At 30.0% G+C, this 43,995-nt stretch carries 39 protein-coding genes and 1 tRNA gene; 9 read left to right on the forward strand and 31 right to left on the reverse strand.

Annotation, left to right across the window (positions count from 1 at the left end; genetic code table 11):
* The 11 genes from L8X97_RS06940 to L8X97_RS06990 form a co-directional block, all read right to left on the reverse strand.
* Positions 1–1,007, reverse strand: a 1,007-nt coding sequence (locus L8X97_RS06940) for a hypothetical protein (RefSeq protein ID WP_263662932.1), incomplete at its 3' end; no start/stop codon positions are given.
* Positions 1,004–2,572 (reverse strand): hypothetical protein, encoded by a 1,569-nt coding sequence (locus tag L8X97_RS06945; protein ID WP_263662933.1) that lies wholly within the window; start codon positions 2,570–2,572, stop codon positions 1,004–1,006. The genes L8X97_RS06945 and L8X97_RS06940, both read right to left, overlap by 4 nt.
* Position 2,573: 1 nt before the next feature.
* Positions 2,574–3,878: a hypothetical protein gene (locus L8X97_RS06950; RefSeq protein ID WP_263662934.1), complete on the reverse strand. Its 1,305-nt coding sequence runs from the start codon at positions 3,876–3,878 to the stop codon at positions 2,574–2,576.
* 2 nt (positions 3,879–3,880) lie between these two features.
* A complete protein-coding gene (locus L8X97_RS06955) occupies positions 3,881–8,662 on the reverse strand; it encodes a CDP-glycerol glycerophosphotransferase family protein (RefSeq protein WP_263662935.1) in 4,782 nt (1,593 codons plus the stop codon).
* Between the two features lie 14 nt (positions 8,663–8,676).
* Positions 8,677–9,486 carry a hypothetical protein gene (locus L8X97_RS06960; protein WP_263662936.1) on the reverse strand — a complete coding sequence of 270 codons (810 nt, stop codon included), beginning with the start codon at positions 9,484–9,486 and terminating at the stop codon, positions 8,677–8,679.
* Positions 9,487–9,869: 383 nt separating this feature from the next.
* A complete protein-coding gene (locus L8X97_RS06965; protein ID WP_263662937.1) occupies positions 9,870–10,259 on the reverse strand; it encodes an adenylyltransferase/cytidyltransferase family protein in 390 nt (129 codons plus the stop codon).
* A complete protein-coding gene (locus L8X97_RS06970) occupies positions 10,259–11,215 on the reverse strand; it encodes a KpsF/GutQ family sugar-phosphate isomerase (RefSeq protein ID WP_412175785.1) in 957 nt (318 codons plus the stop codon). The genes L8X97_RS06965 and L8X97_RS06970 overlap by 1 nt, the downstream gene beginning before the upstream one ends.
* Positions 11,216–11,223: 8 nt before the next feature.
* Positions 11,224–12,882: a polysaccharide biosynthesis/export family protein gene (locus L8X97_RS06975; RefSeq protein ID WP_263662938.1), complete on the reverse strand. Its 1,659-nt coding sequence runs from the start codon at positions 12,880–12,882 to the stop codon at positions 11,224–11,226.
* The gene (locus L8X97_RS06980; protein WP_263662939.1) at positions 12,882–13,997 is read right to left on the reverse strand and encodes a capsule biosynthesis protein; all 1,116 of its coding nucleotides are present in this window, start codon (positions 13,995–13,997) and stop codon (positions 12,882–12,884) included. Before L8X97_RS06980 ends, L8X97_RS06975 begins: the two co-directional genes overlap by 1 nt.
* Positions 13,987–14,658 (reverse strand): capsular polysaccharide export system, ATP-binding protein, encoded by a 672-nt coding sequence (locus L8X97_RS06985; protein ID WP_039617525.1) that lies wholly within the window; start codon positions 14,656–14,658, stop codon positions 13,987–13,989. Before L8X97_RS06985 ends, L8X97_RS06980 begins: the two co-directional genes overlap by 11 nt.
* The gene (locus L8X97_RS06990; protein ID WP_263662940.1) at positions 14,655–15,431 is read right to left on the reverse strand and encodes an ABC transporter permease; all 777 of its coding nucleotides are present in this window, start codon (positions 15,429–15,431) and stop codon (positions 14,655–14,657) included. The genes L8X97_RS06985 and L8X97_RS06990 overlap by 4 nt, the downstream gene beginning before the upstream one ends.
* A gap of 81 nt (positions 15,432–15,512) precedes the next feature.
* Between L8X97_RS06990 and L8X97_RS06995 the strand changes: the two genes are divergently transcribed.
* Positions 15,513–16,310 carry a ferritin-like domain-containing protein gene (locus L8X97_RS06995; RefSeq protein WP_263662941.1) on the forward strand — a complete coding sequence of 266 codons (798 nt, stop codon included), beginning with the start codon at positions 15,513–15,515 and terminating at the stop codon, positions 16,308–16,310.
* A 3-nt stretch (positions 16,311–16,313) separates the two neighbouring features.
* Here the strand turns inward: L8X97_RS06995 and L8X97_RS07000 are convergent.
* The 4 genes from L8X97_RS07000 to acpP form a co-directional block, all read right to left on the reverse strand.
* Positions 16,314–16,389 (reverse strand) — tRNA-Phe (locus L8X97_RS07000).
* Positions 16,390–16,457: 68 nt separating this feature from the next.
* Positions 16,458–17,393, reverse strand: coding sequence for an acetyl-CoA carboxylase carboxyltransferase subunit alpha (locus L8X97_RS07005; RefSeq protein WP_173787871.1), 936 nt, complete (start codon positions 17,391–17,393; stop codon positions 16,458–16,460).
* 1 nt (position 17,394) lies between these two features.
* Positions 17,395–18,609: a beta-ketoacyl-ACP synthase II gene (locus L8X97_RS07010; RefSeq protein WP_263662943.1), complete on the reverse strand. Its 1,215-nt coding sequence runs from the start codon at positions 18,607–18,609 to the stop codon at positions 17,395–17,397.
* Between the two features lie 26 nt (positions 18,610–18,635).
* Positions 18,636–18,869 carry an acyl carrier protein gene (acpP, locus tag L8X97_RS07015; RefSeq protein ID WP_039617517.1) on the reverse strand — a complete coding sequence of 78 codons (234 nt, stop codon included), beginning with the start codon at positions 18,867–18,869 and terminating at the stop codon, positions 18,636–18,638.
* A 145-nt stretch (positions 18,870–19,014) separates the two neighbouring features.
* Here acpP and tenA point away from each other — a divergent pair, with 145 nt between their 5' ends.
* Positions 19,015–19,680: a thiaminase II gene (gene tenA / locus L8X97_RS07020; RefSeq protein ID WP_263659416.1), complete on the forward strand. Its 666-nt coding sequence runs from the start codon at positions 19,015–19,017 to the stop codon at positions 19,678–19,680.
* Between the two features lie 15 nt (positions 19,681–19,695).
* On the opposite strand, the gene feoB is transcribed toward tenA, so the two are convergent.
* The 7 genes from feoB to L8X97_RS07055 all read right to left on the reverse strand — a co-directional run bounded on the left by feoB (position 19,696) and on the right by L8X97_RS07055 (position 27,744).
* Positions 19,696–21,720, reverse strand: coding sequence for a ferrous iron transport protein B (feoB, locus tag L8X97_RS07025; RefSeq protein ID WP_263659417.1), 2,025 nt, complete (start codon positions 21,718–21,720; stop codon positions 19,696–19,698).
* The gene (locus L8X97_RS07030; RefSeq protein ID WP_039627920.1) at positions 21,720–21,947 is read right to left on the reverse strand and encodes a FeoA family protein; all 228 of its coding nucleotides are present in this window, start codon (positions 21,945–21,947) and stop codon (positions 21,720–21,722) included. The genes feoB and L8X97_RS07030 overlap by 1 nt, the downstream gene beginning before the upstream one ends.
* A gap of 92 nt (positions 21,948–22,039) precedes the next feature.
* Complete coding sequence (locus L8X97_RS07035; protein ID WP_263659418.1) at positions 22,040–23,380, reverse strand: MmgE/PrpD family protein; 1,341 nt, start codon at positions 23,378–23,380, stop codon at positions 22,040–22,042.
* A 6-nt stretch (positions 23,381–23,386) separates the two neighbouring features.
* On the reverse strand, positions 23,387–24,751 hold the full coding sequence (gene purB / locus L8X97_RS07040; RefSeq protein ID WP_173787881.1) for an adenylosuccinate lyase: 1,365 nt from the start codon (positions 24,749–24,751) through the stop codon (positions 23,387–23,389).
* A gap of 3 nt (positions 24,752–24,754) precedes the next feature.
* On the reverse strand, positions 24,755–25,924 hold the full coding sequence (locus L8X97_RS07045; RefSeq protein ID WP_263662944.1) for a trans-sulfuration enzyme family protein: 1,170 nt from the start codon (positions 25,922–25,924) through the stop codon (positions 24,755–24,757).
* A gap of 14 nt (positions 25,925–25,938) precedes the next feature.
* A complete protein-coding gene (gene dcuC / locus L8X97_RS07050; RefSeq protein WP_263662945.1) occupies positions 25,939–27,378 on the reverse strand; it encodes a C4-dicarboxylate transporter DcuC in 1,440 nt (479 codons plus the stop codon).
* Positions 27,379–27,381: 3 nt separating this feature from the next.
* Positions 27,382–27,744, reverse strand: a complete 363-nt coding sequence (locus L8X97_RS07055) for a Rid family detoxifying hydrolase (protein WP_044598311.1) — start codon at positions 27,742–27,744, stop codon at positions 27,382–27,384.
* Between the two features lie 167 nt (positions 27,745–27,911).
* On the opposite strand from L8X97_RS07055, the gene L8X97_RS07060 reads away from it, so the two are divergent.
* The gene (locus L8X97_RS07060) at positions 27,912–28,586 is read left to right on the forward strand and encodes a transcriptional regulator (RefSeq protein ID WP_263662946.1); all 675 of its coding nucleotides are present in this window, start codon (positions 27,912–27,914) and stop codon (positions 28,584–28,586) included.
* Positions 28,587–28,589: 3 nt separating this feature from the next.
* Here the strand turns inward: L8X97_RS07060 and L8X97_RS07065 are convergent, their stop codons facing one another.
* The 4 genes from L8X97_RS07065 to L8X97_RS07080 all read right to left on the reverse strand — a co-directional run bounded on the left by L8X97_RS07065 (position 28,590) and on the right by L8X97_RS07080 (position 33,449).
* On the reverse strand, positions 28,590–29,921 hold the full coding sequence (locus tag L8X97_RS07065; protein ID WP_263662947.1) for an anaerobic C4-dicarboxylate transporter family protein: 1,332 nt from the start codon (positions 29,919–29,921) through the stop codon (positions 28,590–28,592).
* A 20-nt stretch (positions 29,922–29,941) separates the two neighbouring features.
* The gene (argH, locus tag L8X97_RS07070; RefSeq protein ID WP_263662948.1) at positions 29,942–31,339 is read right to left on the reverse strand and encodes an argininosuccinate lyase; all 1,398 of its coding nucleotides are present in this window, start codon (positions 31,337–31,339) and stop codon (positions 29,942–29,944) included.
* Between the two features lie 172 nt (positions 31,340–31,511).
* The gene (locus tag L8X97_RS07075) at positions 31,512–31,973 is read right to left on the reverse strand and encodes an ankyrin repeat domain-containing protein (RefSeq protein WP_220566807.1); all 462 of its coding nucleotides are present in this window, start codon (positions 31,971–31,973) and stop codon (positions 31,512–31,514) included.
* A 51-nt stretch (positions 31,974–32,024) separates the two neighbouring features.
* The gene (locus L8X97_RS07080) at positions 32,025–33,449 is read right to left on the reverse strand and encodes a catalase (RefSeq protein ID WP_263659425.1); all 1,425 of its coding nucleotides are present in this window, start codon (positions 33,447–33,449) and stop codon (positions 32,025–32,027) included.
* Between the two features lie 218 nt (positions 33,450–33,667).
* Between L8X97_RS07080 and L8X97_RS07085 the strand changes: the two genes are divergently transcribed.
* The 3 genes from L8X97_RS07085 (at position 33,668) to acpS (ending at position 35,273) form a co-directional block, all read left to right on the forward strand.
* Positions 33,668–34,306 carry a transcriptional regulator gene (locus L8X97_RS07085; RefSeq protein ID WP_220566805.1) on the forward strand — a complete coding sequence of 213 codons (639 nt, stop codon included), beginning with the start codon at positions 33,668–33,670 and terminating at the stop codon, positions 34,304–34,306.
* Between the two features lie 65 nt (positions 34,307–34,371).
* On the forward strand, positions 34,372–34,917 hold the full coding sequence (gene fliL / locus L8X97_RS07090) for a flagellar basal body-associated protein FliL (protein ID WP_133319594.1): 546 nt from the start codon (positions 34,372–34,374) through the stop codon (positions 34,915–34,917).
* Positions 34,917–35,273 (forward strand): holo-ACP synthase, encoded by a 357-nt coding sequence (gene acpS / locus L8X97_RS07095; RefSeq protein WP_263662949.1) that lies wholly within the window; start codon positions 34,917–34,919, stop codon positions 35,271–35,273. Before fliL ends, acpS begins: the two co-directional genes overlap by 1 nt.
* A 10-nt stretch (positions 35,274–35,283) precedes the next feature.
* Here acpS and fabG read toward each other — a convergent pair whose 3' ends face one another.
* Both fabG and gpmI read right to left on the reverse strand, forming a co-directional pair.
* Positions 35,284–36,027, reverse strand: coding sequence for a 3-oxoacyl-ACP reductase FabG (gene fabG / locus L8X97_RS07100; RefSeq protein ID WP_263662950.1), 744 nt, complete (start codon positions 36,025–36,027; stop codon positions 35,284–35,286).
* A 14-nt stretch (positions 36,028–36,041) separates the two neighbouring features.
* Positions 36,042–37,520 (reverse strand): 2,3-bisphosphoglycerate-independent phosphoglycerate mutase, encoded by a 1,479-nt coding sequence (gene gpmI, locus L8X97_RS07105; RefSeq protein WP_263662951.1) that lies wholly within the window; start codon positions 37,518–37,520, stop codon positions 36,042–36,044.
* Between the two features lie 78 nt (positions 37,521–37,598).
* Between gpmI and mraY the strand changes: the two genes are divergently transcribed.
* Both mraY and murD read left to right on the forward strand, forming a co-directional pair.
* Positions 37,599–38,657 (forward strand): phospho-N-acetylmuramoyl-pentapeptide-transferase, encoded by a 1,059-nt coding sequence (gene mraY, locus L8X97_RS07110; RefSeq protein ID WP_039625318.1) that lies wholly within the window; start codon positions 37,599–37,601, stop codon positions 38,655–38,657.
* Positions 38,657–39,856, forward strand: a complete 1,200-nt coding sequence (gene murD / locus L8X97_RS07115) for a UDP-N-acetylmuramoyl-L-alanine--D-glutamate ligase (RefSeq protein WP_263659428.1) — start codon at positions 38,657–38,659, stop codon at positions 39,854–39,856. Before mraY ends, murD begins: the two co-directional genes overlap by 1 nt.
* Here the strand turns inward: murD and L8X97_RS07120 are convergent.
* Entirely contained in the window at positions 39,848–40,711 is an 864-nt protein-coding gene (locus tag L8X97_RS07120; protein WP_263662953.1) for a LysR family transcriptional regulator, read from the reverse strand. The genes murD and L8X97_RS07120 overlap by 9 nt on opposite strands.
* A gap of 106 nt (positions 40,712–40,817) precedes the next feature.
* Here L8X97_RS07120 and L8X97_RS07125 point away from each other — a divergent pair, with 106 nt between their 5' ends.
* A complete protein-coding gene (locus L8X97_RS07125; protein ID WP_263662954.1) occupies positions 40,818–41,855 on the forward strand; it encodes a YeiH family protein in 1,038 nt (345 codons plus the stop codon).
* A 57-nt stretch (positions 41,856–41,912) separates the two neighbouring features.
* On the opposite strand, the gene L8X97_RS07130 is transcribed toward L8X97_RS07125, so the two are convergent.
* Together L8X97_RS07130 and prfB are read right to left on the reverse strand one after the other, a co-directional pair.
* Entirely contained in the window at positions 41,913–42,749 is an 837-nt protein-coding gene (locus L8X97_RS07130) for a universal stress protein (protein ID WP_263659431.1), read from the reverse strand.
* A gap of 19 nt (positions 42,750–42,768) precedes the next feature.
* Positions 42,769–43,869 carry a peptide chain release factor 2 gene (gene prfB / locus L8X97_RS07135; protein ID WP_039642502.1) on the reverse strand — a complete coding sequence of 367 codons (1,101 nt, stop codon included), beginning with the start codon at positions 43,867–43,869 and terminating at the stop codon, positions 42,769–42,771.
* Positions 43,870–43,995 lie beyond the last annotated feature (126 nt).

Consider the following 43,995-nt stretch of genomic DNA (forward strand, 5'->3'; position numbering starts at 1 on the left):
ACAACACCAAAAGAATCTAATATATTATTCTTTCCTTCAATTAAAATAGTAGCCACTGTTTTTTCTGTATGTTTTAAATTTTCACTATTAAAATATACATATGTGTGCTCATCTACTACAAAATCTGTTTCATAAAAACCAAAGCAAAAATTATATGCAGCTGCATTTTTCACAATAGTTTTGTTACTATTTTCAATAACTATGCTTGAGTATGTTTCTTGAATCTGACGATTAGTTTTTGCATATTTACTTTTATTCCAAACATGTATTGCGCAAATATAATAACCAATAACATCGTTTGAAAATTTCAGCTTAGTTTTTCCTGTAATATTGCACACTTTTTCTCTATGCTGTAAATCTTTCTTTTCAACCAACAATAAATCACCTCTTGAGATAAATTGCTCAGAAGTATAAACTAAAAATTTTGGATTAGTTTTAATTATACCATCTTTTTTAATGAATTTAAAATTATCTATGTTTTGCGTAATATTTTTTCCAAGATTATACATAATTGTAGAAATTTGATGAACTGGATCTGGATGTGAAAGATAAAATTCATAAACTCTGCTATTAATATAATAACTATGCATGTCAATACAATTAATTCCATATAAGCGACAGCACTGCTTATGGACATTGTGTATAATAGCTGCATATTCTTTATGCTGATTAAAAAAATTTTTTTCAAATAAAAGCAAATTTAGTATTTTAGAATTTAAAAAATACAATTCTTGAAATAGCCATTTTATATTCCTACATGATTGCTCAATACTTATACCTTCACATATCACATCATATAAATCCACTATACTAGTTTCCAATATAACCAAATCTGCATTTTTAATAATTTCAATATTATTCTTTTTGTGTAGTATATATATTTTAGATATTGCAGAACTTCCTCCTATAGACAAATTATGTAATAAAACGTTTCCATCTCTCAATCCCGATTGTAATCCATTTAAAATTAAAGAATTACTAGCTCCTAGCAAAACAATTTTTTTCATCTTTTTAACCTTTTCTTAAAAAAATCAAACAAACCAGTCTTATCTTTACTATGAAAATACGCTTTGCAAGAATTTAAAAATTTCTCAATATTTTGAATTTCATGGATTGGTAAAATATTTTTTTCAATTAATATTTGCCTATCTTTTGCGAAATATTCTTCGAAATCAGGCATAATGTAATCATTTGAAGTCAAAAAACCGATAGTTTCAAAATCATAATCTAAACAACAATTTAAATTCCAATTGCAACAATATTTCAGCAACATATCATGTTCAGATTGAAAATTAGGAAATGTGTTAAAAAATGAAAATTGAGTATTCAAAGCTGCATTATTCCATAATGATAAATATATCTCCATAGCGGATCTTCTACCAGCCGCAAAGCTGTCATTTAAACCACTATTTAGATTAAAATGATGACGGATCATTAGTTGGTTAAATTCTAATCTTTCCATTTGCTGGATATTAAAATTTATCTTATAAGCACAATCCGGTCTTATCTTTATCATAAAATCATATTTTATATTGTTTCTTTTCTCATATAACTCTACCAACTTTAAAAGTTGATAATTAGAATACCATAATTTCGATGTATTAGCACGACCATTAGGGTTAATATTGTTTGTTCGAAAAAAGTCCTCTTGATCTTCTATAATATAATGCTTAATTATATGATTTTTTTTAATCTTACTCGTTTTAAGTTTACAACCGCATTCCTTATCTAATATTGAATACGTATGTGGAAAATATAACTTAAAATTTGTCTTAGTTTTGATTTTTTCCGGAATACTACCAATTAACTCTTGAGATAAATATCTGTTTGCCCAAAATTCTCCATCACCCTTCAATCCGGGCCAATAAAACCATTGATTCCATGTAAACAAAAACAAATCAAAATCAAAATCAAAATATTCTGATATTTTTTTTAAGTGTTCTTCCCAATTAACACCCCTCAATGCTCCAGAAACCAAAATAGCAACTTTTTTATTTGATTTTATAGCAACATCTTGGTAATTGTTATTTTTAAAACCACTCATATACATATCATAATAATCATTGGCAACTCGACAATTGAAAGTATTAATATTGCTTTGCAATATCGCAAGTATATTACGTGTTTCATTGTTAAAAAATTTACAATCAATCTTATAAAAATAAGATATCAAATTTAAAATACAATAAATTTTACCAATTCCATTATCCAGCGATATAATATCCTTAAAATAATTTACACCTTCATCTAAAGTCAATTCTAAATTATCAATTTTTCTTCGAACAACATAATTAACAATACTTATTTTATCCAATACACTCTCATGTTTATCCTCACAATTACTTCTATAAATAATTCTTTGGAGTTCTTCTTTAAATATGTCAAAATTAAAAAAAGTAGGATTCCAAAATTCAGGTATATTATCACAATGCTTGATTTTTTCATAAATTTGTTCAAACCTTCCACATTGATATAAATATTCTAAATTTTCCGCTGTAAAATCTTTTTTCTCGCGTATCATTTTAAACGCCAAAACGAAATTCCAAGCCTCAATATTTTTTTTTATCGTCATTTTAACTCTTTTTTATTAATTTCCTAATTTCAAATAGCAACTTGATATACCCCCCCCCATACCAAGTTTTATTAGCTTGTATAAGAGCTTGTCCTAATTTGTAAGAGAGATGATTTTTAAACCTTAAAGCTTCTTGATAATCAGGGTAAGATTCTAATGGAGGTAACGCTAATGAGGGATCTTTTTTTATTTTTTCTTGATAGATTTTTTGTTCTTGTTTGTGTTTATCTTTGATGTAAGATAATACAAAAGGCATTCTTATATAACCTAGTATAGATTTAGAATTAACTATCATAGCTTGACCTAGTTTATAAGAAAGTTGGTTTTGAATTCTTGCTTTGGCTGAAGCTTTTAATACATCACTTCCATCAAAAATTTTAACTGTAATTTCTTTATTCTTCAAGCGCTTCTCTATTATTCTTGTTTTTAACTTTTTATTAACTAGGTCTTGTTCTAAATTAGCAATTTTAAGTTGCTTTTTTTTTAAATTTACATCGTGTAATATAAGTTCATCAAAATATTTTTTATTTTTAAAAGCGTTTATCTGATTCATCAAATCATCAAGCTGGGATTGCCTAACTTCAACAAATGGGTCTATTTTCTTCATATTGCTACGCCAAGGTCTAAATTCAAATTCCCACCTGTATTTTACAAATATATTAAAAACACTTGGATCGTGTAAAAATGCTTCATGTGGATGAAGAGGCTCTGTGCCAAAATTATTAAACCAAATTAAATCGCCTTCATTTGGCATTCTCGAATCCAATAATTCAAATCTAAAAGCATTAGAGGAACAAAAATTAGTTTTTTTTGGCAATGGAAAGTTACGAAATACACCCTCCCAACCATTATGACAATTTCTACTAGCACCATAAACCTTCAAAAAAGTATTAATTCTAAAAGGTTTAAAAAACATAATATCCGGTCTAGTATATAGATGATAATTATATTTAATTTTAGCTTCTTTTTCGTAATCTAACTTAAGATTATTAACCTTCTCTAAGGTTATATACATACCATAAACATTAGAATCCTCTGGATATCTTTCTACGCAATACTTTTTAGGATGATATATACCCACCATTTCCTCAATATCAAATTTACTCAACTTTACACCAGATAAATCCATATACCAATGTTTTGACCAAGATTTTCCACTATCAAATTCATCCCAAGTATGTAAAAAAACATCCATATCCCATCCATCTTGTTGGTTAGGTTTTATAACATGTTCAAAAAAACTTTTGTATGTTTGTTTATAAGTTCTCAAATGTCCAAATAAATGTACTGCAATTTTTTTATCCACAACTATCCTCTATATCTCTCAAGCTCATCTTTTAAAATCTTGTGTTTTTTCCAATATTTTTCCAATATATCTAGTGCATGTTGCTTGTCTTTTCTAAAGAGATAAATTTTAACAATTAAATAACAAATATAAGGATAATTCTCGTATTTCTTAATTTCTAATAAATTATCACATATATACTGATAAACTCTACCATTAAACATAAACAATATATTAAAAAATTGCTCTTCTCTATTTTCTATTTCTCTATATATATATTCTTCCATTTTATTATAATCCTGCTTAATAAGCATTAAATGTATTTTTTGTATAATCCAGCCAATGTTTGTTTTATCACATTCTATTGCTTGATCAAGATATCCCAAAGAAACATTTGTATCACAATCTAATTCTACCGAGAGCTGAAACAACCTAAAATAAGACATTGACTTATATAAAACATCGAGCTTAATTTTTTGAATATTTTTATTTAAAATATCAAACTGCTGCTGCTTAGTAAATAACTCATGATAAGATATATCCTTTTTTACTCCAGAAATAAAAGAGGCACATTGAGAAAAAGCGGATTTTTGCAATGAGATTCCAGGTGTATATATTAACATAGAATGTGACATTAAATTTATTTCAAAAAATGCTCTTTGGGTTACATTATTATATTTACTAGCAAAAGTATCTGCCAATAACACTCTAGAATCTTTAAAATACTCTATTAAACTTTTGCTAGAATTTATATCTTGACTAAATATAATAATTCTGTGATTATTTTGAAGCTCATTTTCAATAATATCAATTGCGATTTCATATGGAAAATATTTATCTCCGACAAAACCATACAATGAAGTTTGTTTATAATTAGAAGAAAAAACTATATCTCCTCCTCTAATATGTATTGAAATAAATTCTCCTATATTGTCAGCTACATTTTGCGCATCGTTGATAATATTAGAAAATTTTTCAGAGAATTGAATTTTCTTATAAATTCGTCCAAAATCCTTATAACATTGCCTCTCTTCATAACCATCAATCCATTGACTCAGTGCCCCACCTTCAATTCCTGGAGAATACCAACCCCAAGGCTGTTCGTAATAACTATTTTGAATATCGTCAAAATTTTTACATTTTCGATGTATTCCGAAACCATGATTTGATTTTACCTCTTGATTTTCAATATAATATTGATGTATAAATTTTTCACCAAAAATTTCCTCTACTTTACCCAATGCAAATGGTATATGATTTTTTGAACTAAACATTTCACCAATATTCCCGATGACATCTTCAATATTCCCCCATTTAAAATAAAATGAGAAGCCAATTTTATCCGCTATAATCATTCCAGCCATTAAAGAAAACAATCTCATTCCAAAACCATCAGGTTTTGCCATGATGATGCATGGTGTATTAATTTTATTTTTCTCTTTTAAAGCTACTACAGCTTTAACTTTAAAAAGTCTATTAAATTTATTCAATATTTCTTGATTATATTTTTTAGGGTCAAATTTTATTACATCTACATGTCCTTTCATAAAGCTATTTAACCCCGATATTATACCTTCTACATCTTTTTCTACTAAAATTCCTCCAAAATTTTTTAAGACAGATTTATTTCCCAATATATTAGTTGCAACAATTGGCTTTGACAATACCAATGACTCCAACAAAACCATAGGTTGTCCTTCATGTAATGAGCTCAATACAAAACAGTCTGCTTTTTTTAAGTATGCGCATGGATTGCTTTTAATTCCCAACATAAAAACACAATCACTTAGATTGTTTTTACGGATATATTCTTGCAATTCTTCTTTTAATGGCCCATCTCCCAATATAATAAGTCTAGTTTTGGAATAATTTTGATGAAATTTGCTAAATGCTTGAATTAGATTAATATGATTTTTTTCAGGAGAAAGCCTACCAATTGTGATAAATACTTTATAACCTTTTTCATATAGTCTTTCGTCTTCTTGACACTCTAATCTAAAATTACTTTTAAATAAAATATCATAATCATTAATTATATTATTCATATAATCAAATTTATGCCTTGAAATATTATATAATGATGATAAATTGTCTCTATTTAAATCGCTTAATTCTTGTGATACTGAAAAAATATGATCAAAATATTTATACACATTAAAAATTTTTTCAAGATAAGGAAATCTTAAATTATACTCGCCCAGCATATCATTATGCAAGTAAATGATTTTTTTTGCATTAGTCTCAGCATAAGCAAACCTATAGGCCCAAAGCTCACTATATCCATCAAAACTAATCACTGCATCAAACTTAGATTCTCCATATAAACATTTAAAATCCCGTGAAAAAATATTAGAAAAAATTTTTTCTTGAACTTCATTAGCTCTTGAAATTTTACAAACTGGATGATTTAGCAAATAGCTTTCTTCTATTGTTTGGCTAATAATATTCGGATTACCTAAGATATAAATTTTTTCATTTAACTTTCTTAATTTTTCAACAACTTCTTTTTTCTCTCTCAATTGCCCAGTATCAACGGCCAAATAAATAGAGTAAGAATTTAAATCAATAGCATTAATAAAATTTAAAAAAGAACTTGTGATACCATTTTTTGCAAACAATCCAGAAGAAATAAGAATCTGTTTTTTTTCAGTAATATTTTTTTTGTAAATTCTATCACTATCATATGCATCAAAAAAGAACATATCAACTACTCTTTTTGTGGCACTTCCATCTTCATAACCAATAAAATTTTGAGCAATATCTGACTTAATAATACATTTTTTCAACTCAACTGGATCATTCAGCTTTCTTATGACTTCAAATATATTTAAACAGTTTTGACATTCCAATTTTGCATAGTCAAAATATAATCCATGTTCATTCTTATACCGTTCATAATCATACCCATAGAATATAATAGGTCGCTCTAATACCATAAAATCAAAGAATATTGATGAATAATCAGTAATTAAAACATCTACAATAGCTAAAAGCTCATTAGTATCTATATCCCTTGGAACATGTAAAATATTAGTATTTTTTTCTGTTGCATAGTGACCTCGATATAAAACTATATAATTCGTATTTTTCTGTAATACTTCAATATCCTTACACACTTGTTTAAAATTCACTTCAGCTTTTTCAAAAGAATTTCTATATGTCGGTGCATAGAGAATAATTTTTTTATCTTCTTCAACCCCTAATTGTTTTTTTATCGATTTTTTCTCCATATCTGTAATATTTATAATAGTATCTATTCTTGGATAACCACTCTCATATACCATTCCTGAATAAATCTCACTTATATCATGTCTATCAATCAGTACTTTTGCTGTGTGTTTATTAGGTACGATAATATGAGTAGATTGTAAAAAATCTTTTTGAGTAACCTCATAATCTAAAAATCCTCTTTTCATATCTTTACCTAAAAATTTTAAAGGTGTTCCATGCCAAGTAGCTAAATATTTTTGCCCTTTCTTTCTAATAAAAAATCTAAAAAAAGAACCAGAATTAATTAAGTATTTTGCGCATGCTAAATATTTCAAATACAATACACTACCAGGTTTTACCAAAATAACATTCTTTAACCTTTTATATTTTTTAGGAATACTTTCAGTATCATCAACAGCCCATATATGAATATAATTTCTAAAATCATCAAGTTGCAATAAATATTTAAAAATAGCATATGAATTGCACGACATGTTTTTTGCTGTATGAGATTGATATAAAATAAAGGTATCTACAATTTCTTCACTTTCATAAAATTCTGCATAAATGCATTTTTGATAAAAATAAGTATTCTTTTGAAAACTAACATCTTTATAGTCACTCATATCTTTATAATCTCGTGTGTATGAAAAAAATTTTGCAGCTTCTTTTGATCGATCTAATTTAGTTGAAATTTCTCCTATTTTGAAAAAAACTTTTCGAGGAAATTCACTTGCTCTTTTAGAGCACTCTTTATAGTAAATAAGACACTCTTCTAGTTTATTTTGTCTTTCTAATACATAAGCTAATCTATAATGCACATGTGAATTTTGATAGTTATATTTTAAGATTTCTTTATAATAAATTTCAGCGTTATTCCAATCATACAACTTTTCAAAACTAAATGCTATTTTATATAATAAATCCTCATTTTCTAGCGATTGTATTTGCTTATAATACTCTAAATATGCTTCATTTGCTTCTTTCCAAAGCCCTTGATTCTCATGAAAAACACCGATACCAAATTTTTTTGCATCAAGCTTATCATCATACTTGATGGCTTTATTGTAATATTTTTGTGCTAACTCAACACGTGGCTCACTATCATGTCCTTTGTTTTCACAACAATAACCTAATTTATAATACAACATAGGATCATGTCTGTCACTAAGCTCAATAGCTTGCTCATAATAACTTGCAGCCTCATAATATCTTTTCATATTTTCAAGAGCTATTGCAAGATCTTTACATATAAAAAAATTTTTTCCTTTATCTTGGATTTGCCTTTTTAAATCCTCAACTTCCTTCCACCACAATTTTTGTGGTCTAAAAAACATATTGTTTAGATGATTTTCTGTTTGTTTTAATTGAATCTCCCAAGATTTTTTTGATGGATCTATAGTCAAAGCTTTAGAAATAAATTCATTTGCTTCTTTCCACTGCTTTAGCTTAAAATAACTCATACCAAGTTTAAAGTTACACTTTGCTTGTTTTTCTCTTCTTTTTAGCGCCCTTAAAAAATAACTTTGAGCTTTTTTATAATCTTTATTTTTTTGATAGTACCACATACCTAAAAAATAATAAATCCAATACATCAAATATTTCCTCTCTATATTTTTTCTTTAAATTGTTCTAAATAAGATAAAATTTTATTTTTATTGTTTTTTGCATATTGACTCATCAATAGTTGATATAAATGAATAACAAATGCATTGTTGTTCATAATAACAGCATTTGGAGTATCTAAAATATTATCAAAATCTATTTTTTTTATTTTCCAATTTCCATAATTTTCACTTAAATATTTATCAAAATCTTCAAATCCATAATATTCATCACCCATAAAATTATACTTTTGCAACTGAAATGTAGTATTGTACCACTTGGTCACTTCTCCTTGGTGATATATTTTATCATACTCTTTAAAATGCAAAAAAACATCTATTTTTACACCATTAATATGTTTTAATTTTAAACCTCCAATCCAATTTAAATCATACTGTATAAAAACTCCATATTCTAAAATTTTATTTTTTATTTCATCATTATAATCCTCACTCCAAATTCCAATGTCAATATCATAATCATGACCTAAAAAATCACCTTCTCTAATACATCCTAAAAACGTACCACTAACTAGAAAGAAATCAATACCGATATTATCAAAAACTATTTTTATATCTCTTAAAGCATTTATTGCATCCTGTTTTATCATTTTACTTTTTTTACTCACAACTTCTAACGGATGTTGCATTATAATTTTTTTTATATATTCTTTAGCTCGAATATAGTTGTGGTTTTTTTTAAAAACAGTTATTAGATATTTATTTATCACCACTTGCTCTTTTTGAGAATAACCTTGCTTATATTTTAGATATAATTTCTCCAATTTATCAACATCATTTTGATTTTCAATCATCTTACTTAAAAATAACCAAGTTTTTAATCTCTTTGTTTGGTTTAAACAGTCAATTAAAATTTCCCATGCTTCTTGCTTTTTATCACATAAAAATAATATTTGAGCCTTAAGGTATTTAGCCTCTATATGCTTAGGATAAAATTTCAAAAAATAATCAATATGTTTAAGTGCTTTAGAATATTCATGGTGGTAAAAATCAAACTCAGCTTGATAATAAAATACTATTTTTTGTCGCATAAAAACACAAATTTTAAAAAAAGTCAGCAATCTTATGTGATTTGTTTTTTTTTGTATTAATAAAACTATATAAAATGCTAAAATTTTTTGTATAAAAAAGAGTCCTTTAGAGTCTCTTAAGACTTTTTGTAAACCCGCCTTAAAAGTCATGTCTTAATCATTTCTATAATTTCAGTAGTAGAGATACTAGGTGTTCTTTCTAAATACACAACATCACAAATTTTATTAAAATAGTCAAATTTTCCTTTCCAATCATCGCCCATGACTAAAACATCTGCTTGATATTTTTTAATATATTCTTCCTTAAGTTCTAAAGACTCTTCTAAAAAAACTTCATTAACACATTTTAATGCCGAAATAATCTTCATTCTCTCACGTTCATTACAGATAGGTTTTCTTCCTTTTTTTACAAAATTCAACATATCTGAAGAAACACCCACTATAAGTTTATCACCTAAACCGCTAGCTCTTTCTAAAATTCTTAAATGACCATAATGAAATAAATCAAAAGTTCCAAATGTAATAACTGTAATCACTAGACATTCCCTATCGCATAAAGTTGTATAATGCCTACTATTTTTTCATCTTGAGTGACAACTATTTCTTTGATTTTATGTTTTAGCATAAGCTCTTCTGCTTCGCTTGCCATAGCACTTGCTTCTATAGTTTTAGGTTTTTCACTCATGATTTCTTTAGCTTTAAAATCAAATCTTGGCTTACCGTTTGCCCTTAAAGCTCTTCTTAAGTCTCCATCTGTGATAATCCCGACTAGCTTTTTATTTTCAAGCACTATACAAAGTCCTAATTTGCCACTAGTCATCACATCAACTAACTCATTAAATTCACTCTCAGGGTTTACCATAGGTAGATTATTTGACACCATCAAATCACCCACCCTAGTTAAAAGCTTTCTACCTAAACTTCCTCCTGGGTGAAATAAAGCAAAATCATCAGGTCTAAAATTCCTTGCTCTCATCAAAGCTACTGCTATAGCATCACCCATCGCTAAAGTAGCCGTGGTAGAAGAAGTAGGAGCAAGCTGGAGTGGGCAAGCTTCTTTTTTTACTGCTATGTTTATAAAAATATCTGCTTGCTTAGCTAAAGTAGAATTTTGATTTCCCGCCATGACGATCAAAGGAATTTTTCTTTTTTTAATCACTGGTATGAGCTTTAAAACCTCTTCAGTTTCTCCTGAATTTGAAATAGCCAAAAGCACATCCTCGCTTGTAAGCATACCAAGATCTCCATGTAATGCTTCACCCGGATGCATAAAAAAGCTCGGGGTACCTGTGCTAGCTAAGGTTGCAGCTATCTTAGCTCCTATATGGCCTGACTTGCCCATACCACTTACTACACATCTACCTCTGATAGATAAAATCAACTCGATGGCTTTATTAAAATCTTCATCTAAGTTATCACATAAATCTAAAATCGTTTTTGATTCTATCTCGAAAACTTCTTTGGCTATTTTAATCGCATCTATTTGGTTCATCTAAATTCCTATATATTTAACACTACATTAGTTGCAATAGCTATTTGGTATAAAATTTGTGTTAACATGCTAAAGATTTGTAAATTTTGACTATCTACTTTTGGTAAAACTAAAATAGAATCTCCTGCTTTGATATCTGCTGAGCTTCTACCACTGTATTTAGTTGCTTTACCATTAGCATTGATTACTAAAACTCTTGATATATCTGCTCTATCACTAAAACCACCTGCTAGGTTAATATAATATCTTAATTTTTCTTTATCCATATACACAAATGCACCCGGTATAGAAACTTCACCTTGAACTAAAACAAGATTATTTTTACTAGGTACATTTACTACATCACCTTCTTCTAATACTATAGAATTATACGCTTTGATATTGTCTATAACGATTTGTCCTTTTGGTTGAGCTTGTTTTGCACGCGCAATAAATTCTAAAATCGTTTTAGCTTGAGTAGCTCTAATGCTAGCTTGCTCAGCATTAACTGAAGAGCTTGTTAGAGCTAGTGTTTCAAGCTCTTTAAGCTGAGCTTCTATAAGTTGTTTTTGAGTAGCTGCTACACTTTTTCTAAAAACCTGTAAGGCATTGATGTTTGATTGATCATTAACTGTAATCATTTTAGCAAGTTCAGCTAAAGTTGTGCCTTTTTTTATCACCACCGAGTGCAAACCACTATGCTCACCTTCTATGCTAATGCTAATATTTTGCGCAGTATAATCAGGTCTAAACTCTATCTCATCACCATTGTATAACTTCACACCCAAAAACTGCTTTTTACTATACGCATCTACATGTAATTTATGATCATCTCTATAGCTTTTTACCACAGCATTAGTTACTATAGGTTTAGCTCCTGCAACTCTAGCTATATCTTCTAAATTTAAAATATCATTACTTAACTCAAATCTAAAAGGCTTTTGCACATCTCCTTCTACAAAAACATACTTTTGCACACTACCTACCAAAATCACATCACCCATTCTAAAAGGGAAAAGATCAAGCTGGCCTTTAAGTAAAAAGTCATATAAATCTATCTTTTTAATAACTTTATTATCTCTTAAAATTTGAATATCTCTAAAACTACCATATTCTAAATTAATTCCACTAGCTTTATCTAAATACTGTATAATAGAATCTGAACTTAGTCCTTGATAAAGACCAGGTTGATTCACATTTCCTGTAACAAATACCGATACATTTTGATAAATATCCATATCCGCATACACATAGACATTGCTTTTATAGATTTTATTAATAGCTTTTGTAATGACTTGCACTAAAGCACTATTTTTCACACCCAAAAGATTAATAGCTCCTACTTTTGGTATAAAAATATTTCCTTGAGAATCTACTGTTAAAGTTTGTATAAACTCTACTGCACCCCAAATTTTTACATTAATCCTATCGCCTACTGCTAGTTTATAATCAGGATTATAAACATGTTGGGTAAATTTAGTAAAGTTTCCATTAAACAAATGCGCACCAAAAACTTTAGTTATCGGAGTTTGAGTTTGGTTAAAATCACTTTGATTGTTATCATAATTTATAATTTGTGGCTCTAAAGATGGAGTTAACGGTTGATTTTGAATTTTTGCGATTTGAGAAACATCTACCGCTGAAAATAAAAACAAAGGTAAAAGTAAAAATAAAAATATCTTTCTCATTAGTATCTATGCTCCTCTATAATCATTTTAATAAATTTAACAATTCCATAAATCAAAGATAAAATCATAAAAGCTGTGAGTACATTATACAAAGCTTCTGGATATTTAGCACTTTGAGGTAAACTTGGACTTTGCACTATAACCACCTGCTTTATCTTTCTTAAAGCTTCTATCCTAGCACTCTCATAAGCTTTTAATGCGGCTTTATAGGCACTTTCTGCAAAACCTACTTCTATGGTTAGATCTTGGAATTTAGCTGCAAGATCGTTGAGTTTTTGAGAGGATTTTGGGGATGAAACTTTGGATTTTTCTTTTTGAAGTTGTTTTTTTAAAGCTGTGATTTCACTTTTTATAGTAACAATTTGTGGTGCATTATCATTTATATAACTTTGCATCATTAAAAGCTCAGCTTCTTTGGCTGCTATTTTTGATTCAAGTTCAGCTATGAGTTTTAGAGTGCCTTCTGCTTGTTTGAGCGGATCAAATACTCCATATTTGTTTTGAAAAGCTAAAAGTTCATCTTTAGCCTTTTGATATCTTTTTTTAAACTGCAAAAGCTCTTCTTCGGCAAATTGCATTTGATCTCTTGCGGCTTTGTGTGAAATTTCATTGATAAATTTTTCACTTTCTTTAACTATAGTTGAAGCTATCAAATGTGTACTTTGTGGATCAAAGCCTTCAACTTCTACACGCAAAAGCCCATTAGCTGAGTTTTCTTGAGTAATTTTAACACGGTTTTGATAATACTTTAAAAACTCTTCCTGATTGGCTGATGAGGAAATACTATAAAAAAAATCAAGTTTTTGTTTTTGATATAACTCACGAATTTGAACTTTTTCTTCTAAGATATTTAACATATCTAAAGAGTGAATATAAGATTTTAAATAATTAATATCCTCGCTTGAAAAAGAATTATTAGTCAAAAATGCGGCAATTCCAGTAATAGCCCCGCTATCTCCTGTGGTTGATTTCACACTTAAAACGCTTTCACTCACATAGCGATTTGCTGCTATAAAAATATAATAAAATACAACAAATGCTGTCAAAATCAATACTATTTTAAAAGAATTAAATATTTCTAAATTTTTAAGTTTTTTTAATAACTCATTTTGCATTTATTTTTCCTTGATACACCGCTATACCCTCATCTACATCATCATATATAGTAGCTTGTCCATCTTGCATGAATATAATTTTATCACACCATTGTTTAATTTCAGCTACATTATGTGAAACCATGATAACTTTTGACTGGCTTAGCTTTTCTTTATAGATTTTAGAGCTTTTTTCTCTAAATTTAGGATCTCCCACAGCACCTGCTTCGTCAATTAAATAATAATCAAAATCAAAAGCCATACTTAAGCCAAAAGATATTCTAGCACTCATACCTGCTGAATAAGTATTCATAGGCTCATCAAAAAATTTACCAAGCTCAGCAAAATCTTCCACAAATTTAATCTTTTCCTCTAAAGCCTTTCCTTTGTAACCATATACTCTAGCTACAAAGCGTGCATTATCTCTTGCTGAGAGTCTGTGTTGAAACGCACCTGCTAAGCCTAGAGGCCAAGATAGTTTTTTATTAGTGATAATCTTGCCTCTATCAGGAAGCAAGGAGCCGCTTAAAAGTTTCATTAAGGTTGATTTTCCAGCACCATTGCGTCCCATTAAACCTATACTGCAATTTTCAGGGAACTCAAAACTTAAGTTTTTAAAAACATAATGCCTTCCACCATTGCGTAAAGGAAAAGATTTTGTTAAATTAACTAATTTTATCATCGCACCGCTATCAACTTTTCTCTAGTAAAATGATAAAAAAACAATCCCAAAAACAAAATCACACTTAAACATGCAATAGGATAATAGTAATTATAATCATCAAGCAATGGATAATTTTGAAAAAAATTATATTTTAAAAGTTCCATAATATGTAAAAGTGGATTGTAATACAAAATGTCTAAAATAGGTTTTGGAACTATCCAAACAGGAAATACCACCAAAGAAGTCCAATATAAAACAGTATTTAAATAACCCAATGCCATTTTTAAAGGTTCTGCAAAATGTCCTGCTATAGCAAAACACATCCCCATAGCAAAACCAAACACTATAAGTAAAAAAAGTGAAAACATCACTTCTAAAAAGTGTTTAGGTATAACTTGCATATGCAAAAACCATCCAGCTAAAAACATCACACAAATAAAAATAGTAAAATAAATACAAAACTCAAGCAATGCTCTTGCGATAAAAACATGTATGGGACGAATAGGTTTATAAGCAAAAAGAGTTAAATTTGATCCTATACCATTTAAAAGCTGAGTAATAATACTTCTAAACATAAAAAAAGGTATAATCCCTACTGCTAAAAATAAAAAGATAGAAACACCCTCGGGCATGATTTGATGATGAAATTCTCTAATAGCTGTTATAATAGAAGTGATTACCAAAACTACCATCATAGGCTCTCCGATTACCCAAAAATAGCCCAAATATTTATTAATACCAAATCTTGTCTTTAACTCTCTAAAAAAAAGAGCATGTATGACATTAAACATATTTTTAGCAAACCTTTTTAAATTTTCAAAATTTTTATATTATACTTTTTTATCTTATATAATATTTAACAAGGTTTAAAAATGAAAAGAAATTTTTTTGAGGAATTAGAAAAAATTTTATATCACAAAGATATTTTTAAAAAGATTGAATTATTTAATGAATTTTATGAAAATTTTAAAGCTAATTTATATGATTTTAATCATTCACATGAAGCGATCATTTATGAAAACTCACAAGTTAAAATCCTTCATCCTATGAAAATAAAGCGTCCAAAAGAAGCAAATAGCACTTTATCTTTAGCTAAAATATTACATTCAGTTGCACATATAGAATATAGTGCTATAAATTTGGCCTTAGATGCTAGTTATAGATTTAAAAATTTGCCATTGAAATTTTATCAAGATTGGCTTGAGGTAGCTGATGAGGAAATTAAGCATTTTTTACTTTTAGAAAAAACTTTAAATGAACTTGGTTTTAAATATGGAGATTTTCATGCTCATGATAATCTTGAAAAAGCCTTATTTTTAACCAAAGATAATCTTGCTCATAGAATGGGCATAGTGCATAGAGGACTTGAAGCAAAAGGACTTGATGCCAATCCTTTTGTCTTAGAAAAATTAAACACAACTAATCATCCTATAAAAAGTTTATTTGGTGAAATTTTTACCATTATATTAAATGATGAGATTAAACATGTAAATAAAGGAGATTTTTGGTGGAATTATGCAAAAAATGAAAATGATGATTACCTTGATCTTTGCGCCAAATATAAAGAATTTAATCTTTTAGGAAAAGTATATAATAAAACAGCTAGAATACAAGCAGGATTTAGTGAAAATGAACTTCAAAAATTAGATGATTTTTATAATAGAAAATGAAGATGGTGGTTAGAGGCAGAATCGAACTGCCGACACGCAGATTTTCAGTCTGCTGCTCTACCGACTGAGCTATCCAACCACTGAATTGAAGTTGTAATTATACAATAGTTTTTTTAAAAAAAGTTGAAATTTGCATAAAAATGCAAATCATTCAGCAAAAGCTCCAAATTTAAAGATTTTTTGCATTCTTAATGCAGCTAATTCGCGTTTATCGTATTGTTCTAACTCTTCTATAGCCTTTAAGACATAATCACTTAAATTTTTTATCGCGTTTTCTTTATCTCTATGAGCTCCACTCATTGGCTCTTCGATGACATCATCTATTAAACCTTGGGTTTTTAAATCATCAGCAGTTACTTTCATCGCCTTAGTAGCAGCTTCACTTTTTGATGGATCATTCCATAAAATAGCAGCACAACCCTCAGGTGAAATCACAGAAAAAACTGAATTTTTCATCATAGCAAGTTTATCAGCTACTCCTATAGCTAAAGCACCACCACTTCCACCTTCGCCTATAACTACTGCTATAGTGATTGTTTTAAGGGCGCTTAACTCATATAAATTTCTAGCTATAGCCTCACTTTGACCACGCTCTTCAGCACCCACTCCTGGGTAAGCACCTGGAGTATCCACTAAAAACAATACCGGTATGTCAAATTTTTCAGCCATTTTTGCCACTCTTAGAGCTTTTCTATAACCTTCAGGATGAGGCATACCAAAATTTCTATGAAGCTTATCTTTAGTACCTCTACCTTTTTGCTCACCTATAACAATAATTTTTTTCCCACCTATATAACCTGCATAACACACAATAGCAGGATCATCTCTAAAAGCACGATCGCCATGAATTTCATAAGCGTCACTTAGTATAGCTTGAATATAATCAAGCGCATAAGGACGATCAGGATGTCTTGCAAGCTGTAAGCGTTGGTAATCGCTTAAATTTTTATAAACTTTTTGAGTTTCTTTTTCAAGGTTTTTTTCTAAAATTTTTACTGCTTCATCATCGCCTTTGATTTTAGCATTTGCTAAATCCTCATCAATTTGCTGAATATTTTTTTCAAAATCTAAATAAGAAGCCATATTAATCTACTTTTTTGAAGATCACACAACCATTTGTTCCACCAAAACCAAAAGAATTGCTCATTACTACATTAACTTCGTTTTTTCTTGCAGTATTTGGTATATAGTCAAGATCACAATTTTCATCTGCTACGATTTGATTGATAGTTGGCGGTAATACACCTTGATCAAGCACCATTAAAGAAATAACAGCTTCAATAGCACCAGCAGCACCCAAACAATGGCCTGTTTGACCTTTTGTAGAACTAACTAAAGGAATTTGATCTTTGAAAAGTTCTTTAATAGCTGCTGTTTCATTTTTATCATTTACTGGAGTAGAAGTTCCGTGTGCATTAATATAATCTACTTTTGGATTTCCTGCCATTTTTAAGGCTTTTTTCATAGCACGCAATGGCCCTTCTAAAGTAGGTGAAGTGATATGATGTGCATCTGCACTTTCGCCAAAACCTACCAACTCAGCATAAATTTTAGCTCCACGCTTTTTAGCAGCCTCATACTCTTCAAACACTAAAGCACCAGCACCCTCACCCATTACAAAACCATCTCTTTCTTTATCAAATGGTCTTGAAGCCTTAGCTGGATCATCATTTCTAGTAGAAAGAGCTTTCATAGCAGCAAAGCCACCTATACCTACAGCACAAATAGCTGCTTCAGCACCTACTACAAGCATTTTATCTGCATTGCCTAAAGCTATGCTTTTATATGCTTCGCCTATAGCATGAGTTCCTGCTGCACAAGCAGTCACGCATGAGATATTTGGTCCTTGTAATCCATGCTCGATTGATACAATCCCACCAAGCATATTAACCAAAGCTGATGGTATGAAAAAAGGAGTTATTTTGCGTGGTCCACGCTGTGCGCAAGTAACGGAATTTTTTTCTATATTTGGTAAACCACCTATACCAGCTGCTGAAACTACACCAAATTCTTCTTTGTTTAAAGTTTCATCAAATTTAGCATCTTCCATAGCTTCTCTTGCTGCTTTAATACCAAGTTGTATAAAACGATCTATTTTTTTAACCTCTTTAGCATCACAGACACTTAAAGGATCAAAATTTTTTACTTCAGCAGCAATTTGCACTGGAAAATCAGTGGTATCAAAAAGAGTGATTTTATCAACGCCACTTTTACCATCACAAATTGCTTTAAATGAGCTATCTTTGTCTAAACCAAGGGCATTGATCATTCCTATACCTGTTACTACAACGCGTTTCAAACCGCACTCCTTATTAAAAATTAAAATTATTTTTGAAGATTTTCTATATAATTAACAACATCTTCGATTTTTACTAGTTTTTCAGCATCACTGTCTGGAATTTCTACATCAAATTTTTCTTCTAAAGCCATAACTAATTCAACAACATCTAAAGAATCTGCACCTAAATCTTCAATGATTTTAGATTCCATTTTAACTGCATCTTCATCAACACTAAGTTGCTCAACAACTACTTTTTTTACATCATCAAAAATTGCCATTTTTATCTCCTAGTTTAAAAAATTAAACAACATTTTACAATAAAAAAATAAATTTCTTGTTTAAAAAGTTAAAAATTAAAGATTATTACGAAAAATTTAATTATCTGTGTTTAAATAAAAGCTTAAATTTTAGCAAAGGAAATTTATGCTTTTAGATAAACTTATAAAAGAAAATAAAAAAACTTGGGATCAATACATCTATCATGAATTTGTAAAAAAACTTCAAAATGGCACTTTAGAAAAAGATACATTTTTGTTTTATCTTAAACAAGATTATATCTTTTTAAATAATTATGCAAAATGCTATGCTTTGCTTGCTTTAAATGCAAATAATGCTCAAGAAATTCAATTTGCTATTAAAAATCAAAACTACACTTTAGAAGGAGAATTAGAGCTTCATAGAAGTATTTTAAAGCTAGGTATTGATGTAGAAAAACTAGACTATAAAGATGAAAGTTTAACCAATATTGCTTATACAAGGTACTTACTAAGTGTGGGACAAAATGGAGATTATTTAGATATGCTATGTGCTTTGAGTGCTTGTGCTATAGGCTATGCATATATAGGAGAAGAAATTTATAAAGGACTTGATAAACAAAGCTTAGAAAATCATCCTTACAAAGAGTGGATTTTAACCTATGCGGGAAAAGAATTTCAAGATGAAATTAAAGAATTTAAAGATTTTTTTAATTCTTATGCAAATAGCATTAGCGAAGAAAAATTTAAAAAATTAAACGAAATTTTTTATACTACTATAAGACTTGAAACGGCCTTTTGGCAACACTCTTTAGAGCAAAAAATGGAAATTTAATCATCATAAAGATGATTAAATTATCAATTTAGCAATATTAATCCCAAAAAAAGCGATCAAATACGCACATAAAGATGTGAATATAAAAAGATACCATACATACTTTTTATTTCCTGCTTCTTTAGCAAAAACTATAGTTGCTGCAAAACAAGGATTATAAATCATAACAAAAAGTATAAAAGCTACTGCTGTGCTAAAAGGGATGTTTTCTTTTATAGCCTCTTGTAAATTTAAACTTGTCTCATCAACTTCATCGCCTAAAGAATAAAGCACGCCCATAGTAGAAATCATCACTTCTTTAGCCGCTAAACCACTTACCAAAGATACACTAAGTTTCCAATCAAAGCCAAGTGGTGCAAAAATAGGCTCTATTGCTTTGCCAAATTGTCCAAGATAACTATTTTCTATCTGAAGCTCTTGAGTTAAAGCATCTTGAGTATTATTTTCTTGTGCAGGAAAATTACTCGCAAACCAAATAAGTAAAGAAGCTATCAAAATAAATGTTCCTGCTTTTTTTAAATACATTTTGGCTTTGTTAAACACCATAAACCATACCAAATTCCAATTTGGCATTCTATATTTTGGCATTTCCATTACAAAGGGTTCATCTTGTCCTTTAAAAGCACTCATTCTTAAAATTTTAGCTGCAATCAAACCCAAAAACGCACCCAAAAGATAAATCCCAAAAAGATAATTTCCTGCCACATCAGCAGGAAAAAACACTCCAACAAAAAGCACATATACAGGAAGCCTTGCACCACAACTCATAAAATTAATAATAAAAAGAGTTAATAATCTATCTTTTTTATTTTTTAAAGTTCTTGTAGCCATAAATGCAGGTACTGAGCAACCAAAACCCGTGATTAAAGGGATGAAACTTTTACCATGCAAGCCAAATTTATATAAAATTCCATCTAATAAAAATGCAACCCTAGCCATATATCCAGTTGTTTCAAGCAAGGCTATACCAAAAAATAAAATCATAATATTTGGTAAAAAAGTTATAACTGCACCAACCCCACCTAAAACACCATCAGCTAAGGCTGAAGCGATAAATTCATTGCTAATATTATTTTTTACCATATCACCTAAATTAGCAAAAAACATTTCTATATAATCCATAGGGATTTGACCTAAAGTAAAGGTTAGTTGAAATAAAGCCCACATAAAAAACAAAAATATAGGAATTCCTAAAAATTTATTAATTAAAATAGAATCTATTTCTTTGGTATGATTTTTATACTTAACACTCTTGCTTAAAACCTTAACACATATACCATTTGCAAAAGCAATTAGCTCTTCTTTAAAAATACTTTCCATATCTTTGCTATGATATGCCATATAAATTTTTTCTAAAGCTTCATCAAGTATTTTTCTCAAAGCGTGCGAAATGACTATATTGGCTTCATTTTTAAGTAAAGCAAGTGCCAAATCTTTTGTAGAAAAATCTAAATAAGTAATTTCATTTTGATTTAAAAATTCACTTATTTTTGCAAGTTCTTCTTCTATGATATCGCTATAAACACGCTCTTTAGCTTCAAATTTAGCTTCATGGGTTGAAATGATTAAATCCAAAAGTGCATTTAGATTTTCTTTAGTTTTAGCGCACACGCCAAGACAAGGTGTATTTAGAAGTTGGGATAAAATTTTAAAATCTATACTAAAACCTTCATTTTTAGCTTCATCTTGCATATTTAAAGCCATAATCATTTTGATTTTAGCTTCTATTAAAGATGCACTCAAAATCAAATTACGCTCTAAATTTGTAGAATCAAGCACATTTACTACAAGATCAAATTTACCCTTTTTTAAAAAATCTTTTGTAATTTTTTCTTCTTCGCTATAACCATCTAATGCATAAGTTCCTGGTAAATCTATAAATTTAAACTCATAATTTTTATAAATTAATCTAGCCTCAGCCTTTTCAACCGTAACACCGCTAAAATTTCCAACTTTCATATTAGCTTTACAAAGTGCGTTAATTAATAAACTTTTACCAACATTTGGCTGACCTACTAAAGCAACGATGATTTCTTTCATTAAAACTCTTTTGAAATTTGTATTATTTTTGCTTCACTTGAGCGTAAAATCACGCAAGTTGTATCAAGTTCTACCATAATAGTAGAATTTGCTATAGAAGAGCGAATTTTTTTAACTTTTTTGTTTTTTGCAAAACCAAAACTAAAAAGTCTTGCTTGGAGTTGTTTATCTGCTTCAAAGCCTACTATAAAGGCTTCTTCATTGTCTTTTAATGTATCTAAAGTCATGTTTTTCCTTACAAAAACTAAGATAAGACATTATATAAAAAATTCAATTATTTATTTTTTAAAATAATAAGCAATCTCAAAAAATGAGATTGCTAGAAATCAAAATCATTTAGATTTTCTAAATTTTGAAGCTTTTTGACTAATTCCTCAGCCTTTTCTAAAGAAAGTGCTATGCTAGCATTAGAAAGAAATTTATCTTTTAATTCATCAAAACTTAAAGGATTATCAAAATTTCCTTTATTTATAAACACATCTTTTTTAATTACTCTTCCATCATTTAAAACAGCTTCTAAATGTCCTGGAAAGTATTTAGGGAAACCGCTAGATTTTTTCTTCTCATAGCTAATTTTTTTAGCAAATTCTATTAGTTCAGCTCTATTTAAATTTTCATAAGATTTTAAAGTAATTTTGCCATCAAAAAACGCTAAAGCCATTAAAAAAGGCATGGAAAATTTGGCCGCATAAGCACTTTGTGGAGTGTATTTTGCTTCTATTGGATCACAAATAAATGAAATTGGCACTTCATCTACAAAGCAATGCAAACTTTTGATATCTTGTGCTTTTAAGCCATCATTTCTTAAACTCATAGCACAATCAATAAGCCCATGTGCAAAATGACAACTTGGATAAGGTTTTAACGAAACTTGCATTACTTGCCAAATTTCATTCAAACCCTTACAAAGTTCATTTTTATCACATTTATCTTCTAAGCCAAAAGTTCTAAAGATATTATCCCTTCCTTCAAATATACTCAAAGGACCACTCATATTAGCTTTTGCGAAATTTGCTACCAAAATTCCATTTTTCAAAGCATTAGCTATGTGTAAAACTTTAGAATTAGAACCATTAGATAAAAACTCATTTACCCCACTTGCAAAACTTCCTGCTAAACCTAATGCATTGATGATTTGATCTTTGTTTAAATCAAGTAAAACACAACTTGCAGCCACACTACCAAAAATTCCTGCTATAGCTGTAGTATGAAAGCCACATTTGTGGAAACTTCCTTTACTTGCTATACCCACTCTAGCAGCAATTTCCCAACCAACAATAAAGGCTTTTAAGACTTTCTTTCCATCCTTACTTACACTAAATCCATAAGTTAAACAAAGCGGGGTTAAAATAGCACTAGCGTGCAAAATAGCTTCAGTATGAGTATCATCAAAATCAAGGGCATGCGCTGCAATAGCATTTACCATCGCAGCATAAATTACATCAAGCTTTTTATCCCCACTCCAAATTTTTTCACTAGGATTTACGCTTAAAGCTTCAAAAGCCTTAGTTGCATTTAAAACACAAGCTTCATTTTTAGCAGCTAGGGCTGTTCCTAGTGCATCAAGCATAAGCTCTTTTGCTCTTTGTTTTACTTCACTAGGAATAGCTTCATAATCTAAATTTACGATAAATTCGGCTAGTTTTTCACTTAAATACATTTTTTCCTACTTTAGAATTTGTGCATTAGCGATTTTTTCTAAGAACTCATCAACTAATTTTGGTGCATAACCTACATAAGTTGTAGCATCCATTAAAACATCAATGTCTTTTTCACTTAAAACCTTACTTACACGCTCATCTTCAAGTAAAACAACTTTAAAAGTTTTATGATTTTCTATGCCTCTCATAGCATTTTCATAAACAATTTCATGTGCATGTTGCTTACCATAATGATCACTCAAAGCAAACATCACGCGTTCTGCCAATACAAAGCCATTAAGCGTATCAAGATTTTTTAACATTTTGTCTTTTTTAACTTCTAAATCATCAAAGACAAATTTCATATTTGCTAATACTACTGAAAGCATTAAAAATGCTTCTGGCAAAAGCTTCCATTCCATTTTCCAAACTTGACCATCTCTTTCATGCTCATGTCTTTCTATATCGCTTAAAATTGCAATATTAGCTCTTAGGGCATTACTCACAGTCACTGCGTTTTCACTTACTGCGGGATTTCTTTTATGAGGCATAGTAGAGCTTCCCACTTGACCTTTTCCAAAAGGCTCAGCAATTTCATCGATTTCATTATGAGCTAAAATTAAAAGTTGATGTGCTATTTTGTTAAAGGTTGCGTTGATATTACCTAAAACATAACCAAGCTCAATAAAACGATCTCTTGCTGGTTGCCATGAGATGTCAGGAACTTCTAAACCTAAGCTTTCTAAAGTAAGTTTTTCTACTTCATTAGCCTTGTCACTTAAGCTTGCTTTAGTTCCCACTGCACCTACGATTAATCCTACATATAATCTTTTTTCAAGTTCGATAATTCTTTCATAGTGACGATTAAGCTCACTTAGCCAAATTGCAACTTTGTGTCCAAAAGTTATAGGTAAAGCTTGTAAAGCTAAGGTTCTTCCCATCATTGCAGTGTTCTTATGCTCTTTTGCGATTTTTGCTAAATTTTTAGCTATATCTTTTAAATCTTGTTTGATTAAAGCCATAGCTTCTTTAAATTGCAAAACTATGCCTGTGTCAATGATATCTTGTGTTGTTACACCAAAATGCACATATTCGCCAAGACCATTTTCGCAAGCTTTTTCCAAACCTCTAACAGTAGGCACTAAAGGGTGTTTAGTCTTTTTAAACTCAGCAAAAATAAAATCCATATCCATAAATTTATAATGCGCTTTTTTAGCTATTTCTGTAGCTGCCTCATTAGGGATAATGCCAAGTTTTGCTTGAGCTTTTGCCAAAGCAGCTTCTACATCAAGCCATTTTTGAATTCTATTTTCTTCACTAAAAATAGCTCTCATTGCAGGGGTGCTCCAAGAATCTTGAAGCAACCTCATATCAAATACACTCACACCCATGTTTTATCCTTTAAAATTTATTTTTTCAAATGCTTGTTTTAAATCAGCAATCAAATCCTTACTATCTTCAAGACCTATATGAAATCTTACAAAAGAACCTCTAGTACTCCAATCTGTTGCCGTTCTTGGCGGAGTAGTAACAGTAGCTAAACTCTCATATCCACCCCAACTTGCACCGATTGAAAAATACTCTAAATTATCTACAAACAAAATAGCTTGTTCTTTAGAAATGCCATCTGCAAATTCAATCGTTACCATACCATTAGCACCTTTATGATCGCGCATAAAAACTTCATGGTTTGGATGAGTTTTTAATTTTGGATAAAAAATTGTTTTAACTTCTTTTCTACTTTGTAAAAACTCTACTACCTCATCTGCACTTTTTTCATGAGCTTTCATTCTTACATCTAAAGTTCTCATACCACGAAGTACTAAATAAGCATCATCAGGACTTGTAGTAAATCCTAAAGCTTCTGGTAATTTGTCAAAATTTTTCCATTCTTTTTCATTAATTACTACTATACCCATAGTAACATCTGAATGCCCACTTAAGTACTTAGTCGCTGCAATAACTGAAATATCCACGCCAAGCTCAAGCGGATTTAAAAAATACCCACTTGAATAAGTATTATCAATCGCTACTGGTATGTTATGTTTGTGTGCAATTTCACAAAGTTTTGGCAAATCTATGATTTCATAAAGTATAGAACCTGGACTTTCACAAAGGATTAATTTTGTGTTTGGTTTGATTTTTTCTTCTACATCAGAAGCATCAGCTTTTAAAAAGTCAATTTCTACACCCATTTTAGTTAAAAATAAATCACAAATTGTTCTAACAGGTCCATAAATAGCATCAGTGATTAAAAAATGAGCATCTTTGCTAGCATAATTTAAAAGCACCATAGCTAATGCTGCAAGTCCTGTTGGGAAAAGTTGCGCTCTATGGCCTCCTTCAAGCGCACAAATTAGTTTTTCAAGTTCAAAATTTGTAGCTGTTCCTCTAGCACCATAGCTTAAAACACGATCTGTTTTTCTTAGCTCGCGGTATTTTTGCCAAGTTGCATGATCTTTAAAAAGTATAGTTGATGCACGCATTAAGGTTGGATTAACTGATCTTACTTCAGCATTTTGATCGCCTCTTCCTAGGTGGATTAATTTAGTTTTGTTGTTCATTTTGTACTCCTTTTTTACAAATAAACATAAGTCATAATCACATTAACAATAGCAGCTACAAGCATAGGAATAGCTGTTCTTTTTACAACTTGCAATGGATTTACTTTAGCCATAGCTGAAATTGCCAAAATAGCTGGTGCAATAGGTGAAACACATCTACCAAAACCTGTCATGATTTGGATAGGTGCTATCATAGTTATAGTTTCAACTCCAAAAGATTTTGCTATATTTGGAATGAGTGGTGCAAAAGAAAAAAATGCTGCATTTCCTGAACCCATTAAAAATGCACACACAGCAAGTAAAATAGAAACTGCTATGATGATAGCAAGCACTCCAAAACCTGCATCTTTTGCAAAGTCTATTAAAGTATCTACAAAACCAACCGATAAAAGGCCACTTGCAAAAACTTGGCCACAAACGATCAAAGAAACTGTGATTACAAACAAATGCCCCATACCTTTGAAAAATACCATGATAGAATTTAAAGTATCAATTAAACTTTTATAACGAATGATTTCAAAAATAATTGCTATAAAAGTTGAAATCATCATAGCAACTGGCACATTCATCCTAATTGCAGTAGATGAAGCTGCCTTAACTTCTTCCATGGTAGTAAATCCCATTAACACCATTATGCTATCTAAAACACTACTAAAGCCCAAAATTAACACTAAAGGTATAATAGGTAAAATCGCATAAATTCTAGGTGGTTTTTTAAGCTCTTCACTTTTGCCATCATGTTCTACTAATTCTTTTTCAACATCATCACGGTTAAATGTGAAATTTTCTTTTTTATCAAAATATTTTGAGCAAAAATAAATCGCAATACCCACTGCTATGATAATAGGCACAGTTGTAGGAAGCTGATAATGCACAAAATATACCGCAGGATCAATTTCAGCTGTTTTTGCAGCTAAAATTACATTACCACTTCCTGGGCCATGGTCAATGTATTGACAAATAGCAATAATCGAAAGCGCAGAAAGCTTAGAAACACCTGAACGCACTAAAATAGGGTACATTGTAACCATAAGCAAAAGTGCTAAACCTGCATGTGAAGGTATAAAAAGCACTAAAAACTGGATCACAAAATATGAAACCAACAATAAAACATAAGGTGATTTCACAGCTTTTAAAGGTCTTTCAAATACTTTAAATAAAGCATAACTTGCACCTACATGATCCATATAAGCAGAAAATCCTGCTATACACATTAAAGTAAGTCCAAGACCTGCTAGAGTACTTGACATTTTAGTATTTACTACTTGAAAAATATCAAAAAGACCTAAATGTAAAGATTGTTTTTCATTAATAATTGGAGAAAGTCCAAAAATTCCTGCTAAAGCTAACAAGAATAAACCACTTAAAAGCAACGCCATGTGGGCGTTGATTTTTTTATAGAGCATAAAAACAAGTAAAAATACAGAACATCCTGCAAAAAATAAACCCAACATGCTCTATCCTTTATGAGCAATAACCTCTATCTCCACTTTTGCTCCTTTAGGAAGATCTTTTACCGCAAAAGCACTTCTTGCAGGATATGGAGCTGCGAAAAATTCAGAATAAACCTCATTGAAAGCCAAAAAATCATCAATATTTGCCAAAAAGCAAGTCGTTTTAACTACATTATTAAAATAAAGATTATTTTCTTCTAATATAGCCTTGATATTTAACAATGATTGTCTTGTTTGTTCTTTTACATCTTCACTTTCTATATTTCCACTTTGTGGATTAATAGGAAGTTGTCCTGAAATAAATAACAAACCATTAGCTTCTCTATAAGCTGAATATGGTCCTATAGCCTTTGGATAATTTGCCATGTATACTCCTTGTGTTTAAATGAAATCATAATATAATATTATCATCATAATAATAAATTGTCAATATTTTTTTATCATAATAATAATTTTTTTTATTGTTGTAAATATTAACAACTTTGATGAAAATATTTTGTAAAATAACAAAAAACAACAAAAAGGTCTAGATCATGGATGAACAACAAAAAGAATTATTTATCAAACTCACTCAATTTTTAGGGCAAGTTCTTGGAGATCAGTATGAAATAGTTTTTCATGTGATTTCACCTGAGGGTTCATATATAGCAGCCATTGCAAATAATCATATTAGCGGAAGGACAATCAATTCTCCATTAACCTCTTTTGCGAGTGAGCTTGTACAAGAAAAAGAGTATTTAAATAAAGATTTTTTATATGATTACAAAGCAAAGGTTGGAAAGTCTAAGATCGTTACCGGATCAACCTTTTTTATAAAAAACCAAAATAAAATTGTAGGAATTTTATGTATAAATCACGACACCACAGAACTTAGAAATGCTATTAGTAAAATCATAGAACTAGAAAAAATTAATGATTTTAGTGATTTATTAGATATTCACAATCAAAACAACGTAAATTTACACAATGTGAGTAATATAGAAACACTTAGTCATTCTATAGAAGATATTCTAGCTGAAAACATAGACTTAAAATATTTAAATTCAGGATATAGCTTAAGCACTGAACAAAAAGATGAGATTATTAAAAAGCTTCATTCAAAGGGAATTTTTAATATAAAAGGAAGTATACCTATAGTTGCTAAGTCACTTAATATATCAGAACCTAGCGTCTATAGATATTTGCAAAAATTTAAAAATAGCCTTTAATAGCTAAAAAACTATTTGCGATATAAAATAAGCACTCGCAACAGCACCAATGATTAAAGCAAAACCTGGTCTTAAATAAGAGTGATTGATCACAAATTTTCCTATTTTTGTTGTGCCTGTTCTATCAAAAGCCGCACAAGCTATTTGATTAGCTCCTGGAACTATAAAATCTCCACTCACGCAAGGATAAAGCACGATAAGAATTTGAGGAGGAATTCCCAAACTCACACCCAAAGGCATCAAAGCAGCTACTGTTGCAGCTGGAGAAAAAATCACCATAGAAAAGGCAAATAAAGCTACGCCAAATAAATACGGATAATCTTCTACAATATGTGATAAAGAATCACTAAATAAAGGCTTGTAAGCTTCAAAAAATGTCCCTGTCATCCAAGCTATACCAAAAACCCCTACAACGCCTATAAGTCCTGATTTAAATACAGAAGCTTCACCAAGTTTATTAGCAGGAACTTTAGCAAAAAGCATAATTAAACAAGCTGTTGCAAGCATGATCATTTGAATTAAATTTGGGGTAGAAAGTCTTTCTATTTTACCATTTGCAAGCTCATAGTGAGGTAACAAATTTGTAAAAGTCCCAAAGAAAATAATGGTTAAAATCCCCAAAGCAAATATTAATAAAGCTCTTTTTACTTTAGGATCTGTTTCTTGTTTATCTTCTTGTTTATCTTGAGTTAAAAACTGATATTCCCCTGCTCTTACTCTTCTTTGAAATTCCTCATCTTGCTCAAGCTCTTTTCCTCTTTTAAAAACGCTCAAACAAGCACATATAACACCAATTAAAAATGCTGGCATTACCACAGCTAATATTTGAACAAGTCCTACACCACTAATGGCTAAAATGGCTACCATACCTGCAGTGGCTGCACTCATAGGAGAAGCTACCACTGCAATACCTGCTGCTATAACTGAAACTGAAAGTGGTCTTTCAGGACGAATTTTAGCTTGAGCAGCTACTTCAGCAATCACTGGATAAATAGAAAAAGCCACATAAGTAGTACCACAAAATATTGTAAATGTGGATGTGATTAATGGGCCCATAAAAACAATAGCTTGAGGTTTTTTCTTTAATGCTTTTTCAGCTATTTTTACTAGCAAATCAAGCCCGCCTGCGCTTTGCAAAACACTCACGCAAGTAATCACAGCAAGTATAATAAACACAACACTCACAGGAAGTGAAGCTGGTTGCATACCAAAAACTAACACCAAAATACACATACCAAGCCCACCTGCAACCCCAAGTCCTATACCACCATATCTACCACCTATGGCTATCATAGAAAAAATAATAAAAAGTTGAAGTATAAAAATAATATCCATCTAATCTTCGCCCTTATTGTTTATTTTTTACATTTATCCAACAATTCTTTTGCATGTTCAATTTGCTCTAATACAACTTTAGTTCCTGTACCACCATAAGAAAGTCTTGCGTCTATACAAGTTTCTAAAGCAATTGCTTCATAAATATCTTCTTGGATATTTTCATTAAATTGATGGAATTCTTCCATGCTAAGCTCTTCAAGCATTTTTCCGTGTTTAATACAATAATTCACAGCTGAACCTACTATACTATGAGCTTCTCTAAATGGTATATTTTTTCTTACTAAATAATCAGCCATATCTGTGGCATTTGAAAATCCTTTTGCAGCTGCTGCTCTTGTATTATTAGCATTTACTTGCATTTTTTCTATCATAGGAGTTATAATTTTTAAACTTGCCATTAAAGTATCCATAGAATCATAAACTTGAGCCTTATCTTCACTCATATCAGTATTATAAGCTAATGGAATACCTTTCATAATAGTTAGCATTGCCATAACATTACCATACATTCTACCTGTCTTACCACGCATTTTTTCAGCTACATCAGGATTTTTCTTTTGAGGCATTATGCTTGAACCGGTACAAAAATCATCACTTAATTCTATAAATTTAAAATCTTGACTTGAAAAAAGTATAAGCTCTTCACAAAAACGACTAAGGTGCATGAAACACATTGCAGCAATAGCAGTAAATTCAACCATGTGATCTCTATCACTTACACTATCAATGCTATTTTCTGTTGGTTTAGTAAAGCCTAGTTCTTTGGCACAAAAATGTCTGTCTATATTAAATGTAGTTCCACCAAGTGCAGCTGCTCCCAAAGGACACTCATTCATTCTTTTATATAAATCTTCAAAACGAGAATAATCCCTACTTAACATCCAAAAATATGCCATAATCCAATGTGAGAAAAGCACTGGCTGGCCCGTTTGTAAATGTGTATAACCTGGCATAATAGCTTTGATATTTTTTTGAGCTTGATGGATAATTTCTTCTTGCAAAGTAGTAATTTGAGTTAATACTTCTTTAATAACAGCTCTCATATGCATTTTTGAATCAAGTGTAGTTTGGTCATTTCTACTTCTTGCAGTATGAAGTTTTCCACCTACTGGACCTACGATTTGTGTCATTCTTTTTTCTACAGCCATATGAATATCCTCATCAGCTATATCAAACACAAAAGTACCATTTTGAATTTCTTCTCTAACTTGTTCTAAGCCCTTAATGATAGTCTTTGCTTCATCGTCTTTTATAATACCTTGTTTTGCAAGCATGGTGCAGTGAATTATACTACCTTGTATATCAAAAGGAGCAAGTCTTGGCTCAACTGGTAGTGAAGCAGTATATTCTTCAACTAATTTATTTGTAGGTAAATCAAAACGCCCACCCCATAATTTTTCTGTTTTGTTAGACATTTGTTATCCTTTCATTAAAAAATTAGGGGTAATTTTATTTGAATTTATTTTAATTTAGCTTAAATTTTTTATTTCTATAATAAAAAATTTTAAAAATTTATAATTTAATAATAGAATTTTTTGATAATTTTAAATAAATAAAATATATTTTTAATATATTATAAATTATTAACTATTTTTTGAAAATTTTTAATACACTAAAAGCTATTTTTTTAAGAAAACTTTTTTTAGAATTCTTTGTTAAAAACTCTACTATATCTCTATGCCCAAACATCAACGCAAAAGTAAAAGGTGTCATACCAAGACCATTGTTTTCATCAATATTTGCTCCATGTTCTACCAAAAGCTTACACATAGGTAAATATCCTTTAAAACACACCCCTGCTAATGGAGTTTGCCCTCTATCATTTTTCTCATCTACCCTAGCATTATTTTCTAGTAAAAACTTAGCACATTCATAAGCATTATGATAACTTGCAAGCATTAAAAGACTATCGCCTTTATGATTTTTTAAATTCACACTCAAACCTGCTTCTATCATAATCTTTAAATTTTGTAAATCATTTTGTCTTGCGTAATCAAAAGCCATAGTGCAAAGCTCTTGAATTCTTTTTTCTTCTTCATTACTAAACATATTTTTCCTTTATAATCTTTAGTTTGCCACTTTTAAAGTGGCAAGTAAAAATTACATTTTCAAAGCTTTTTTAACGCCATTTGCATATTCACTTGAAATTTTTTCAAAATGACTTAATGCTCTAGCAATAATTTTTTCATCAACCCCACTCATAGAAGCAGCGATATTTTTAAATAATTGCTCTTTTTGATCTTGATTCATTATATCAAACAAGGCTCTTGGTTGGGTATAAAAATCATTATCAAGTGGAGCATATCTTTGCGCATTACCTTCAAGTGCTAAGTCAGGCTCTAGGTAATTTTTATCTTCTTTTGGACTATCATCATAACTATTTGGTTCATAATAAGCAAGGCCATTTTTGTAAGTGTCAAAATTCATAGCACCTGCTACATTATAAGTATTTACTTCACTTTTTGCACGATTAACTGGTAATAAATGATAATTTGTCCCTATGCGATATCTGTGTGCGTCAGGATAAGAAAAAATTCTAGCTTGCAACATTTTATCAGGACTAAAACTAATACCAGGAACAATATTGCTTGGACTAAATGCAGCTTGTTCTACTTCATTAAAGTAATTTTGTACATTTTTATTAAGTACTAATTCGCCTACTTCAATTAAAGGCACAATACTATGTGGCCAAACTTTAGTTAAATCAAAAGGATTAAAACCTAATTTTTCTGCTTCATCTTCTTTTAAAACTTGAATTTGGAAAGTCCATTTTGGAAAATCTCCTTTTTCAATAGCTTCATATAAATCTCTTTGATGACTTTCTCTATCATTTGCTATTAAATTTGCCGCTTCTTCGTTGGTTAAATTTTTAATACCTTGCTTGGTTTTAAAATGAAATTTCACCCAAAATCTTTCGTTTTTATCATTAATCAAACTATAAGTGTGACTTCCAAAACCATGCATATGACGATAGCTTGCAGGAATTCCTCTATCACTCATTAAAATAGTAACTTGATGTAAGCTTTCAGGACAAAGGCTCCAAAAATCCCATGCAGCATTATTGCTTCTTAAATGAGTTCTTGGATCTCTTTTTTGAGTGTGGATAAAATCAGGAAATTTATATGCATCTCTTATAAAAAATGTCGGAGTATTATTACCTACTAAATCCCAATTTCCTTCTTTAGTATAAAATTTAATAGCAAAACCTCTTACATCTCTTTCTGCATCAGCTGCACCTGCTTCGCCTGCAACGGTTGAAAATCTTATAAATAAAGGTGTATTTTCTCCAAGCTGTAAAACTTTTGCCTTGGTGTATTGAGAAATATCTTTAGTGATTTTAAGCTCCCCATAAGCACCGCTCCCTTTTGCATGAACAGTTCTTTCTGGAATTCTTTCTCTATTTTGATGGGCAAGTTTTTCTAACAAAATATAATCTTGCATTAAAAGTGGACCCTTAGCACCTGCGCTTAATGAATTTTGATTATCGGCTATGATATTTCCGAAATCATTGGTTAGTTTTTTCATCTTTTCTCCTTTTTATAAATAATAATTTTTATTATTTGATAAATTATATCCCTATATTATTAAAATAAAATTAAACAATAAAAATTATTATTTTTGAAAAAATAATCTTTTTTTAAGCATAATTATTTTTATTTTGTATTAAAATTGTTGAAAAATAAGAATAAGTACTCTTATTTTAAATATTTTTACTACAAAATTAATAAAACAAGGAGAGTTTAATGGATAAAGAAACAAGAACTTACTATATTAAATTAGTGAAATTTCTTGCTGATGCTTTGGGAAGAAATTATGAAATAGTTTTGCATGATGTAAGTGAAGATGGTACTAATATAGCAGAAATAGCTAATAATCATATTAGCAAAAGAACTATAAATTCACCTCTAACAGGCTTTGCTATTGAAATGATTAAAAACAAAATCTATTTAGAGCGTGATTATATAACACATTATAAAACTTCAGCTAAAAGCTCACAAGTAATGTCAGGCTCTACTTTTTTTATTAAAAAAGATGAAAAACTTGAAGGTTTGCTTTGTATTAATCATGATACTTCAGCATTTAAAAAAATCTCTGATGAAATTTTAAATCTTGGAAATATTTATGATAATTCTTATGAAAGTCCTGAACAAGAAAATAAAGAATACATAAAACTTGATTTAGAAGAAATCGTTGAAGATATTACGGGGATAGATATTGAAAGTTTTAAAAATAAAAGTTTAAAACCGAAGGAAAAACAAAAAATGATAGCTAGTTTATATGAAAAAGGCGTATTTAATGTAAAAGGTGTTATTCCTAAAGTTGCGGAGCTTTTAAATATTTCAGAACCTAGTGTTTATAGACATTTACAAAAGATTAAATAATCATAATTTAAAAAAAATATAATTTTTGATACAATAACATTTTAAAATTTTATAAAAGGAAAAATATGGCTGATGATATGATGGATGAACAAGGTGAATCAAAGAAAAAAGGCGGGAATACTTTAGTAATCATTATCGTTGTATTTTTATTTGTATTTTTACTTGTTATTGTAGGAGCAATTGCTTATCTAATGTTTAGTGGCGGCTCTGAAGAAAATCCTACCCCGCAAACCGAAGAAAGCGCACAAGTTGCACAAGCTCCTAAAAAAACAAATGCAGTAGCAGCTAGAGGGAGTGATTATGCAAATATTGGCGTGATGTATCCTTTAGCACCTTTTACGCTAAATTTATTAAGTGATGGTGGATCAAGATATGTAAAATGCACCATTCAACTTGAACAAAATGTTGAAACATTAACTCCTGAACTTGATAAAAAAGTTGCTATTATTAGAGATATTATCATTAGAACTTTAACATCAAAAACCTTTGAAGAAGTAAGCACTACAAAGGGTAAAGAAAGATTAAAAGATGAATTAACCGGCAAGATCAATGAAGTTTTAACTGATGGTTTTATCAAAAATATTTATTTTACCGACTTTGTAGTATCTTAATGATAGGCTGTGACATAGTCGTATGCTCTCGCATAGAAAAAATTTATGAAAGACATAAAACGCTTTTCTTGGATAAATTTTTGTCCAAGAAAGAGCAAAGTTATATAAAAAATATCAACACTCTAGCCGGATTTTGGGCTATTAAAGAAGCTGCTTCTAAGGCTTTAGGAGTTGGAATTTCTAAAGAATGTTCTTTTTTTGACATCATCATCTCTAAGGATGATAAAAATGCTCCGCACATTAGTTTTTCTCAAAAAGTCATGCAAGAATTCAAAATTAAATCAGCAAGTGTAAGCGTAGCACATGATGGGGGTTTTGCTATAGCAGTAGTAGCTATAGAAACTAAGCAAGGTTAAAACCTTGCTTTTACATATAAAGCCCACCGTTGACTTTTAAAATTTCCCCTGTGATATAAGAAGAATGATCACTTAATAAAAACGCCACAGCTTGAGCTACCTCACTTGCATCTGCAAAACGCTTTAAAGGGATATTGTTAATATAATTTTGTTTTATTTCATCACTTAAAACTTCAGTCATATCACTTTTTATAAAACCTGGGGTAATGCAGTTATATCTTATATTTCTTGCTGCACCTTCTTTAGCAAAAGATTTTGTTAGAGCTATCATACCGCCTTTACTAGCACTATAATTAGTTTGGCCTGCATTTCCCATTTCTCCAACTATAGAAGCGATATTTACAACCGCACCAAAACGCTTTTTACTCATAGTTTTTAATGCCTCTCTACAACCTAAAAAACTTGAATTTAAATTAGCATTAATCACTGAAGAAAAATCATCCATACTCATTCTAAGTGCTAATTTATCATTAGTAATACCTGCATTATTAACTAAATAACTAAGCTCACTATCACTTTCTACTATAGTTGCAATAGCGCTTGTAAATTCTTCTTCAACACTTGCATCAAATTTAATCACAGCCGCACAACCACCACTTTTTTCTATCTCTTCTTTTAGTGCATCAGCAAGCTCAGGCTTACTTCTATAATTAATCCAAACTTTTAAGCCATAACTTGCTAATTCTTTGGCTATTGCTGCACCTATACCTTTACTTGCACCTGTTATTAAAACATTTTTTCCACTAAATTTCATTGTTCTCCTTTAAATTAAAATAAAGCCTCATCCATTTCTTTTGGGATAGGTAAGTTTAAAATTTTAAGCACGCTTGGTGCTATATTACTAAGCCCCATGCCTTCTTTAAGCTTTTCTACTCCTTTAGCTTCGACAAAGGCAAAAACATCAAAGGTTGTGTGATTAGTGAGCATATTTTCTTTTTCATCCCTCATCGCTTCACAGTTTCCATGATCTGAAGTAATAATAAAAGCATAATCATGCTCTCTTGCTTTAGCAATAACCCTACCTAAACACTCATCTACACATTCAACCGCACTAATCGCAGCTTCAAAATCACCCGTATGTCCTACCATATCACCATTTGCAAAATTTACTACGATAAAATCCATACCACTTTCTATACCCTTAAGCACCTCATCTGTGACTTCTTTAGCACTCATTTGAGGTTTTTCATCGTATGTTTTTACTTTAGGGCTTGGAATTAAAATTCTTGTTTCATTGCATTCTAATTCTTCTTTTCCCCCATTAAAGAAAAAGGTTACATGAGCATATTTTTCTGTTTCAGCTGTGTGAAGTTGGCTTAAATTTGCATTAGCTATCACAGAAGCTAAAGTATTATTTAACTCTTCTTTTTCAAACATCACAGGTAGTTTAAAACTCTCATCATACAAACTCATAGTAATGGCATTTTTTATAAGCACTTCTTTTGGAAATTCATTAAAACTTTCTTGGGTTAAAGAAGCGACTAATTGACGCATTCTATCATTTCTAAAATTGATAAAAATCACACCATCTTCAGCCTTAATTCCATCAAAGTTTTGACTAATAACTGGGGTTAAAAACTCATCTGTGATATTTTCATCATAGTTTTTTTGTATAAATTGCACAAAATCATCACACTTTGGTGCCTTAGCAAATAAAGCATCATAATAAGACTTAACCCTATCATAGCGCTTATCTCTATCCATAGCATAAAATCTTCCCGATAAAGAAGCAAAATTAACCCCTTCTTTTTCGCAAAATTCCTGTAAAGATTTTATAAATTCTAAACCTGAATTTGGAGGACAATCCCTACCATCACTAATTGCATGCGCAAAAACTTCTTTATTTTCTTGCTTACAAATTTTTAAAAGTGCATTAAAATGTGTATGCATAGAATGCACCCCGCCATCACTATAAAGCCCTATAATATGCACTCTTTTGCATTTTTGCAACAATTCTTTTAAAGCCTTATTATCTTTTAAAGTGTCATTTTCTATGGCTTTATTTATCTTGACTAAATTTTGATAGATTATGCGTCCACTACCTATACACATATGCCCTACTTCGCTATTACCCATTTGACCTTCAGGTAGGCCAACTGCCAAGCCACTTGTTTTTATCAAAGCATTAGGGGTATTTTCAAAAAGCTTATCATAAGTTGGCTTTTTAGCATGAAAAAAAGCATTATAGTTTGAATTTGTATTATGTCCTATACCATCTGTGATTATCAAAATACATTTTTGACTCATTTTTTACTCTTTTTTATAATTTATTTATGTGATTTTACTAAAATTATGCTTTTAAAAAACAAATACAAGGTTAAAATTTTGCTTTATCTTACAGAATATACAAATTATATGTTTTTTTCTTATATTAGCGTGCGTGCTGGTTTTGCATTTTTTATCGCTTTGTTTTTGAGTTTGTATTTAATGCCAAAATTTATTAAATGGGCTCAAAATAAAAAAGCAAATCAACCTATTTATGAATACGCTCCACAATCACACCAAGCTAAATCTCATACCCCTACTATGGGTGGGCTTGTTTTTATCTTTGCTACTATCATAGCAAGTGTTTTAAGCGCTGATTTAAATAATAGTTTTGTAATCGTTGGATTATTATGTTTAGTACTATTTTGTACTATAGGCTTAGTTGATGATTTGGGGAAAATTTTAAAAAAAGACAATCACGCAGGATTAAGTCCAAAAATGAAACTTCTAGGGCAATTTAGTGCTGCTTTTATCTGTGTTGGATTATTGTATTTATTTGATATAAATACTGAATTTTATTTACCTTTTTACAAACATGCTATTTTTGATGGTGGTATGTTTATGTTGTTTTTATGGATTTTAGTTATTGTATCAAGCTCTAATGCTGTAAATTTAACCGATGGGCTTGATGGTCTTGCAACTGTGCCTTCTATATTTTCTCTTTTAAGTCTTGGTGCTTTTTTGTATTTAAGTGGAAATGCTATTTATAGTTCTTATTTATTCTTACCTAAAATTCAAGGTCTAGGAGAACTTGTGGTATTAAGCGCGGCTTTAGTTGGTGCGCTTATGGGATTTTTGTGGTATAACTGCTATCCTGCACAAGTTTTTATGGGAGATAGTGGGAGTTTAAGCATAGGGGCGTTTTTAGGCTATCTTGGTATAGTAAGTAAAAATGAAATTTTGCTTTTGCTTATAGGTTTTGTATTTGTTTTAGAAACTATTTCAGTGATTTTACAAGTAGGAAGTTTTAAAATCTTTAATAAAAGAGTATTTAAAATGGCACCTATTCATCATCATTTTGAAAAAATAGGCTGGGTGGAAAATAAAATCATCGTGCGTTTTTGGATGATAGCCTTACTTGCAAATATCATTGCATTAATTAGTATAAAGTTAAGATAATGAAAATTTCACTTTTTGGATACGGAAAAACAACTAAAGCTTTTGCGCAGCGTTTTGGAAATTGCGATATTTATGATGATCATTTTGCAAGTATAAGTAAAGATGAATTTAACAATACACTTTTACCGCCTTGTGAATTTAATCCTTTAAAAAGTGACTTAGAAATTCCAAGTCCTGGCTTTCCAAATGATCATTCTCTCATACGGCAAGCAAAAAATTTAAGCAGTGAGTATGATTTTTTTTATGATGGCATGCCAAAAAGTGTTTGGATAAGCGGAACAAATGGCAAAACCACCACCACCCAAATGACACATCATCTTTTAAAACACATCAATGCACAAATGGGAGCAAACATAGGAACTCCTTTAGTACAAATGGATATTAGTGCTAAATTATGGATTTTAGAAAGTTCATCTTTTTCGCTTTTTTACACCAAAGTAGCTAAACCTGAAATTTATGCACTTTTACCTATCACGCCCGATCATCTTTCTTGGCACAAAAGCTTTGAAAATTATGAGCAAGCCAAGCTTAGCGTGCTTGAAAGAATGAATGAAAATGATGTGGTAATTTTACCTAAAAAATATGAGGCTTATCCAACTCATGCTTATGTTATAAGCTATGAAGATGAGCAAGATTTAGCTAAAAAAATGCAAATTGATTTAGAAAAAATTCATTTTAAAACCCCATTTTTGCTTGATGCTCTTATTGCCTTAAGTATAGAAAAAATCATACTAGATCGTTGCTCTTATGAGCTTTTAAACGAGTTTAAGATAGAAAAAAACAAACTTGAAGAAATATTTGATCATAAAAATAGACTTTGGGTAAATGATACTAAAGCAACTAATCTTGATGCTAGTTTAGCTGCTCTTAAACGCTATAAGGATAAAAAAATTCATCTTATCATAGGTGGGGATGATAAGGGAGTGGATTTAAGCGCTTTATTTGTTTTTATGAAAGAGCTTGATATAGAGCTTTATGCCATAGGAAAAAGCACCAATAAAATACTTGATTATGCTAAAAATGCTAATTTAAAAGCACATTTTTGTGAGTTTTTACCTAAAGCGGTAGAAAAAATCAATCAAAACTTAACTAATGATGAAGTAGCCCTACTAAGCCCTGCTTGTGCAAGCTTAGATCAGTTTAAGTCTTATGAAGAAAGAGGAGAACTTTTTAAAAAATGTATTCAAGAATTAAGCTAAATCTTTTTGAATGCAAAATTTTAAAAACTCACATAAATTTATAAATTTATTGCTTGGTTCTTTATTTTTATGATAAATCAAGCAAAGCTCTCTTGAAATTTTAAAATTTTTTAATCTTACTTCAAATAAACTTTTAGCTTCGAGCTCTTCTTTAACACTAAATTTAGGTAAAACTGCTAAAAATTTACCTTTTTTAGTCAACTCTTTTATCATAGCAGTTGAGTTTAACTCATAAACCAAATTAAGCTTTACATCTTTAGGCAAAGCATTTAAAAACACTTCTTTTGCACCTGAACCTTGCTCACGACTTAGCCATTTAAAATCCTTTAATTCATCTATGAAAAATTCTTTTTTGAAGTCATTTTTACTCACCACAATAAGCTCATCATCACAAATTTTAATCTTTTTTATATCCTTATCTTTGCAAATACCTTCAATTAAACCTATATCGATTTCTTTATCTAAAATATCTTTGATGATATTTTGACTATTATCCAAAGACAAATTTAACTTGATATTTTCCGCCTTTTGATCTAAAAAAGTTCCTAGTAAATAAGTGCCTACATTTTGACTAACTTTCATACTTATTTCATAGCTTTGATCATCTTGCATTGCTTTTTCTATGCGTTCAAATTCTAAAATCAAAGGAGTAATTTGTTTTAAAAAAAACTTTCCTTTTTCATTTAAGCTTAAAAATTTAGCATTTCTATCAAAAAGCTTGGTGTTTAAACTTTTTTCAAGTTCAAATATAGCTAAAGACAAAGCAGATTGAGTTATATTTAATTCTTTAGTACAAGCTCTTAAATTTAAATTTCTACACAAGGCTTGAAAATATTTTATTTGTTTAAAAGTCATAAGCACTCTTTTGATAAATATTTTTAATCATTATATCAAATAAAATTAATTTTACTTATCACAAAAAAATCATTAAGATTACAAAAAACAAAAAAAGGAAAAATTCATGTATAAAAATATATATAAACATAGAAAATTTGAAGCTTTTTTACTGCTTTTTACTCTTGCTTTTTGTGCTTTTGCTATTTCTGAGCTTAATTTTTTTAAAAATCTTGGAATTTCAGCTTTAATCATAGCCGTGATTTTAGGAGCTTTAATAGGAAATTTAGCTCATCAAAATGCAAATTTACTCAAAAAATCAGGAGTTTTAGGCATAGCAACAAAAGAAATTTTAAGACTTGGAATTATACTTTATGGTTTTAGAATTACTTTTAATGATTTAGAAAAAGTTGGATTAAATGGGATTTTGCTAGCATTTTTAGTGGTATTTTCTACCTTTTTTATAGGGCTTTTGTTAGGAAAATTATTCAAACTTGATCTTAAAGAAAGCATACTTATAAGTAGTGGCTCAAGCATTTGTGGAGCAGCTGCTGTGATGGCTAGTGAAAGCATTGTTAAAGGTGGCTCTGCTAAAGTTGGCGTAGCAGTTTGCACTGTGGTTGTGTTTGGAACTTTAGGGATGTTTTTATATCCTTTGGCTTGGAATTTAGGTTGGTTTGATTTTTTTAATTTAAAGCAAATGGGGTATTTCATGGGAGCAAGCTTGCATGAAGTTGCACATGCTGTTGCAGCAGGTGAAGCTGTAAAAGCAGGAGATGGTGCTGTCATAGAAAAAATGATGCGTGTTTTAATGCTAGTGCCTTTTTTGATTTTCTTAAGTCTTTTTTCATTGAAATTTCTAAGTAAAAATAATGAAAAAATCTCCATTAAAGCAAATATTCCTTATTTTGCTTTGTGGTTTTTATTTGCATGCGGTATTAGCTCACTTGAAATATTAAATACAGATTTTGCGCTTAACTATATAAAACCAAGCATACAAACTATAGACACACTTTTGCTTTCTATGGCTATGGTAGCTTTAGGAGTAAATATCCATAAAAATGTTTTAAAAAATGCAGGTTTTAAACCATTTTTAATGGCATTTTTTCTTTTTATATGGTTAATCTTTATATCAATTAGTTTTATTTTATTATTAAATTTATAAATACATGAAAATTCTTCATGTATTTATTTTATAATCTTTAATCAAAATAGATTAATGTTAGCGAATTAACAATAAAGGTTTTTTAGCCTTAGTTAAAATATCATTTGTCAAACTACCAAATAAAATACTTTTTACCCAGTGATGTGAGTAAGCCCCCATAATCAATAAATCTATATCATTTTGCTCACCAAAATCAAATAAAGCTTGAGTAATCTCTCCACTTAAATGCTGTGTTTGCACATTTAAATTTGCTTCTTTAAAAATTTGACCTACTTGAGCTAATAACTCACAAGAAGCTTTTTCATCTTTAGAAACATTTACTACATAACGCTTTGCTTCTTTAAAAATAGGTCTTTTAATGGCTTGTTCTATGGCCTTTTTAGCTAAATTACTCCCATCATAAGCCATCATTACACTTTTAATCTCTTTAAAAGCAGAATTTACAAGCAAAATAGGCACATTTAAAGCTCTTACTAATTCTTCTGTATGAATACCTATTTTGTTTTTCTTACCTCCGCCTTTTAAACCTGCTATGGCTAATCTTATTTGATCATTGTATTCTTTTAAAACTTCTTCTAAGTCTCCATCTCTTTGCACACTAAAGCATTCTTTTACGCCTTGTTCTTTTGCATAAGCACAAAATTCTTCTAAAATTCTTTGCCCTTTTTTGCAAAGATTTTCATTTTTTTGACTTTGCTCTTCTACCAAATCTTCAATCACACATCCACTAGCACCTATTCCAAAACTACAAGCTAATTCAGCATTAGTAAAATTTGGTTCTATAGTGTATAAAAACATTAAAGGTAAATCTAGCTTTTTGGCTAAATACACCCCATAATGCAAACTTTCCCTACAAGGCTCTAAAACATCCACACAAACTAGAATTTTTTCCATTTAATATCCTTTTGTAGTATTAATCTTGTGCTTTTTGTGCTATTAAAACACCTTCTATAATTTTTTTAATATCCCCATCTAAGATATTATCAACCTGTGAAAAAGCTTCATTTGAGCGTGTGTCTTTGACTTGTTGATAAGGAAAAAGCACATAAGAGCGGATTTGATGACCCCAACCTATCTCACTTTTTTCACTTGAATTTGCTTCATCTTGTTGTTTCATAAGCTCAAGCTCATAAAGGCGTGATTTTAACATTTTAAAAGCAGTTGCTTTGTTTTTATGTTGGCTTCTATCATTTTGACATTGCACTACTATACCACTTGGCATATGAGTTATACGCACCGCTGATTCAGTTTTATTAACATGCTGTCCACCTGCCCCGCTTGCTCTATAATAATCAATCCTTATATCTTTTTCTTCAATTTCTATTTCTATATCATCATCAAGTTCAGGTGAAACCATCACACTAGAAAAACTCGTATGGCGACGCCCTGCACTATCAAATGGAGAAGTTCTTACTAAACGATGAATGCCATTTTCAGCTTTTAAATACCCATAAGCATTTTCACCTTTTACTAAAAAGCTAACATCTTTAAGCCCTGCTTCTTCGCCTTCTTGAAAGTCAAGTGTTTCCACTTTAAAACCTTCTCTTTCACAAAATCTCAAATACATCCTATAAAGCATACTAGCCCAGTCATTACTCTCCGTTCCGCCTGCACCTGGGTGAATGGAAACTATAGCATTTTTACCATCATTTTCTCCGCTTAAAAGCATAGAAATTTCAAGATTTACAATAAGATCTTCTAGCTTGTTTGCATCTTCAAATAAAGCTTCTATGGTATCTAAATCATTTTCACTATTAGCAAGATCAAAAAGCTCACTTGCATCATTTAAAGCATTATTTGCATTTTCATAATTTTTAAGTAAATTTGAAATTTTAGTTTTTTCTTTACCTATAATGCCTGCTTGTTTTACATCACTCCAAAAAGAAGGGGAGTTTTCTAAATTTTCTATTTCTTTTAATCTTGCTTTTATCTCTTCAGGTTTAATAATAGAAGCGATATTTCCAACTTTGTTTTTTAATTTTTTTAAAAGTTCGCTGTATTCGTAATTATCCATAAAAATTTTCTTTCTAATTTTGATATAATTTAATCTTATAATTTTAGCAAATTTAGCAAAAATTAGAAAGAAATTATTTATTTTTGCTTAAATTCTCTCTTCAACTTCCTAATTTCAAATAGCAAC

Origin of the sequence: Campylobacter sp. CNRCH_2013_0671h, from assembly GCF_025773055.1 — a bacterium.
In the GTDB taxonomy this organism is placed as follows: Bacteria; Campylobacterota; Campylobacteria; order Campylobacterales; family Campylobacteraceae; genus Campylobacter_D; species Campylobacter_D lari_D.

Excerpts from the sequence above, each read along its gene's own strand:
- feoB (WP_263659417.1), bottom strand. The coding sequence starts at position 21,720 with ATGAAAGAAATCATCGTTGCTTTAGTAGGTCAGCCAAATGTTGGTAAA.
- gpmI (WP_263662951.1), bottom strand. The coding sequence starts at position 37,520 with ATGAGTCAAAAATGTATTTTGATAATCACAGATGGTATAGGACATAAT.
- L8X97_RS07055 (WP_044598311.1), bottom strand. The coding sequence starts at position 27,744 with ATGGCAAATTATCCAAAGGCTATAGGACCATATTCAGCTTATAGAGAA.
- L8X97_RS07065 (WP_263662947.1), bottom strand. The coding sequence starts at position 29,921 with ATGGATATTATTTTTATACTTCAACTTTTTATTATTTTTTCTATGATA.
- tenA (WP_263659416.1), top strand. The coding sequence starts at position 19,015 with ATGCTTTTAGATAAACTTATAAAAGAAAATAAAAAAACTTGGGATCAA.
- L8X97_RS07080 (WP_263659425.1), bottom strand. The coding sequence starts at position 33,449 with ATGAAAAAACTAACCAATGATTTCGGAAATATCATAGCCGATAATCAA.
- L8X97_RS07120 (WP_263662953.1), bottom strand. The coding sequence starts at position 40,711 with ATGACTTTTAAACAAATAAAATATTTTCAAGCCTTGTGTAGAAATTTA.
- dcuC (WP_263662945.1), bottom strand. The coding sequence starts at position 27,378 with ATGTTGGGTTTATTTTTTGCAGGATGTTCTGTATTTTTACTTGTTTTT.
- acpS (WP_263662949.1), top strand. The coding sequence starts at position 34,917 with ATGATAGGCTGTGACATAGTCGTATGCTCTCGCATAGAAAAAATTTAT.
- L8X97_RS07085 (WP_220566805.1), top strand. The coding sequence starts at position 33,668 with ATGGATAAAGAAACAAGAACTTACTATATTAAATTAGTGAAATTTCTT.
- L8X97_RS06970 (WP_412175785.1), bottom strand. The coding sequence starts at position 11,215 with ATGAACCAAATAGATGCGATTAAAATAGCCAAAGAAGTTTTCGAGATA.
- L8X97_RS06990 (WP_263662940.1), bottom strand. The coding sequence starts at position 15,431 with ATGTTTAATGTCATACATGCTCTTTTTTTTAGAGAGTTAAAGACAAGA.
- murD (WP_263659428.1), top strand. The coding sequence starts at position 38,657 with ATGAAAATTTCACTTTTTGGATACGGAAAAACAACTAAAGCTTTTGCG.
- L8X97_RS06980 (WP_263662939.1), bottom strand. The coding sequence starts at position 13,997 with ATGCAAAATGAGTTATTAAAAAAACTTAAAAATTTAGAAATATTTAAT.
- L8X97_RS07005 (WP_173787871.1), bottom strand. The coding sequence starts at position 17,393 with ATGGCTTCTTATTTAGATTTTGAAAAAAATATTCAGCAAATTGATGAG.
- L8X97_RS06945 (WP_263662933.1), bottom strand. The coding sequence starts at position 2,572 with ATGACGATAAAAAAAAATATTGAGGCTTGGAATTTCGTTTTGGCGTTT.
- L8X97_RS07130 (WP_263659431.1), bottom strand. The coding sequence starts at position 42,749 with ATGGAAAAAATTCTAGTTTGTGTGGATGTTTTAGAGCCTTGTAGGGAA.
- L8X97_RS06960 (WP_263662936.1), bottom strand. The coding sequence starts at position 9,486 with ATGATTGAAAATCAAAATGATGTTGATAAATTGGAGAAATTATATCTA.
- L8X97_RS07045 (WP_263662944.1), bottom strand. The coding sequence starts at position 25,924 with ATGAACAACAAAACTAAATTAATCCACCTAGGAAGAGGCGATCAAAAT.
- argH (WP_263662948.1), bottom strand. The coding sequence starts at position 31,339 with ATGTCTAACAAAACAGAAAAATTATGGGGTGGGCGTTTTGATTTACCT.
- L8X97_RS06985 (WP_039617525.1), bottom strand. The coding sequence starts at position 14,658 with ATGATAAAATTAGTTAATTTAACAAAATCTTTTCCTTTACGCAATGGT.
- L8X97_RS06975 (WP_263662938.1), bottom strand. The coding sequence starts at position 12,882 with ATGAGAAAGATATTTTTATTTTTACTTTTACCTTTGTTTTTATTTTCA.
- prfB (WP_039642502.1), bottom strand. The coding sequence starts at position 43,869 with ATGGATAATTACGAATACAGCGAACTTTTAAAAAAATTAAAAAACAAA.
- L8X97_RS06955 (WP_263662935.1), bottom strand. The coding sequence starts at position 8,662 with ATGTATTGGATTTATTATTTTTTAGGTATGTGGTACTATCAAAAAAAT.
- L8X97_RS07030 (WP_039627920.1), bottom strand. The coding sequence starts at position 21,947 with ATGACTTTAGATACATTAAAAGACAATGAAGAAGCCTTTATAGTAGGC.
- L8X97_RS06995 (WP_263662941.1), top strand. The coding sequence starts at position 15,513 with ATGAAAAGAAATTTTTTTGAGGAATTAGAAAAAATTTTATATCACAAA.
- L8X97_RS07035 (WP_263659418.1), bottom strand. The coding sequence starts at position 23,380 with ATGTATTTAAGTGAAAAACTAGCCGAATTTATCGTAAATTTAGATTAT.
- L8X97_RS07125 (WP_263662954.1), top strand. The coding sequence starts at position 40,818 with ATGTATAAAAATATATATAAACATAGAAAATTTGAAGCTTTTTTACTG.
- L8X97_RS07060 (WP_263662946.1), top strand. The coding sequence starts at position 27,912 with ATGGATGAACAACAAAAAGAATTATTTATCAAACTCACTCAATTTTTA.
- acpP (WP_039617517.1), bottom strand. The coding sequence starts at position 18,869 with ATGGCAATTTTTGATGATGTAAAAAAAGTAGTTGTTGAGCAACTTAGT.
- purB (WP_173787881.1), bottom strand. The coding sequence starts at position 24,751 with ATGGGTGTGAGTGTATTTGATATGAGGTTGCTTCAAGATTCTTGGAGC.
- L8X97_RS07075 (WP_220566807.1), bottom strand. The coding sequence starts at position 31,973 with ATGTTTAGTAATGAAGAAGAAAAAAGAATTCAAGAGCTTTGCACTATG.
- fliL (WP_133319594.1), top strand. The coding sequence starts at position 34,372 with ATGGCTGATGATATGATGGATGAACAAGGTGAATCAAAGAAAAAAGGC.
- fabG (WP_263662950.1), bottom strand. The coding sequence starts at position 36,027 with ATGAAATTTAGTGGAAAAAATGTTTTAATAACAGGTGCAAGTAAAGGT.